Genomic DNA, 57,175 nt, shown 5'->3' with positions numbered 1-57,175 from the left:
GGCTGCTGGCAGCCGGCCCCGCCGGCGCCACGGCGCTGTACTGGGCCTTGTACCGGTACTACCGCAACACCGACAAATCGCACGCGTTCGAGCGCGAAACCACGGTTGAAGCCAAGCCGGTGACCGGTTCGGACCGGCTGGTCGATACCGTGACGGGCACGCAGGAGCGGCAGATCCTCGGCAACAACGTCGGGGCCTACCGCTCGCGGGTGAAGCGGGAGACCTGAGCCGGTCTCCCGCGTTGTTCACGGCGCCGTCTTCAACGGCGAGAACTGCGGCGCGGCCTTGGCGATGCGGTTGCGCAGTGCAATGCCCTCCTCGTCCCCGGCCGCGCACGGCGGCAGGATGTCGCCGTGCAGCTGCGCCCGCAGGTTGTCCCAGCGCTGGGTGAGCACGGCCCAGTGGGTTTCGTCGTAGGTCCCCTCGAACACCACGGGCCGGATCTCGATCCGGGGCAGCTGGTCCGGCGCAACATTTCTACTGATCGCGTCGGCGAGCATGCGCTCCCACAGGCTGCCGAGCCGGTCCACGCGGCCGATCTGCTGCTCCACCACGGCCGGGTTCCACTCCGAATGCAGCAGCACCACGGTGCGGCACGCCAGGTGCAGGTTCAGTCCTTCGCGGCCCACCATCGACTGCGCGATGAGCACGCGCGGGAACGCATGTTCGCGGTTGAAGGCGAGCTGCAGCAGCCGCCGGGTGCCCGCCACGGTGCCGCCGTGCATCAGCCGGGCGAACCCGCCCCGGTTGTGCGCATAGTCTTCCGTGACGCGCTGCGCGGTGACTGCCCAGGCGCCGGCATCGGCCGCGTCGACGTCGGCCGCGCCTTCGTCTTCCTCATCGCTGCCGCTGTCCAGGTTGGTGGCGGCCTGGACCAGGTCGACGAACGCCCGCGCAACCTCTTCGGGCGAGGCGGCATCCAGCCGGTCGCCAAGGTGGTCGGCGAGCGCACGTGCGACAGCGGCGAGCACACTGCCTGACGTACCGTCGGCAGCCACGTGGTGGGCGTGCTGCGCCTGCTTGAAGGCCAGGAATGTGCCATTGAATCGCCTGCGCAGCGGGGCGTCCAGCCCCTGCATGCCCTCCTCGATGGTGGCCAGCAGTGCGGTGCGGAAGCGCTGGCGACTGTTCTCGAGCTGCTGGTAATTGGCCGCCAGCTGCGCGTCGAGTGCCGCGCGGTCGAGTGGCCGGCCCGGGTGGAGCTCGGCGTGGGCGGCCTGGACGGCCGGCCATTCCTCCTGGTGGACGCGCTGCTGCGGCCACGGGCGGCCGGCGGCGAGCGCGTGCAGCATGCGCCGCGCATTGAGCAGATGTGCCAATGCGTCCATCGGCGCGCGATAGCGGGCGAACACCAGCACCTTCTCGTCCGTCTTGCAGATGGCCTCGATGGCCTCGACCGCGGCGCGGATCGCCGGGTGCCGGTAGAGCGCACCGCCGGTGTCGCGCGGTGGCCGCACGGCGTTGCGCAGCGCGGCGGTCCACCAGGCGGTACGCGCGATGCGTTTGCTGTCGCGGACGGACGGCGTCACACCGCTGTCCTCGGCCGTTGCCGTTGCTGCTGCGGCGTTTTCGGCCGGGTCGACGGTACGGTCGATCAACTCGGCAATGCCATGCCCGTTGCCCACGGTCAGACGCTGCCGTTTCGCCTGCGGGTCTTCGTGCAGCCGGCTGGCCAGCGACAGCGCTTCGGCGGCGCATACCGCACGCTGCCATTCGACGGGCAGCTCCTCGAGCGGCACGCGGATCTTCTCGACGCGACGGTAGGCACCGATGTCGCCGCCAGCGTGTTCCCTGAAGGACTGCACGGTGTCGTCTTCGCGTTTGTCGCGGCGCAGGACGTAGGGTGCCAGCGCGGCCTGGTAGGTCTGCGACGCCGTGGCAAACGCCTCGACCATGCCGTCCTTGAACGGGAAGCGGCGCACGTTGGTGACCGCGGCAACGTAGTCGTCGATGGCCTTCTGGATGCATTCTGCGTCGCCGGCGGGAAGGCCGATGCGCTGCAGCGTCTGCGTCCATTGCTTGGCGTCCAGCTCGACCGGCGTGGCGCTCATGGCCAGGCGCCGGCTGCTGGCCCCCGTCGCAAGCAGTACGTCGTTCAACAGCTGGTTGAGCAGGCTGTCGTCGCTGCGGCTCTTGTGCGCCTCATCGATGATGACCAGATCGAAGCTGCCCAGCCCAAGGCCAATGGCCTGCTGCAGGGGGCGGCGCAGGAATGCATTCTTGCCGTAGCTGCCGGGTTCAAGGGTGTGTGCCCACGGGACGTCACTGTCCAGCAATCGGCTCAGTATCCCCTTTTCCGCATCGTGCCCTCCTGCCGCGATGCGCGCGACGATGGCGTCGGCGGCGCCATTGACCCACGGGTCGGTCAGCAGCGGATGGTTCTTGTAGCCGTAGGCTGAACGACCTGTCTCATGCTTGCGCCAGCGTGCGACCAGCTCCGGCAATAGCGCCCATCGCCAGGCGTGTGACGTGTCGCCGAGCCGCCAGCGGGCAAAGTAGTGGGACACCAGCACGACCGGCTCGTCAAACCAGGGGGCCGGCGCATGCGGGTGCTGCCATGCCTGCAGGTACTGGTAAAGGCTGCGCAGCAGCGGCTGCGCCGGAAGGCCGCCACACTGGAGTTCGCGCCGCCACTGGTCATCCAGACCCGGCGGCGCCACGATCGCCACGCGTCCGCCGGCCTTTACCACGCAATGGGCCAACGCTACCGCAATGCGCGTCTTGCCCATGCCGACCTCGTCGGCCAGGATCGCGCCGTGCTCCTTCAGGCGCGTGGTCAGCTGCAGCAGGCTCGCGGCCTGACCGGGATTGAGTTCGATGCGCGCGTCGCGGACGACGTCGCGCGCATGGCTATCCACGTCCTGCCATCCTCGGAACCCGGCGGTCATTGCGTGCCCTCCAGGGCGGTGTAGTCATGGGTGCCCCAGGCCAGCGCTATCCGGCACAGGGTCTGCTCGTAGTGGCGGCCGGCCGCGGTCGTGTCGTCTTCGGCGAAGACGGGCCGGAACGCAGCCGCACGCAGCGGGCTGAGCGGGTTGAGTTGCATCTGCACGAAGCAGGCCACGGCAGGACACTGCCGCGCCTGGAACAGGGATTGTTCGAGGCGGTTGCACCAGCGCGTCCAATCCCCGGCCTCCACATCGGTCTGCCGCGCGGCAATCTGTTCAATGAGCATCATCATCTGGCGGATCGCCGTGCCCGTGCCCAGGGTCGGCGGCGTGCGCCGGTCCGGGCCATCGCGGCGGTCGTCCGGAAGAATCCCCGGATCACCCTCGCCTTCGCCCTCTTCTTCTTCGGGCAGGCGCGGGAACGCGGCAAGCTGCGTCCAGGCGTGATCGAGATCGATGGCCGGCAGCGGCGTGGCGGCCACGCGCCCGTGCGCGTCGATGACCGGCACCCAGGCCAGGTGGGTGTCCGCGCCGACCACCCAACGCACGCGCACCAGGCGCGGCGCAGGACCGGACCAGGCGTAGCCGTCCGCCGCGATCGCGCAGGGGGTGCCTGCCGCGTCGAGTACCTCCACGTCTCCTGCCGTCGGGTCGGGACGGGTCAGCCGGCCGTCGGCCGTCCAGACCAGGTAGGCGATGGGCGCGGCCACATGCTGCGGCGGGGGCGGCGCCCACGGATCGCCGGGCTGGAGTGCCGGCAGATCGCCCACGACGTCTCCGCCGATCGGCAGCAGATTCTGGATCCACTGCGCGGGGTCGTGGCCCTTTTCCCAGAACAGACCGTCGGGGAACACCAGGATGCCGGCTTCGAGATTGCCCGCCGCCGGCGAGGCAGCACTGAGCAGGCCGGCGGTGGTCAGGTTGCCCGACCCCAGATAGAGCCAGGCGCTGTTGCACGCGCCGGTGGTCTTGCTGCGGTTGGACGAGAACAGGAACTTGGCGTGCAGCGTGCGCTGGCTGTCCGTACCGAACACCGCTGCTGGTGCTGCGGCGGCCCTGACGCGGATCGGGTGATCCGGATCCTGCCCCAACTGGTCAACCGCACCGGCGATGGCCTGGCAGGCCTGCGGATTCACATAGAGGTCGACGTGCGCGCGCGGGGCCAGCAGCTGGTAGTCCTTCAGGCGTTTGACGACCTTGTGCGGCAGCGTCGGCAGCGCGGTACCACCCTTGTGTGCGGTCGCTGCTTCATAGAAGCCCGAGCCCATGCACAAGTGGTTTCGTGCCACACCGCCTTCGCGCTCGAGCCCGTCGACAATCTGCTTGAGCAGCGAGCGGCTGCGCGTGTCCAGCAGGCGCGGTCGCACCCGCCGCGACGGTTTGAGGTGGGCGATCCACTGGTCGACACGATCGGCCGACTCCCGGCCCGACAGCGGCGTGTCCGCCTCCAGCAGGCGGGTGTCGTGCAGGTCCAGCAGCCACGCGAACAAGGCCTGTGCGGCACACATGTCGGCACGGCTGACCGCATCGTCCTCGGCGTCGGGCGCCACCTCCAGATCGACGCACCAGGCCAGGTCCAGGCTCTCCTCGACCGTCTGCCGCGTCCAGTTGCCGGTGGAGACCACCAGCCGCAGCAGATGTCGGTCGGCCGTCGCTGCATCACGGAATCCGAGCAGGGCCACCTTGGCGTGCAGCAGACGGAATGGCTTGCGCGAGAGGTCCTGCAGCGGCAGATGCGCGACACCGGGTATCGCGGTGGGCAGCAGCGCCGGCTGGCTCGGGTCCAGCATCAGCGCGAGGCTGATCTGGCCGGCGGCGGCGCGCTGCGCGGCGGACTGGGTGGTGAAGTTTTCGGCGGCCTGGTTGATGAACGCGGCATCGGCCGAGAATCCGCAGATCCAGCCGAACTCGCCCACACAGCCATCAGGCGCAGTGAAGTAATCCAGTAGCGAGGGCTGCTTGAGGTGGGGCTTACGGCTCATGCGGACACTCCCGCTGCGGCGGCGCGGGCGGCATCGATCTTCGGGCCCAGCAGGCCGTGCAGATCCATGTGCAGCAGATACAGGTTGCGCAGGCGATACGAACGGCCGGCGGGGAGCGAGGGCGCGTAGGCATCCAGGCCGGTTTCTTCCTGCGGGTCGCCGTTGTCCTGCGGCAATGCCGGCGGCTGGCCGGTGTAGGCCGGGCCCGGCTGCGCGCAGTCGTCGAGCAGGCGCAGCACGTGGTCGTCGCGGCGCAGCAGGGCGCGCAGCGTGTCCGCGTCCCCCGCTTCGCATTCGCGACTGAAGCGGTTGGCTTCGTCGTCGTGGTGGCCCAGGGCAAGGAACGCGCGGGCGTGTTCGGCAAGCTGCGTGAGCTGAGGCGCGACGTCCCTGCACAGTGCCCCGTCCACCGGCACCTTGGCTCTGCCCTGGCGCGTGGCCAGGATGCCTTCGACACTGTCGAGAACCGCATTGGCGGCGTCGCGCACACGGAACAGGTACGCACCCGCGCGCACGTCATGCCAGTGATCGGCGTCGAGCTCGGGTGGGCCGGCGGGATGGTCGATGTGGTCGGCGACGGTCGTCGACGCCTGCAGGCGCGCGACCCAGCGCCACGCGTTCTGACGGCGGGTGCGGTCGGCGGGGTCCAGGGCGCCGCCCTCCTCCACCGCAAACCGGAGCAGCTTGCAGGCGCTCGCTGGCAGGGGTCGGGTGGGATCAAGAGCCGTGCGCAGCTCGGCATTGTTGAAGCTCAGCGGGCCGTTGACGGCCCAATTCTCCAGATGGTCCACCACACTCTTGTGCTTGCCCACCTTCTCAGTGTCGGCGCACGCCTCGATGAACGGCATGGCGGCATCGGTGCTGCTGAAGGTATTGAACCGCGACCCCGCTGCATGGGCCAGGCCCAGGAACGGCAGCGCCTGTGCAGTGGACATGCGCATCGGCTGGGCGACATGGAAGCCGCGTTGCCGTGCGACGGCGAAGGTGGGTGCGCCGTCGGCCGGCAGCTTGTTGCGGCCGCGCAGTCGTGGGTCGGTCACCCGCCCGTGGGAGTCAAAGGCGATCATGCAGGCGATGGCTTCAATGGCATTGGCCATCTCGATGTTGCTGCAGCGCAGGCCGCGCGCGGTCACACGCTCGGCGACCACGACGCTCAGCGCGGTCAGGTACGCCTGCCGACCAAACCACAGGCCACCGGTGCCGGGCACCGCCCGCTCGTTGAAGCGCCGCACCGCCCGGCTCATATCCAGCGTGCGCGTACGACGCGTCGTTGCCAGCTTCTCCGGTCCCAACAATCCCCACAGACGTTCCGTCACGCGCGCTCCTTGGCAATGGCCTGCCGGCGTCCGTTCCAGTACGTAACGCAGCGTCACAGGCGCATCCCGCATTATGAGCATTACGTCACACAAACTGAACGCACTGGGACGCTGGTTCCTGCGTTGAATGAGGCGCGTGGTCGCGCGGTGCGACAGACTGCGTCGCACCGCATTGCCCGCGTCACGATACGACGCGTGTGCGTGCCTCCGTCAGGCGACAGACAAACGCCGCCACAACCGCCAGTGCAGCGCATGTCGCCGCGGCCCACAGCACCGTTGTGATGCCGTGGCGGTCCATGAGCTGCCCACCGGTCCAGGCCCCGAGTGCAATGCCGACGTTGAAGACAGACACATAGAAGGCGGCCGCGATCTCCATCGCGTGCGGGGCCGCGCGCATCATCCAGGTCATCAGCCCCACCGATACGCCGCCATACGCCAGACCCCACACAATCAAGGCTGCGCCGCCGCCGGCCGGCGTGCCACCCAGGGTCAGGAACAGCACCGGCGTGAGCAGCAGACCGAGTGCGATCGCAACGATGGTGCGTGTGGTGTGCCGCGCGGCGACCGTGCCGGCCAGGAAGTTGCCGGCAATGCCCGCCAGGCCATAGCCGAACAGCAGCGCGCCGACCCATTCGGCCGCGACGCCGGACCCGCTCACCAGCAGCGGGCGCACGAAGGTGAAGGCAGCGAAGTGTCCTCCCACCAGCAGCAGCGTCAGCAACAGGCCGATCTGCAGGCGTCGGTTGCGCAACTGCGCGGCAACGTGACGCAGCGAGGTTGAGTGGCTGACCGGCAATGCGGGCAGGACGATCACGTGCAGGGCCAGCACCAGCGCACTCACGATGGCCATGCCGCCGAACGCCCAGCGCCACCCCGCCATCCCGCCGATCAGCGCGCCCAGCGGAACCCCGAGTACGGACGCCGCCGCCACGCCGCCGAAAATGAGCGAGGTGGCCAGCCCAACGGCGTTGGCCGGCACCAGGCGCGCCGCCAGCCCGCCGGCGATGGCCCAGATGCCGCCCATGCAGAACCCGACGAGCGCGCGTGCCGCGAGCATCCAGGCCATGTCGGGCGCCAGCGCGCTCGCCACGTTGGCCAGCGCCAGCAGGCCAAGCAACCCGCACAGGATGTGGCGCCGATCCACCCGCCCCGCGCCGAGCACCACCACCGGCGCGAGCACGGCCGCCAGCAGCGCAGGCACCGAGATCATCAGCGCAGCGGTGCCGGGGGTGCTGTCGAGGGCAGTGGCGATCGGCGTGAGCAGGCCGACCGGCAGCATCTCGGTGGTGACCACGGAGAACGTGGCCAGGCCGACGGCGATGACCGCGGCCCACGGGTGGCGCACGGCCGGCGCGTTGAGGGAGGAAGCATCGTTCATGCGGTGGGTCCGTACGTGGGAGAGACGAAGGGCGGTGTCATGCAGCCGCAGCGGTGTTGACTGCCGTGGCGCGCAGGCGGTGATGCGCGATGCCGGCCAGCAGCACCACGGCCGCACCGCCGGCGAACGCCACCGCGAATCCCGCACGCGCGCCCTGCCCGTCCACCACCTGCCCGGCGATCGCCGCGCCCATCGCCACGCCGATGTTCAGCCCGGCCAACAGCCAGGTCATGCCCTCGGTCAGGCGCGCCGCGGGGACGATGCGTTCAACCAGTGACATCGCCACGATCATCGTCGGCGCGAAGAACGCACCGGCCAGCAGCACGGCGGCAGACAGCGCCGGGATGCTCCCCGCCAGCAGCAGGGGCGCGGTGGTCGCGGCGGTGGCGATGCCGCCGAGCAGCAGCAGACGGTGGAGCGGGATGCGCCACGCAACCGCCCCGAACAGCAGGCCGGCCGCACATGAACCGGCGGCGTAGGCGGACAGCACCAGGCTGGCCGTGGCCGGCCGGCCCAGTTGCGCCGCGAACGCCACGCTGGCGATGTCCACCGTGCCGACGATGACGCCCATCGCCACCATCAGGCCGGTGAGCAGCCGCACGTGGCGGGAGCGCAGGACGCTGCCGCCGCCGTGGCGACCCGCATCCGCCGACGGGGGCGGTTCGGTTGCCCGCTGCACCACCAGGGCGAGCACGCCCAGTACCAGCAGCACTGCTGCCAGCAGCAGCCCGGCCTGCGGAAACACCGCGACCGACAGCCCCACCGACAGGGGTGGACCGGCAATGAAGGTGACTTCGTCGAGCACGGTTTCCAACGAGTACGCGGTCTGCAGGTGCGGCTGCCCACGGAACATCGCCGTCCAGCGCGCCCGCACCATCGCCGACATGCTTGGCATGGTGCCTGCCAGCGCGGCCCAGACGAACAGACTCCAGGCCGGCGCGTGCCAGTAGGTGCTGGCAATCAGTGCCAGCATGCCGACTGCGCTCAACGCTGTCGCCGCAGGCAGCACCCGTGCCTGCCCATACCGGTCCACCCGCGCGGAGATCTGCGGGGACAGCAGCGCGTAGGTCAGCACGAAGGTGGCGGAGACGGCGCCGGCGAGCGCATAGCTGCCGTGGGTCCGGGCCAGCAGCGTGATGATGCCGATGCCGGTCATGGGGAGCGGCAGGCGGGCCAGCAGGCCTGCCAGAACGAACGCGCGGGTGCCACGGGCGCTGAACAGCGCCCGGTAAGAGGTGGACATGTCGGTCTCCGAGATCAGGTCGCTTGCCTCCCAGGAGGCGGCGGCAGACAATACATACATTGCGTATGTATAAAAGCATAGTTACATACGTCGCGTATGTAAATGCCCTGCCCTTGCCACCCCAGGAACCGTGATGGCCCGTCGTACCCGCATTGAGATGGAACAGACCCGCGCCGCCTTGCTGGCCTCCGCACGCGCCGCCTTCAGCGAGCGCGGCTATGCCGAGACCTCGATGGATGACCTCACCGCCCAGGCGGGCCTGACCCGCGGCGCGCTCTACCACCACTTCGGCGACAAGACAGGCCTGCTCGCCGCCGTGGTGGCGCAACTGGACGCGGAGATGGACGCACGTCTCCAGGCGATCAGCGATTCCGCGGCCGATCCGTGGGACGGCTTCCGGACGCGCTGCCGTGCCTACCTGGAGATGGCGCTGGAGCCCGAGATCCAGCGCATCGTCCTGCGCGATGCCCGCGCCGTGCTCGGTGGCGCCTCCCCGGATGCCCAGCGCCACTGCATCGCCTCGATGCAGGCGCTCCTGGACAGGCTCATGCGCGACGGCGTGGTGGCGCAGGCCGACCCGCACGCACTGGCCGCGCTGATCTACGGCAGTCTCGAAGAGGCCGCCTTCTGGATCGCGGACGGCGAAGCGCCGGCGACGCGGCTGCTGCAGGCAGGCACTGCGCTTGATCTGCTGCTGCGTGGGCTGCGCGCCGATACGCACACGGATACTGCAAAGCCCACATAGAACAGCGCACCCACCACAGCGTTACCCGCCGCCGGCGACGACGTGCCCTCGGAACGCGGCGGCGCTATAGGACCATGCGCACATCGCTGGCAGCCTTCATGGCCTGGGCCAGCTTCCACCGGGTGCCATCTGCCGCCTGAAATGCGCGGCCTGCATATCAGCCGCCGCCAACTCCTGCGGATGCGCGTCGCCGTACCGGATCGCGAACGTCACGCCCGCTTTGTGATCGCCAGCCAGGTACGCAAGGCGCAGATAGGTCATCGCCAGAGGGCGGTTCTTCATGTCATGCGCGTTCTGGTAGATGTCCGAGAGGAGGTAGAGCGCGTAGATGTTGCCGTCCTGCGAGAAGCTCTGGACGAGCGCACCAAACGCCTCCCGGTGCTGTCGCTCCCTCAGCAGCGCCTGCGCGTACAGGCTGACATCCACCGGAGCGCCGGTTCTATCGGCCTCCCGATGGAGCTGATCCGCGCTGAAGGCGCGGGCCGCATCGATCTGATCAGCCGTTGGATATCCACGGACCTGCATCCATACAGCTTCCTCCGGCGTCGCAGCGACCAGTGGGTCATCACGGCACGCGTCCGGCGTTGCGCGGCAGGCGTAACGCTGGAACAGCGCAGACCGAGGTCGGCGGGGCACTGAACCTTGCGCTTCTTTTGGGGCGCGCGGCGAAACTGCGTCCGAAGCCGTGGCGGCGACCTGCCCGCGCGGCGGCACGGCGACGTCGTGTGGCTCTGGTCGCGTGTCCTCGTATGCAAGGTAGGCGATGGACACAACCACTGCGGTCGCCACCGTCAGTAACATCGTTCGCCTAGTCGCGATCCGTTGCAAGGGCACCTCCCACGGTGATGACCCACGCGCCCCCTTCTGTATCGACCACCTTCCATGCCATGACGTCGTTCCTTACGAGGATTGCAGGCCTTCAAGAGCGCGGACCGCCCCGATTCCGCCGTTGACGGTACCCCTGTCGCGGCCTCCAAAGAAGTGATTTCATCCTATCGGCACCCGGGTTCTACACCCGGAAATTGATCGCCGCGAAGATCACGACAGAGAACATCGGTTCTATCCGTCCAACTTTATGCAGGCCAGGCTGGAGCGTATGCTCGCAGCCTGCTTAGACGAGACACGCCCATGCGCACGCTCTACCCGGAGATCACCCCGTTCCGCACGCATCAGGTTGCAGTGGATGACCTGCATACGCTGTTTGTCGAAGAGTGCGGCAATCCCGATGGCATTCCCGTGGTGTTCCTGCATGGCGGCCCGGGCGCGGGCGCGTCGCCGACGCACCGGCGTTTCTTCGATCCGGCGCGCTATCGCATCGTGCTGCTGGACCAGCGCGGCAGCGGGCGCTCCACGCCGTTCGGCGCGCTGCAGGACAACACCACGCCGCATCTGGTGGCTGACATCGAGCGCATCCGCGAGCGGCTGGCGATTGACCGGTGGCTGGTGTTCGGCGGCTCGTGGGGGTCAACGCTGGCGCTGGCCTACGCGCAGGCGCATCCCGAGCGGGCCACCGGCCTCATCGTGCGCGGTGTGTTCCTCGGGCGCGTCGAGGAGAACCGCTGGTTCAATGAAGCCGACGGCGGTGCACGCTGGCTGTTCCCGGAACGTTGGGCACGCTACGAGGCACACATTCCAGAGGCCGAGCGCGGCCATCTGATCGAGGCGTACTGGCAGCGCCTGGACGCCGATGACATGGCCACGCGCATCGCCGCCGCGCAGGCGTGGCTGGGCTGGGAAGACAACGCGGCCACGCTGGTGCACAACGTCGATGCGGTGTCGGCCGACGACCCGCTGCACACGCTGGCCAAGGCGCGCATCGAGGCGCACTACTTCCGGCACAACGCATTTCTCGCGCACGGCCAGCTGCTGCGCGACATCGATCGCATCCGACACCTGCCGGGTGTGATTGTCCAGGGACGTTACGATGTGATCTGCCCGCCACGCAGCGCCTGGGACCTGGCCTGTGCATGGCCCGAGGCGCGCCTGGAGATGGTGCTGTCCGGCCACAGCGCGACCGAGCCGGCCACCGCCGATGCCCTGGTGCGGGCGACCGATGCGTTTGCGGATGGGCTCGACGGCCGCGTCTAGCGCTGGCGTTTGATGAGGGTGTCCAGACAGTCGGGCCGGTCTTTCCTGCCGTCGATGAAGGCGGTGTAGTCGCCGACGTCCTTCTGCAGCGAGGTTGGCGGCGTCCAGCCCTTGGGCGGCCGCTTGCCGCCCGCCGGCATGAAGCTTAGCGAGGTGAGCGGGCCATGCGCGGCCTCGAGGTGCTGCACCGGATAGCACGCCTCCGGCGCCATCTGCAGCACGATCATGCGGGTGGCGCCGGCCGTGCTGGGGTGCCGCTGGTACTCCACGAACGCAACCGGGTAGCCGTCGGCCGAGGTGAACGGCGCACTGCGGAAGGTCCGCTGCCACGCCGGCTCGGTGGCGGAGAAGCTGCCGTAGGCCGCTTCCAGCGTCGGGATGTCCGGCAACGCGTTGTCGCGCAGCAGGCCGTCGGTGATGGTCTCGACAGACGCCGGGGGTGCGGCCGCGACGCTGACGCTCAGCGAGGCTGCCACGATGCCGGCCAGCCACACCCGGCGCCGATGAATCTGAAACAGAGAACGACTGTCCATGATCTGCCCTGCTCCATCCGATGGTGGGTCGATGGTAGCGCAGCCGCCGGACAGGCGGTGCGGGTCGCCTAGCGCGCGCGGGTACGGCGGGTCCGGTAGACCATCTTTCCGTCGATCAGCCGGCCGGTCGAGGTTTCCTCGTGGCGTCCATCGGCGGACAGGCTGGTGGTGATTTGTTCGACGAGCACCAGCTGGCCCTCCATGTAGCGGTAGGTCTCCGCCAAGTGCGTGCAGCAACCGCCCCGCTGGAAGGACAGGATGGATCTGCTGGGCGCGTCGATGTCGAGCTGCGACAGGTCGGACAGGACCGGATCGAGCACGAAGCGCTGCTGCGCGCGGTCGAACAGGAGGATGTTGCTGGTGGCGTTCGGGCCGGCGCCGCCGGACAGCCCCGGCAGGCGCAGGTCGGGGGCGCCATCGAAGTTTGCATCCACCGTCTGCAGCAGGTCCGGCGAGGCCTGGGTCGGGCCCGCCTCGATGTCACGCAGCACCTGGCGGCGCGCGCCCGTGGTGGCGTCCAGCACCGCCAGCGCAACCGGCAGCACCGCGCCCTCCTCGTCCTCTGCCGGCAACACGCCCACCTGGAAGCGCAGGCCCGGCAGTGTCACGGACTGGTCGATCCACTGCAGCGGTTCGAGCGCGTCACGATCCAGCCAACCGCGCGTGCGCGTGCCGTCCGCTGCGATACGTTCGATGCCGTAGCCCTCGCCATCGCGGTCGATCACCGCGACGAAGCTGCCCGCGCCAACCTCGCCGATCCTGGTGGACGATCGAGCGGCGGCAAGCATCGGCACCGGGCGCGCCACGAACAGGAGGTCACGGTAGGCATGTGGCTCGATCAGCACGAAGCGATCACGATAATGGGTCACCTCGTACTGGTTGAGGGTGCTGCCGTAGGCCTCGCGCGCACAGACATCGGCGATGGCACAGATGCCGGCCTCTTCCGCCGTGGGCGCGCGCACCGCGGGCACCCGGGTGGCGCCGATATGGCGCTTGACGTTCTCGTAGCCGATCGTGAACCCGTCGGCCGTCGCGGCCACGCGGGCGTCGTCGCCGCCGATGGCGATACGGCAGAACGGCCGCGCCGTCGCGTAGTCGTTCCAGTTCGGGAACGCATAGGCCTGGCACGTACGGCGGCCCGGCGTATCGCCGTACGCGTCAGCGGCATCGGAGAGAAAAACCAGTGTGTTCAGGCCGGCGGTCTCGTCGCGCGAGACCATCGCGTAGCGCACCCGGGCGGCGTCGGGGATGGCGTGCTCGAACCGGTCCTGATGGGACTCGCCCTCCACCGGTGGCAGTGGCGCGGCCTCGCGGTGGGCGCCGGCGACGAGCCGGTAGAGGCCGGGCGCCAGCAGGTCGGCGGCGGCGACGTGATTGACCGCCGACAGCGCCATGACGGCGGCTGCGATGACTGTTCCCTTGCCTGACTTCATCAAATGATCCGTTCCACATCGCACACTGCAGGCGCGGATTGTACCTGCCTGCGCGGCGGCCCCGTCAGGGCGTTGCCGGGCCCGCATCGGTACTGCGCACCGGTATCCGGATCATGCTGTCCGACCGCCAGTCGATCCGCAGCGGCTCGCCGGCATCGGCCACAGACTCATCACTGACGTCGCGGCCGGTACCGTGGTTGACCTGGTGCATGGCGTCCTTGAGCACGTCCACGACCACCACGAGACGGCTGCCGGGCGCGGTGCGCCGGGCGGTCATGCGGGTACGCTCGAACGGCAGCGGTGTCCACGCGCCGGGCGTCAGCAGCATGCGCGTGGACATGTCGCGCGCATGGCTGGCGCGGCCCACGAAGTAGGACAGCTGCATCAGGCGGCCATCGGCCAACTGCTCATGCAGCACCACGCTGATGTCGACATCGCGCTTGTTGATGCGCACGTTGAGCAGCCCGGAGAACGTGCCGACGATATCGACCGGCTGCGCGAAAGGCGCGCTGACGAACACCAGCCCGGGGCCCGGCTCAAGTGCATCGCGCACGATCGGGCTGGGGTAGTACGCGCCCTGGCGGGTGCTGCGGTCGGCGAAATCCACCTGCTGGCTGAGGAAGGTACCGGCGGCGGGACGCGTCGGGCTGAGCCGGTGCCGGGCGCTATCGCCGTCCGGTGACGCGGACAGGTACAGCGTCATCGGCGCATCGGCGGCAGCGGCCAGCGACGGCGCATGCCCCCACTGGTTGGCGCCCATCAGCTGGTAGTTGATGCGGTCGGCCAGCAGCGTGGGCCGCGGCGCCCCGCGCAGCACGTGGTCCAGCCACTGGAAGGTGATCGCCTGGGTGTCGAACTGCGCGGCCGGGTCCACCGCATACCCGCGCAGCGCCATTGCCTTGGTGGCGGACTGCGCACCGAAATGGTCGTACGGGCCGATCAACAGGGTGTGGTCCGCGTTCGGCCGGTGGCGGTAGTGCTCCTTGAGGTACTGCAGCGCGGAGATCTGCCCATCGTCGTAATAGCCGGTGATGCTCAATACCGGGATGGCGATGTCGGCGAACTGCGCGCCGTAGGGCACCATGTCCTGCCAGTAAGCGTCGTAGCTCGGGTGGCGCAGCCAGCGCTGCAGCCACGGATTCGGCGTGCCATCCACCTGGTCGATCTCCCGGTATGGCCGCCCAGAGGCATACCAGAGGTCGGGCAGCTGCGACCAGCGCTCGTGCTGGTCATAGGTGGCATCGTCCAGCAGGCGCGTGTTGGCGACATAGAACGGCCACGCGTAGTTCGCGCTGAGGAAGACATTGTTCTCCATCGGCAGGCCAAGGCCAGGAATGGCTGCCACGTACGGCACGATGGTCTTCAGCGCCGGGTGCCGGTAGCGTGCCGCCGCCCAGGCCGCAAAGCCGGAGTAGCTGCCGCCGTACATGCCGACACGTCCGTCACTCCAGGGTTGCCGGCTGATCCAGTCGATTGCGGCGTGCGCGTCGCGGCCTTCGGTTTCGTAGGGCGCCGGTGCGCCCGTACCCAGCCGCTTGCCCCGCGCATCCACCACGATGCCGGCGTAGCCGCGCGCCGCCGCCTGCAGTGCCTGGCTGCGGTTGCGCGCGGGCTGGGTGTAGACGGTGAACAGCATCGCGGTCGGCAGGCGCGGTTCGGCAGTGCGGCGCCGGGCCAGATGCGCGGACAACGTTACGCCCTCGCCGACCGGGATCAACACGGCATCGTCGATCACGAAACGGCGCGTCTCGTCCGCACGCACCAGCGCGGGAGCGTGGACATCCGCGGCACGGTAGGCCTGCACGAACGCAGCCTGGCGGACCAGCTCCAACGCAGCATCGCGCTCAACCGTTGGTTTGCCTGCCTGCGCCGCAAGCGCATCGCGCAGGCGGGTGGTGGCCTCCGCCAGATCGGCGCTGAGCCAGGTGTGCGTCTGCACCGCCGCCAGATCGTCCAGCGGCGCCACCCGCGCCTGGAACGCCGCCGTATAGGCCGGGCCGAGCGTGGCGACGGCACCGGACGGCGTGCGCGCACGGGCCTCGGCAAGCAACAGGAACGGGGCCCAGCGCGGCGCACGGGACGCACGCTCCGGCGCGTCGAGCGCGGCCAGCAGCGCGTCGATGTCCCTGACCGCCTGCGCGGGCCGGCCGGCGACGATCAGCAGGTTGATCCGTTGTGCGGGCGTGAGGCTCGCCGGCGTGGCGGATGGCTCGAGCAAAGCCTGCGCAAGCGGTGCCAGGCCATCCTCGGGGTTGGTCTGCCCCTCGGCGGTGGCCGGCCATGCCAGCGGCCCTGCGGATGCGGCGACGGCGGACAGGAGCGGCAGCGTGAGCAGCAGCGCGCACAGCCAGGCGGTACGACGACGGGCGATGACCACGGGAGCGTCCTTGCTGATCGGGAGGATGGCGGCGCATGGCCACCGTCCTCCGATCATACGGGCGCGCGGCTCAGCGCGCCCCGGCGGTGGACATCGAGTACGGCTGCTCGCCGCCCTGCGCCGGCCACGCGGTGTTCGGCGTGGCCTGCAGGGTGAAGCGCAGTTCGCCGCCGGCCATGATCTCGTCGTGGCGCAGGAAGGTGCGCTGCAGCGGCACGCCATTCAAGGTCACCGCGCCCACGTAGCCGTGCGCGGGGTCCAGGCCATCGGCGACCACGGTGAAGGTGCGGCCGTTGGGCAGGTGCAGCGCCGCCTTCGGCAGGAACGGACGGCCGATGATGTACTCGCCACTGCCGGGCGCCACCGGGTAGAAGCCCAGCGCGGTGAACACGTACCACGCCGACATCTGGCCGAGGTCGTCGTTGCCGGCCAATCCATCGGGGCGGTCGGCGTACTGGGTGTCCATGATCTGCTTCAGGCGGGCCTGGGTGCGCCACGGCTGGCCGGCGTACGCGTACAGATAGGCCACGTGATGGCTGGGTTCGTTGCCGTGCGCGTACCAGCCGATCAACCCGGTGATGTCTTCCATGTGCTCGAAGATGGACGGGTCCACCTTGGCCTCGAAGACCTGGTCCAGCCGTGCAAGCAGCTTCTCGCTGCCGCCATGCGCGGCGGCCAGTCCGGCAACGTCCTGCGGCACATACCAGGAGTACTGCCAGGCGTTGCCTTCGGTGTAGTCAGTGCCATAGCCACTGGCACTGGGGTCGAACGGGGTGCGGAAGCTGCCGTCGCGCTTGCGTGCGCGCATGAAGCCGGTGTCCGGATCGAACGCGTGCCGCCAGTTGCCGGCGCGTGCATCGAAGGTGGCCTGCACGTCCTTGCGGCCCATTGCCTGCGCCATGCGTGCGATGGTCCAGTCGTCGAAGGCGTACTCCAGCGTTTTGCTCGCGGCCTCGCCTTCCTCGTCGATCGGCACCCAGCCCAGTTCGCGATACTGCGCGATACCGTCGTAGGGGCCGTAGTTGGCGGTGGCCACCATCGCAGCCAGGGCCTTGTCGGCGTCGAAGCCGCGGATGCCCTTGATGTAGGCATCGGCGATCACCGGCACGGCGTGATATCCGATCATGCACCACGTTTCCTGGCCGTGGAACGCCCACACCGGCAGCATGCCGTACGGGCTGTGCTGCTGGTGCGCAAGCAGCGAGTTGACGACGTCGCTGTTGCGCTTCTCCGGCTGCACCAGGGTGAGCAGCGGGTGCAGCGCCCGGTAGGTGTCCCACAGCGAGAATGTCGAGTAGTTGGTATAGCCCTCGGTACGGTGCACGGCATTGTCGGCACCGCGGTACTGGCCATCCACGTCCATGAACAGGGTCGGGCCGAGCAGGCTGTGATACAGCGCGGTGTAGGCACTGCGCCGGTCATGTTCGGGTGCCTCGATCTCAATGGCCGACAGCGCCTGGGTCCACTGCTGCTTCGCCTCGGCGCGGACGCGATCGAAATTCTGGTCGCGCGCTTCGGCGTCGAGATTGGCGATGGCACCGTCCTCGCTCACCGACGAGATCGCCACGCTGACCACCAGCGGCGCATCGAGCGTGCCGAAATCGAAGGTGCCGACGAGCTGGCGGCCCTCAATCTGCGGGCGCTGGGTGGGATCGGTGTGACCCGGCGGCGGGAAACCCTTGTAGGCGATGTCGGTCTCGGTGTTGTGCAGCGCATGGCCGGTCAGCGGGCGCGAGAAGCGCATGGCGAAGTAGAGCTGACGGCCCGGCGCCCAGCCGCGGGTTTCGCGGAAGCCGGTCAGGGTGCCATCGGCGCGCAGACGCAGGCGCGACCACAGGATCTTGCCGGGATAGTCGTACAGGCTTGTGCGCAGGTCGAGCAGAACGCGTGCCTGCGCGCCGCGCGGATAGGTGTAGCGGTGCACGCCGGTGCGCGCACTGGCGGTGAGCTCGGCGCGCACCTTGTAGTCGTCCAGGGTGACCGCGTAGTAGCCGGGCTCGGCCGTTTCGTTGTCATGGTGGAAGCGCGAGGCGTAGCCGCTGCGGGGTTTTTCCGGGTCGCCACGCTCAATACCCGGGTCGCCGGTGAACGGCATCACCAGGACATCGCCGAGGTCGGAGTGGCCGCTGCCGGAAAAGTGGGTGTGCGAGAAACCAACGATGCTGGTGTCGTCATACCGGTAGCCGGCCGCCCACCCGTACGCCTTCTCACGCGGCTGGATGCGCGTGTCCGGGCTCAACTGGACCATGCCGAACGGCACCGTGGCGCCGGGATAGGTGTGCCCTTCCCCGCCCGTGCCGATGAAGGGATCGACCGCCGCGTAGGCGCGTTCGCCCACTGTCAACGGTGCTGCCCCTGCTGCCCCTGCTGCCCCGGCCACCAGCATCGCGCCGACCGCGAGCCCCCACCACCGCACCGTCCCCGTCTTTGTCATGGCGTTGAATTTAGATCGATTCAAGTTGAGTCGATCCTAGCACCGGTGCACGCCGCCCGCATGCTGCAGTGCATGGGGCGGCGCCTGCGCGTGGCTCACGCCGGCCGCGCGTCCTCCGGGACCGCCGTCTCCGGCAGGGTCGGCCGGGTGGCATCCACGGTCACCGGCGCATCGCTGCGCAGCAGCGCACGGGCTTCGGCTTCGCTGGCCACCGCCGGCGGCGAGCCGCGCAATGGCAGGCGTGCGGTTTCGTTGACGAACAACATGGTGATGACGCCGATCACGGCCGCGCCCATCAGGTAGTACGCCGGCACCAGCGGATCGCCGCTGCGTTCGACCAGCCAGGCGGTCACCAGCGGCGTGGTGCCGCCAAACAGCGAGACCGACACGTTGAAGGCGATCGACAGCGCGCTGTAGCGCACCGGGGTGTAGAACAGCGCCGGCAGCGTGGACGGCATCGAACTGGTGAAGCACACCAGCGCCAGGCCCAGCAGCATCAGGCCGAGGAAGATCAGCCAGTCGTTGCCGCTGCCCACCAGCTTCAGGCACGGAATGGCCAGCGCGAACAGCGCGATGCAGGCACCGATGATCATCGGCCGGCGGCCCAGTCTGTCGCTGAACAGCCCGCCCACCACGTTCAACGGCATCATCACCAGCATGACGATGATGATCAGCAGCAGCCCCTTGCTTTCGGCGTACCCCATCGTGACGCTGAGGTAGCTCGGCATGTAGGTGAGCAGCATGTAGTCGGTGACGTTGAAGACCAGCACCAGCCCCACGCACTTGAGAAGCTGCGGCCAGTGCACGCGGAACAGTGCACCCAGTCCCGGGCGCTCGTGGTCGCGCTTCTCCGCCTCCTCGGCATAGGCACGGAACGCGGGTGTTTCCTCCAGCTTCATGCGCATGTACAGGCCCAGCAGACCCAGCGGGCCGGCCACCAGGAACGGAATCCGCCAGCCCCACTCCAGCATCTGCGTGCTGCTCAACGCCATGTGCAGTGCGGTCACGGTGCCGGCACCGGCGATGTAACCGCCGAGTGTGCCGAACTCCAGCCAGCTGCCCATCAGGCCGCGGTTGCGGTCGGTGGAGTACTCGGCGATGAAGGTGGCCGCGCCACCGTATTCGCCGCCGGTGGAAAAGCCCTGCACCAGCCGCGCCAGCAGCAGCAGCGCCGGCGCCCACAGCCCGATGCGGTCGTAGGAGGGAATGAGGCCGATGCTGAAGGTGCCCAGCGCCATCAGGATCATGGTGAACGCCAGCACTTTCTGCCGGCCATATTTGTCGCCGAGCGGGCCGAATACCAGCCCGCCCAGCGGGCGCACCAGGAAGGCGACGGTGAAGGTTGCGAAGGTGGCGATCAGCTGCGCGGTGGGGTTGCTGGCGGGAAAGAACACCTGGCCCAGCGTGACCGCGATGTAGCCGTAGACGCCGAAGTCGAACCACTCCATCGCATTGCCGAGCGCCGCCGCGCCCACTGCTTTCTTGAGCATCGGGCGGTCGACGACGGTGACTTCGTCGACCTGCATCTGGCGGCGGCGTTTGAACCAGCCGAAATGGGCGTGTGCGGCATGCAGGTCCTGCATCTGCTTTCTCCTGGAAGCATGGCCATCACCACGCCCGAGGTCCCGCGCACGGCACAGGAAAGAACCGCCTTCGGAAGAACGCGGCACGATGCGCGAAGAAGGGGTGGCAACAGGCGATCCCGGACGGCCGCGTGGAACTCCACGGCGCTGCAGGAAGGATGACCGAGAGACGGGCAATGGCCCGAGACAATGATCAAGCGAGCCATGTTACTACAAACGGCTTCGAGCGTCCTTATCTGCTCTTCACGCGCCGCAGGAAACCGCTGAATTCCAGCGGTTTTTCACGTTTTTTCAGCGCATCAATCACGTGCGGCGTGCAGTTCCATCGCGCGCATCACGATCGGTTTGGCCCAGTCCGGCGTCTGCAGCAGCTCGATCACCGAGACGGGATACTGCAGGCCACTGCGGTCCATCTGCAGCAACGGAAGCGGCTCCACCCTGCCCTGCGCATCGGGGGGTGCACTGTTGTCGTACACGTGCAGCGTGGCCAGGTGGGGCAGCAGGTCCAGCAGGTTTTCGCGCGCGGAATCGAAGCGCGCACGGATCTTGTCGTGGGGGATATCGTGACCCCCTGCGCTGACCCGTGCCGCCACCCGCTCCAGGTGCAGCGCCACGCTGCCCAGGCCGCAGAACCAGATCTCGACCTCGTGGGTCAGGCAGGCCTCGCGCAGCAGGCGTGGGATGGTGTTGCCGCCCAATGTGGTTTCGAACGCGAAGTCGCTGCCGTTCGCCATCGCCTCACGCAGCCGGCGTGCGCCTTCATTCCAGGCAGCGGCGTTGGCCGCGTCCAGCGCCCAGCCCTGATCGACCAGGCAGCGGGTGAAGGTGTCCGGGTTGAACCAGGACAAGCCGTCTTCCTCGAGCCATGTGCCCAGCAGCGAGCTTTTGCCGGCGCCATTGACGCCGGCCAGCACCAGAATCCGCCCCACGGGTCAGAGCGACGGGCCGAGCGTGACCTTGCGGCCGCGGCGGATCGGCTGGCCCATCACCTTGCCCAGCCCGCCCTCGCGGCCCAGGCTGGCCAGACGGGAGTCGAACTCCACCCGCAACCGTTCCAGCTCACCCAGACGCTCATCACCGTCGGCGCCGGCGGCCTTCGCCAGCAGCTCCTGGTAGGCCTTGATGTCCACGATCACCGCTTCGGGGTGGTTGTGGTTGGTGATCACCAGCGCCTGCTTTTCGCGCACGGTGCGCATCAGGCTCGGCCAGCCACGGGTTTTCACCGACGAGGCGGTGGCCTTTTCCAGGCCGGGGACATCCAGGGGCAGGGTCATGGCAGGCTCCAGCAGGCGGGTCTTGGGGCCACTATACCCTTTTTGGCCAAATTGGGGATAAATGCCAATTTACCCCCGTGCCAGTGCAGCCGCCAGCGGGCGCAGATCGTCGCTGTCGCGGGGCCGTACCACCCGCGCCCGCTCCTGCCCGTCATGCAGCAGCACCACTGTCGGCCAGAGTTTCACCCGGAAGGCGCGCCCCAGCGGGCGCCCCTTGCCGTCTTCCACCTTCAGGTGGGCAAGCGCCTGGCCATCCACCAACGCCTGCAGCGCCGGTTGCGCCGCGATGCAGTGCCCACACCACGGCGCTCCGAACTCCAGCAGCAGCCAGCCCTCGCTGGCCGCAATGCTGGCCGCCTCGGGCTCGACGGCCACCGCGTCGCGCGCGAATGCCATCGGCGCTTACCCGAGGGCGCGCTGGATGTCTTCCAGCGGCGCGTTGGTGAGGTCTTTTGCGATGTCCTGCAGCAGCCGCGCCTGGGTCTCCTTGTGCAGCTGCGGGCGGATCCGGCCCAGCGTCTGCGGGTCGGCGATCAGGATCAGGTGCGCGTAGCGGTTCTTCAGCGCATCCTCGTTCAACTGCGCCGCCAGCTGCTTGGCGAAGGTCGCCTCGTTGAGCTGGGCAATGCTCATGTCCTGCGGCATCGAGCCGGAGGGACCCTGCCCCGATACCCCGTGTTCGCTGATGTCCTGCACCTTCAGTTCGTCCTGCTGCTTGAGCACGGGTGCGTGGCGGGTACCGACGTTGGTGAACACGCGGGCCGAGCCGCCGTCAGCGACGATGATCAGGGTGCCTTCGGGGATGTTGGGGTTCATGGTTGACTCCTTCTGCGGGGAACGGGCTGCCGTAGCGCCCGTGTCCCACCGTAGGCAATGCCATGTAAGCGTCGTGCATACGGATGTGTGCACTCCGTATGCACGGCGGCCGGTGCCGGCGGTTACGGGACCGGCAGCGTCATCTCCAGGTGGCGGGCAAAGAAGCGCGCCATGACCCGATAGGCCTGCTGGCTCTCGGGCAGCCGGGCGTCCAGGTGGAAGGCGTGACCCAGCCCGTCCCAGACATGCAGATCCGAGGTGCGCCCCAGGTCGACCAGGCGCGAATGGGTGTAGGCCACGTTGCTGAGTTCGGCCGCGCGGGTGGCGGTGATGAACAAGGTTGGCGGGAACTGCGCGAGCACCGCGTCGGAGAACACCGGCGATACCAGCGGATCACGGAAGTCCACGTCGCCGTAGTACAGGTCCTCGGCAATCGGCAGTGTGCCGTCGGCGTGCGGCAGCAGCGCGTCGTTGAGCGCAGCGGCGACATAGCGGGTATCGCCGCCATAACGTGCGTCGCCGCCTGCACAGAACAGGCCTGCCGCCCCCGGCATCGGCAGTTTCTCCCTGGCAAACCACGCCAGCGATTCGCCGGTCAGCACGCCGCCGGCCGAGCAGCCGAACAGGCCGATATGGCGTGCCGGGAACCGCTCCAGCGCGGCGCGGTATACCGCCGCCACGTCTTCGCTGGCGGCGGGGAACCGATGTTCCGGCCCCATCCGATACTCCACCGCCACCACCGTGGCGCCGGTCATTGCGGCCAGCGGGATCGCCTCCATCAGGCCCAGGCTGTTGGCGCTGCCGAACACGAACGCGCCGCCGTGCAGTTCAATCAGCAGGCGTTGGCGCGCCGGCGTGGTAGGCGCGCTGCGCGGTTGCACGCGCACCACACGCACGCCGTTCCAGGTTTCCTGGTGCAGGGTGACTGGATACCGTTCCTGCAGCGCGGCTACTTCGCCTGCCGCCCAGGCTTCGGTGCCGCGCCGCAGCTCCGGCAGCGCCTTGAGCAGGGTCGCGTTGTCCATCTTCGCGGTGGGGTCGCCGTGGGTGATGGCGTTGGCGACGCTGGCTTTGGCCTCGGCGCTCAGATACGGCGACACCGGCAGATCGAACGCCTGCACGTGGCGGATACCGGGGGTGGTGGGTGTTGGTTCGGCGGCGGCCGCGAGGCCTGCGCACAGCAGGCCGACCATCAGGACGAAGCCGCGCGTCAGCAGTGTGCGATTCATTTCAATACCCGTCTCAATATGTGTCGTGGCGGCGAGGCCTATTCCATCATGGCGTGCGGTTGTGGCCGCGGCGCACCACGGCAGTGGGCCTGGACGTCTTCTGCCTTGCGACAATGTCTTCAAGAATCTCGCTCTCAACCTCGTTGCGAGCGCGCATCCTGACCGCTTCCAGCTCCTCGTCGGTAAGCTCGCGGCCGCGCATGTCACTTTCCTCATCTCCAAGCTCCTCCGCTCGCACATCCACCCGTTGATCCCGGTCCGCCATCCGCTTTTTGTGCCGGGCTACATGATCCAAAATCGCCTCGCGCGCCTCATCAATCTTGCGTTGGCGCTCGTCGTACAGCGCCTCCTCGTCCGTTTGTTCCTTGCTCAGGACGCTTCGAAGTGCTGCACGAACCGCTGCTGCAGGCAACGCAGTCAATCCACCGGCCGCTGCCTGGATGATCAGGATCGACGACTTCAGATTGGAAGCGCTTGATCCCAGAAACCCCAGCAGCATCAAGCCAGACGCGGACGATGCGGCGGAGAGGTTGAGCAGCCAGTCCAGCAGATTCCCGTGCACTTCAATCGCGGGTCGCTTCGCGATGAAGTTGGCCAGCGAATCCATCAGCTCGCCTGGCGGGGATACACGGGTTCGATTCAGCGTCGCATACGGCCATTCGCGACGACGCGGGAAGAGGAAGTACGGCATCTCGTCGCGAGCGGCGTAGGCGTATTGGATCGGAACGCCTGACTGCTCCAGCCAGTCGTACTGAAGGAACTGTGCAACGTTGAACTGGTTCAGAACCGGGCTGCCGGTCGTCACGTCATAGTCCAGTTCCTTGACCTCCAGCAGCAGGATCCTCGCCCCGTCGAGCAGGCCAATGATGTCTCCCGGATACTTGCCACCCGTGACGCCCTGCTGATTCGCGTAAGGCGCAAACACATCGGTGTGCACGGCATTGCGGTCACCGTAGACCTCCAGCGACGCGATGATGGCCGCCTGCACCAGACTCTCCTGCTTCATGCCTGCTCCGTTCCCTGGGTAGTGGCGGCAATCCTTCCATATCCGCTCCTGCCGCACCACCGCTGCGGTACGTAACGCAGCGAATACGGCGCAATCGCGCATCGATGTGGGGAATCTCCCGACAGCTGCGCCCTGCTTTGCCGTCATCGGCGCCGCATTTTCCGTCATCGGCGCGTATCGGCGTTCCGGCCACCGGCCTACTGTGGCCCCACGGTGCAACGACCTTCCGCCACGTGACGCTCCCCGGCACAGCGACAGACCGGTGGCGAATGATCGGCAGGACCCGGACGCCGTGAAATTCCGCCGTCTTGCCTACCCACAACCGCAGGAGATTCACATGGCATTCCCGACCGCCGTCAATGACCAGATCACCGACTCCGTCACCCAGGCCAATACCAAGGTCCTCGGCGATGCGCCGGCGATCGCGATGGGCAACCTGTACCAGGCCACCGCGCAGGCGCTGGCCAACGCTGCCCACAACGCCACCAACGCCCAGCAGCAGAGCTACGTGACCGCGCAGTCGGCGACCACGATGGGTGTGGCCACGCTGTACTCCATCGATACCGCCTCCACCGCCGTGGCCACCAAGGAAATCCTCAGCACCGGCGTTCGTGGCCTGGGCTGATCGCGCATCACTGACCGCTGCATAACAAGGAGCATTACATGGCATTCCCGACCGCCGTAAACAACCAGATCACCGACTCGGTCACCCAGGTCAACACCAAGGTGCTGGGCGACGCCCCCTCCATCGCGATGGGCAATCTGTACCAGGCCACCGCGCAGGCGCTGGCCAATGCCGCGCACAACGCCACCAATGCGCAGCAGCAGAGCTACGTGACCGCGCAGGCCGCCACCACGATGGGCGTGGCCACCCTGTATGCCGTGGACACCGCCACCACCGGCGTGGCCACCAAGCAGATCCTGGGCGCGTAACCCCGCCTGACGCCAAGGAGTCGCGCACATGGCATTCCCGACCGCCGTCAACGACCAGATCACCGATTCGGTCTCGCAGGCCAACCTGCAGGTGCTGGGCACGTCCCCGGCCACTGCGATGGGCAACCTGTACCAGGCCACCGCGCAGGCACTGGCCAACGCCGCGCACAACGCCACGCTGGCCCAGCAGCAGATGTACGTCACCGCGCAGGCGGCGACCACGATGGGCGTGTCGCTGCTCTACTCGCTCGATACCGGCGCTACCGGCGCCGCCACCCGGAAGATCCTCGGCTGATGTGACCCGCCGCTGGACCCTTCCTTTCCGCAGTCGTCCCACAAGGAGCAACCACCATGGCATTTCCCACTGCCGTCAACAACCAGATCACCGATTCGGTCTCGCAGGTGAACACCAAGGTCCTCGGCGATTCGCCGGCGATCGCGATGGGCAACCTGTTCGTCGCCACCAGCCAGGCGTTGTCCAACGCCGCGCACAACGCGACCAACAACCAGCAGCAGTCCTACGTGACCATGCAGGCCTCGACCACGCAGGGTGTTTCCACCCTGTATGCGATCGATACCGCGTCCAACGGCGTGGCCACGCGGGAAATCCTGGGCCTGGGCTGATCCAGTCCGCAGGCGCGGGGGATCGCGCCTGACGTGCTGGCCCATCCCGGTCCGGAACGTACGGCATGGCCGACGTCCCCGCCATCGCCGCCCTGGTCGATATCACCGACGCAGGGTCGGCGATGGCCCTTGGCCAGGCCCCCGCCTTCGCGATGGCGGCGACCTACCTGACGATGGCCGATTCGCTCGGCCTGGCCATGCAGAACGCCATCGCCAACCAGCAACGCGGACAGGTCATGGCCGGTGCCGCACTCGCACAGACCCTTGCCTTGATCATCCAGAAAGGAGCGACGTCGACATGAGCGACCCAGGAACCATGAACAGCCAGATCGTCGACACGGTCAGTGGCATCGTGACGCTCGCCGCCGGCCAGGCGCCCGGCCAGGCGCACGCCATGCTCGACATCGTACTGCTGGAAACACTCGGCAATGCGATGCACAACGCGGTCAACCGCCAGCAGAGCGCGAGCATGATCAGCGCCGCGGCGATCACTGCCGCCTGCGCCAAGATGATCTCCGCGCCGTTCCCGGTGCCGCCGCCCCCGCCGCCGCCCGTGCCGCCCCCGCCGCCGAATGTGGCCGCGCTGCCGGGCCCACCGCCCCTCCCGCCGCCGCCGGCCGCCGTGATCGCTGCCGCCACCGCAGAGGGCAAGGCCGCCATCGGCGCGCTCCAGGCACAGGCGATCGGCTCCAGCGCCAACGCGAGCACCGCGCAGGCGGACCTGCAGACCCTGCACGACCTCTCGGCCGCGGCCACACCGCCGCCGCCGCCGGCGCCTGCCGCGCCGGCGTCCGATCCGAACGACACCCCGTCTTCCTGACGCCAGCAAGGAACTCTCATGGACCCGACCAAGGTCAATGCCCAGGTCATCGATGTCATCAACCAGGTGCAGTTCGCCACCATGAGCCCACAGGTGGTGCTCACCAGTGGTGCCGGCAAGGCGTACCAGTCGGTGGCGCAGTCGGCCGCGATCGCCGTGCAGGATGCGGCCGATGCGCTGCGCAACGTTTCCACCATCGCTACCACGGCCGCCGGCGTGGCAATGGCGCAGTACCTGGCCACCGGCGAGGACAAGTACGCCAAGGCGCTGACCCAGGCCCAGTCGCTGATGCAGGGCGCCACCGACGACTTCGCACGTGTCGGCACTGCCGCCGCGACCGTACTCAAAGACTTTCCGGCCGGCTGAGACCCAGGAGAACGCCCATGACCGTGACACTGGCCGGCCGCACCATTACCGGTGCCGCACAGCTCTCGCCACGCTGCCAGCAGGTGCTGCGCTTCATCGACGGCGGGCCCGAATGGCTGGCGTGGGCGCTTGCGCCGGCCGGCCGCCGCTATGCGTTCGCCGATGAAACGCTGCTGCTGGAAGCCGTCCAGAGCGGCCTGCACGCATCGCCGTTCACCTTGTTGTCCCGGCTGATGACACGGGTCAGCCCGGTCAAGCTGATGACCCTGGCGCCAAACGATCTGGACCTGTTGGCGCGCTACGAGGCCGGTGAGCACGACGACGTGCTCGACGCGCAGATCCACCGCATCCGCACCGATCACTATCTGGCCGACATGGCCTATCTGATGACCGGCACGCTGGGCCTGCGCGACTTCCAGCTGGACGCGTCGCCGCTGTTCCAGTGCATGGATTTCGGCGAAACCCTGGCCCTGGCCGAAACCATCATCGCCTGCCCGACGCTGGGTATTCCCCTGGACGTGATCAAGGAAGCAGGCGCGTTTGCCGCGGCGCAGGCACGCACCCCGGTGGAGTTCTGCGACTACCTGCGCCTGTATGCGCGCTGCGCATCGTCGGCATCCACCCCGGAGGAACGCGCACAGGCCGCCACGGCCACGCTGCAGGCGCTGTTGCCCGCCCTGCTGGGTGCGCTGGACTGTCCGCAGGTCGATGGCCTGCCCTCCCCGGCGGAGGTGGCAGCCAGCCTGGCCACCTGGCTGCAGGAGCGCCCTGTGGGCTTCGACCGCATCTCCCTGGCCGTACAGCAGGTGGCGGCGAACACGCCCGGCGACCTCACCGACCCGCAGGTGGCAGCGGCAGCGGCGGCATCGTACCTGGACCGTGCGCGCGCCTTCCTGACCGCGCATCGCCCCACCCAGGGCCGCCTGGCGCAGGACGGGCGTCGCTGCACGTTCCGGATCGACGCCGATGGCGTGCGCGCCGTGCTCCAGGTCGATCACGGCGTGGTGTCGCTGCAGTTCTTCGGCCCCGTGCCTGTCGTGGGCGTCGCGCCCGAGGCAACGCCGGCATGAGTGCCGTCGCGCCCCCCGCACACGCCGAACTGATGGCCAGCGCAACGGCGGCCGCGCAGGAGGCCGTGCAACAGGGTCGGCGCGCTGCGCTGGATAGCGCCAACCGTGCGCTGGCCGATGCCGAACAGGCGCTGCGCGATGCGCTGGGCACCTTGCACGCCGCTGCGCCGGCATCGCCGGCCCGTCCCTTTCGCCCCGCATCCCGTCCCCAAGGAGAACCGAACATGGTCGACGACACCCCTACCCCGGCGCCGGGTGCGCCAGACGCGTCTGCGCCGCCTAGCGGCCCCGCACTGATGCAGGACACCCTGCAGATGGCCCAGGCACTGGTGGACAAGGCAATGGCCGAGAGCGACGCCGCCGTGCAGCGGGCGATGCAGGGTCTGCCCGGCGCGACGGATGCAATGGCGCAGGCGATGGATGCCGCCACCCGCGCGATGCAGCAGGCCGACAGCGCCGCCGACGCCGCAATGGAGGCCGCCATCCGCGAGGCCGACCAGGCGATGGGCGCGGCGTCGGGCACGGAGGATCCCCAATGAAAGAGACAAGCGCCCAGCGCGAGGTGCGTCGCGAGTTCAGTCGCCGTCTCACCGCACTGATCAACAATGCTGCCAACCATCCTGGCATCCGCAAAGCATTGGTGGAATCGCTCGCCGACATCGCCGACAGGATCGATCAGCTCGACGCATCCGTGCGCGAAAAGTTCCCGCTGCGGAAAGCGCCCCGTGCCGTACGGTTCTACATCAAGGGGGGCAATGCGTTCGATGCGATCATGGCGATATCGCGCGGTGACCATGATCTTTTCGGTGTGGGAAAGTCAGACTGGGACACCCAGGCCATCATCGATCCGTGGTTGCCCGCGACAATCCAGAACAGCCTGTACGGTGACATCGAAGACATCCTGATCGATGCACTGCGGACTGCAGGGCTCAAGGTTGCAACCGCGATCAATGCGCGGCCACAGGATGTATCGCCACTGCGTCCTGTCACTGAAGCTCTGCCCGCCGACGCGACCGTCAACTACACGCTTACCTGTGATTCACCGCAAACGTTGAGACGGGTCTTCGATCGCGATCGTCTCGGGCTGTGGACCGATGATCGGCGCCAGCTCAGCGACGAAACGATCCCTTCGCCCACGCTCCTGCCCGGCATCCTCCTCAACGACGGAATCAAACCGTTTGCGCTTCACCGCCTGGGATACACCTGGCACGGCGAGCGTCAGAACGGCGCAGGCGCAGGTCCGGACCCGAACCTGAGCTCGCGTCCCATCCTGATGGAGCTGATCGACGTCACACTGCCCCGCCGAGACACAATCGAAGCGGTGGCCACCTGGTCGGACCTGGAGCGCGATCGACTCAGGATCGTCCCGGGCACCGATATGGGCGTCACGTTGCCCCTGCCGGACCTGGATTACCACCTGCGCGAGAACCTGACCATGATCTGTGAGGTGGCAGACAACTCCTCACACCATGCGGACAAGCTGCCAAAACGCCTCCAGCGCATCGAGCAGATATACCAGAGCTACATAACGCCTGAGCTTCAGGCTGGCTTCCGCGACACGGTGAACGCGATGGCAGGTGATACTGTTGCCGCCGAAGGTGACAGTGCGGCAGACATGTGCAAGGCGCTGATGGATTCCATCGCCCAGCGTACCGCCGCGAGCGCCGGCAACTTCTGGAAGGGACATGTCAGCACTGCGTCGGCAGAGCGCATCACCCAGGGCCGGCAACGCCTGCGGAGGACGCTGGAAACGATGAGGCGGACATTTGGTGACACTGTACAGCTCTCCGTTGCATACAGTGACGACCTGGCCATGTTCAGGGCATTGGCTGAGAATCCGTATCTGGCCATCGATCGAATCGGTTTTTGCGGAATCGATGCTGCCGCCGTGATTCGGGCCAGCTACGAGGACATCATTGGATTCGATCCTGCGGAGTTCGCGAGAGCGTTGGGCGCATCCAAGCGCAAGTCGAGCCAGGATGAGGTGCCGCGACCGGGTATCAAGGTTGAGTGGCAATCCCACAACACGCCGCGACCGGGTGGACCCAGCTATGAGTGCACCTTCGTGGTGTTCGACGGGCACAAAGCGACCACGTTCCTTACGCTGACCAGTGCCTCCGCGTTGCAGGCGCCGTTCCAGCGGGATCCTGATCACGCTGGCATTGAATATGCCTCGTTGCTTGACATGGACGCGCAGCGCAAAGCCGCTGCAGCGTTGATCGAAGACTATCTGGTGCGAACCGCATTGAGCCGTCAGCACGACGCGATCCGCAGTCTTCTCGTCATCGACTGATTCACCGTCACGCCTGCCCGCCGCGCCGGTACGCGCGGGGGCAGGCGCCGACCTGGCGGCGGAAGCTGCGCTCGAAGTGGCTGAGGTCGCCAAACCCCACGCGCTGTGCGATCTCGGTGATGCGCAGGCGGGGCTGCTCGCACAGCAGCCGCTTGGCCTGCTCGATGCGCAGGCATTGCAGGAGCGGTTTGAACGAGGTGCCCAGCTCGGTGCGCAACAGGTAGCCCAGGTGCGACGGGCTGACATGCACCTCGCGCGCGAGCAGTCCCAGCGACAGCGCGTCGGCATGATGCTCGCCCAAGAACAGGACGGCACGGCGCACGGCATCATGGACCGGCTCCAGCGCTGCCGCGTCCGCCTGCAGTGCGATGCAGGCCCAGTGGGCGACGGGCCGCGGCGGGTGCTGCGCGGTCCGGGGTGTCACGAAACCGGGTGCGGCGCGCGGCACCAGAGTCTGCTCAGGGAGAGCCCCCGGCAGCTCGCGCAGGCGCGGCACGTGCGCGAGCAGGTCGTCACCGCGCAACGGCTCGCCCTCGCCCATCGCGGCCAGCCGGACGACCACCCGCTCCAGTTCAAACAGGTTCTCCGGCCAGGTGTGTCCGCGCAGCGCGGCAAGCAGCTCGTCGGTGACCAGCGCCGACGGGTCGAAGCCATGCCGGGCAAGCAGCATGCCCACCAGGCCGTCCAGCTCGCCAAGCCGCTCGCGCAGCGGCGGCACGTCGGTGGCCAGAAAGTCGAGCTCGGCCAGCAGGGTCTGCGAGAAACGTCCCTCGCGTACGCGCTGCGACAGGTCGCTGCTGCACGAAACGATGACCCGGCAGCGCGTGCCTGCAGGCCCCTGCAGGCGCTGCCCCTGCAGGCAATGGATGCGGTGCGGCAGCTGCACCTGCAGCGCCAGCGGCAGTGCGTCGATGCCATTGAGGAACAGACTGCCGTCCTGGGCCTGCTCGAACCACTCGGCCGGCGCGCCGGTCGGGTCCGCACACTGGATCTCCACGAAAGGCGCATCGCAGCAAGGGCCGGCGGCATGGATTGCGGCGGCCAGCTCGGCGGTGTCCGTGCCGAACTCGCCGTTCAACACCACCGGCAGACGGCTGCGCGCGGCCTTTTCCACGAAGGCGTCGAGCCGGTTGCGCGGCGCACACACGCCGACCAGCAACAACGGCCGCGACAGCCGCGACGCGGCCCACGCCTGCAGCTCATGGCGTTTGACCAGCAGCGCGCAGCGCCGGGCGAACAGTGTGCAGAACCGAAGGATCTCCACCTCCGGCCCTGGCCGCGCCCAGCCCAACCGCAGCTCACCCAGCACGCCGCCCGCGTAGGTGAGCGCGAAGGCATGGCGCACGGTGACGCCCGCCCGCAGGCGCGGCGGCAGCAGATGGATCTGTGGCGGCAGCATGACCGCAACCTCGATGGTTGCCTCTACCGCCTTCACCTGCCGCGCCAGCGCACCGAGCAGGGCCTGCAGCTGATCGGCGAGCGGCATGCCGGCGCGATACGCGCGATGCACGGTCGCAGTGACCTCGTCCTCCATGTGGTTTCCTCCCGGCTGCACGCGGCATCGCCACCGAAGATGTACGCGAGCGGCGGCCACTGCGCACGACCGTGCGTTGCAACCTTCGGCGGACCCTGCGACGCCATGTCGCAGGCGTGCACGACGGGCACTTGACCAATGTCAACGCGGTCCGCGTGGCGCTGCCGTATTCCTATGCAGGACACGACGTCACCGCGCCGGCCACCCGCCACGCGGCCCCATCGACACCGCAACAGGAACCCGTCATGAGCTACCGTCCCGACTCCACCCAGCTGCTGCAGGCCCTCGACAACGTCATGGTGATTTCCACCACCGACCTGCAGGGCACCATCACCTACGCCAACGACCTGTTCTGCACGCTCACCGGCTTCCGGCGCGAGGAGCTGATCGGGCAGCCGCACAGCATCGTGCGCCACCCCGACGTGCCCAAGGCCGTCTACAAGGACATGTGGGACACCATCAAGGCCGGCGGCACCTGGACCGGCATTGTGCCGAACCTGGGCAAGGGCGGCGTGCTGTACGTGGTCGATACCACCGTGCAGCCCCTGTTCGATGCCGAGGGCGCCATCACCGCCTACATCAGCATCCGCCGCGTGGTGAATGACCTCATGGCCGATTTCGACGCCGTGGAGTTCAGCAAGGAGAAGTTCGACGACGCCTACGCCGCCGCATGAACGCGATGGCGCCGATCCAGCGTGTTCTGCTTGGCTATGGCTCCGAGTCGGGCACGGCACGCGCCCTCGCCCGGCGCCTGGAGACGCACCCGGCCCTGCGCGACCACGCGCCGCAGCTGCTGCCGCTCAATGACATCGACGTGGCGCAGCTCGGCCACGGCGATGTGCTGCTGGCAGTGGCCAGTTCGTTCGGCGATGGTGAGCCGCCGGCCAACGGCGAGCGCTTCTACGCCGCGCTGCGCCAGGCACCCAGCCTGCAGGGGCTGCGCTACGCGGTGTTCGGCCTGGGCGACACCGGCTACCCGCGCTTCTGCGGCTTCACCAAGGCGCTCGACGCGCTGCTGGGCGAGCACCACGCCCTCCCCCTGCTGCAGCGGGTCGACGCCGATGCGTGCTATCCCGCGTTCTTTGACCGCTGGGCGCCGGCGCTCGGAGAGGTGCTGGCCGGCGACGGCACGGCGGCGCAGGATCTCTGCCTGCAGGTCACCGCCTACGGGCAGGACCATGCGTTCAGTGCCGCGATCGTGGCGCGCGAACGCCTGAACCAGAGCGATCCCGCCGCGTGGCACATCACCCTGGACCTCACCGGCAGCGGCATCGCCTACCAGGCGGGCGACACGCTGCATGTGATCCCCGACAACGATCCGGTGCTTCTGCAGGCCCTGGCGGACTGGTACGGCGATCCCGAGGCCGCCTTGCAGCTGGCCGACCGCGAACTGCGGCTGCCCGGGCGCGCGGTGCTGCGCGAGATCGCCCGGCTGGGCGGCAGCGAGCCGCTCAAACTGCTGCTCAAAAGCAGCCAGCGTGCCGCGCTGGAGGCGTACCTGCACGGCCACGACCTGCTGGACATCCTGCAGGACCATGCCAGCCCGGACACCCTGCCGCTGGATCGCCTGATCGCGCTGCTGTCGCCCTGCCTGCCCCGCGCGTACTCGATCGCCTCGGCGGCCGGGCAGACGCAGGTCGCGCTGTGCGTGCGCGAGGTCCGTTACGTGCGTCGCGGACGCGAACGGCGCGGGGCCGGCACCGGATCGCTGCTGCAGGGCAGCGGGACGGTCCGGGTCTACTGCCGCGCCAACCCCGGGTTTCGCCTGCCCGACGATCCGGACTGCCCGGTGCTGCTGATCGGCACCGGCACCGGCATCGCGCCGTTGATGGGCCTGATCCAGGAGATGGCGGCCGGCAACCCGCGGCGCGACGTCTGCCTGGTGTTCGGCGAAAAACACCGCGCGGAAGACTTCCTGTACCGCACGCAGTTGGAGGCCTGGCAGCAGGACGGGCGGCTGACCACGCTGTTGACCGCGTTCTCGCGGGATGGCCAGGCCAAGTACTACGTGCAGGACGCGATCGGCGAGCACGCCGCACAGATCGGCGCATGGCTCGAGCGTGGTGCCCACCTGTATCTCTGCGGCAACCGCCGGCACCTCGAGTCGGCGGTACGCGGCGCCATTGACGACATAGCGACGGATGCGGGATCGCACAACGGCTGGGAGGCGCTGACGGCGCAGGGCCGGCTGCACTGCGAGCTGTACTGATCGCAGCGCAGCCTGTCGTCAGTCTGCGTCGGCGGCCGCCACCAGCGCGGCCAGGCGATCCGGCCGCAGCAGCACCACCTCGCGCTGCTGGATCGCGATCAGGCCATCGTCCTGCAGGCGTCGCAGCACGCGCGTGGTGGTCTCCGGCGCCATGCGCAGGTAGTTGGCGATGTCGGTACGCGCCATCATCAGCGTGAAGCGGGTGGCCGAGAAGCCGCGCCGCGCATAGCGCTCGGACAGGTCCAGCAGGAACGCGGCCACCCGGGCATCGGTGCGGTGGTTGGCCGCGAGCAGCGCCACCTTGCCGATCTCGGCACTCAGCAGGCTGAACAGCCGCGCCTGCAGGCCCGGCATGCGGGTCGCCAGCAGGCTCATGCGCGGGAACGAAAACCGGCACAGGTACACGGTATCCAGCGCCACCGCGTCGCAGGGATAGCGCCCGTCGTGGATGGCGTTGAGCCCGATCACCTCGCCTGGCAGGCTGAAGCCCAGCACCTGTTCGTGGCCCTGGCTGTCGCTGACCGAGGTCTTGACCATGCCGGCACGGACCGCGGCGATCGCGTCGAAGGGCTCCCCGGCCCGGAACACCGGCTCGCCGGCATGGAACGGGCCGACATGGTCCACCAGCACATGCAGCTCGGAGAGCGCGCTCTTGTCGTAGCCCTGCGACGCGCAGGCATCTGAGAAGGCGCAGGTGCTGCAGAACCGCAGCGCATCGCCATCGTCGGCGGCGGCCGGGTTCGGGGTGGACGGTGAAGACGGCATGATCAGGAGCGCAGCGACCGGACGCACTGGAAAAATCGACGGCCGATGATACGCGATGCGCGGCGGCCCCCTGCGGCGCAAGGCCGCACCCCGCCCCGGGGCTGAACGCCGGGAACCGGCGCCCCCCACCGATCGCGTGTAAAATTCGCCGTTTTTACGCGGAACCATGCCCATTACGCCGCACCGGACGCCTGTAGCGGGCCCGGCCTTCATCCGCCTGCTGTCCGGGCTCATGGACGGCGGGATCGCGTTGTCCAGCCCCGACCTATCCGACCGCCTGAGCCAATGGGTGGATTGGACGCGGGCGGTGGCGTTGTCGCGCGCGCTCGATGGCCGCCTGCCTGCCGCCCCTGAGGACGCTGCGGTGTTCGACGCTGCGGAAGACGCGGACTGCGCACGCAGCCGCGCCACGCTGCTTGCGTCGCTGCAGCAGGACGACGCGCTGGAGCGTGCCGTGGCCGAGGGTGCGGCGTTCCCGGTATTCGGCCAGCGCTATCAGGCCCAGCAGCGGGCGATGATGGCCGCCACCGGACGCCTGCGCGGCCGGCTGCGCGACATGCTGGCGGCACGGTCGCCGGCGATGGCGCGGCTGGCGGAGATCGACGCGGTCATGGAGCAGACCCTTAGCCCGCGCGAAAACGCCCTGCTGGCCGGCATCCCGACGCTGCTCGCCGCGCATTTCCAGCGGCTGCAGGACGCGGCCGAGCCTGCACCGGTGGCCGAACCGGCCCCTGCCCCACCCCTCGTTTCCGCCTGGCGCACCGCGTTCCGCATCGATATGCAGAACGTCGCGATGGCCGAGCTGGACGTTCGTTTCCAACCGATCGAAGGCCTGCTTGCAGCGCTTCGGCCCCGATAACTGGGACCCCATGTTCAAGAACAGCCTCTACGTTGTTGTCTTCCTCCTCGGCCTGACCGCGGTCTGCTGGATCGGCGCCGGCTATGTCGGTTCCAACCCGGTGGGTGCGGCGGTCGCCCTGTTGATCGGTGCCTGTTATCTCGCCGGTGGTGTGGAGCTGTACCGCTACCGGCAGGGCACCCGGGCGCTGGAGGCGGCCGTTCGCGACGTGGCCGCCGCCGGCGACGGTCTGGCCGGTTGGCTGCAGCGTGTACCGCCGGCCCTGCGCCATGCCGTCCGGCTGCGGGTGGAAGGCGAGCGCATCGCGCTGCCGGCACCCACGCTCACCCCGTACCTGGTCGGCCTGCTGGTGCTGCTGGGCATGCTCGGCACGCTGCTGGGCATGATGGCCACCCTGCGCGGCACCGGGCTGGCCTTGGCGCATGCCACCGACCTGCAGGCCATCCGCGGGTCGCTTGGCGCGCCGGTCGAAGGACTGGCGGTCGCCTTCGGCACCTCCATCGCCGGTGTGGCCACCTCGGCCATGCTCGGCCTGCTGTCGGCGCTGTGCCGGCGCGAACGGCTGCTGGCCGTGCAGGGCCTGGATGGCCAGATCGCCACCACGCTGCACGTGCACTCGCAGGCGCACCAGCGCAGCGAAACCCTGCGCCTGCTGGAGCAGCAGGCCGGCGTGCTGCCCACCCTGGTCGAGCGCCTGCAGGCCATGACGCAGGCCATCGAGCAGAGCAGTACGGCGGCCAGCGAGCGCCTGCTTGCCAGCCAGGAGGCGTTCCATGCCCGCATGGACGCCGACCACGCCCGCTTCGCCGACGCGGTACAAGCCACGCTGCAGGCCGGCGTGGCCGACAGCGCCCGGGCCATCGGCGGTGTGCTGCAGCCGCTGCTGGAAGGCACGCTCACCGGCATCGTCCGCGAGAACACGACGCTGCAGACGGCCGTGGGCGACGCGGTGCAACGGCAGCTGGATGGCCTCAGCGCCGGTTTCGAGACCAGCCGCGCCGCGGCGGCAGACCACTGGACGCGCGCACTGGGCGCGCAGCGCGAGGCCCAGACGGCGCTGGCCGCCGACCTGCGCGGCGCGCTCGGCGGGTTCGCCGCGGACCACGATGCCCGGATCGGGACGCTGGTCGAGACGGTGTCCGCCCGCCTGCAGGACACCGTGCAGCAGTGGGAACGCGGCGTGACCGAACAGCAGGCGGCGCAGCACGCGCTCGCCAGCGCACAGCAGGACGCCGGCGCGACGCTGGCCAGCGCCCTGCGCGCGGATCTCGCTGCGGCAGCCGCGCGCGATGATGCCCGCACCGTGGCCCTGCTTGATGCCGTGTCGGCGCGCCTGCAGGCCTCGGCCGACACCTGGCAGGCCGGCCTGGAGGCGCAGTCGCAGACCCAGACTGCCCTGACCACCCAGCTTGGCACGGCACTGGCCCGGTTCGGCGAGCGCCACGATCAACGTGCGGCCGACTTGTTGGATGCGCTTGCACAGCGGCTGGATGCGGGCGCTGCCAGCGCCGCCACCGCCTGGCAGGACGCACTGGCGCGCCAGGACAGCGTCAACGCGGCCCTGGTGGAGCGCAACCAGCTGGCGGTGGCCGCCGCGGCGGACGCGCTGGAGGCGCGCAGCCTGTCGCTGATCGAGGCGATGCAGCAGTCCCACACCGGCCTGCAGGCGGCACTGGAGTCGCGCGATACGTTGCGCCTGACCACCTGGACGGCCGCCTTCGACACGTTGTCGGCCACGCTGGGCGAGCGCTGGGAGCGCACCGGCGATCAGGTCGCGCAGCGCCAGCAGGCGATCTGCGACACCCTGGCCGCCACCGCCGAGACCATCACCGCGCAGGCCCAGGCACACGCCAGCGACACCATCAGCGAAATCTCGCGCCTGGTCCAGGCCGCGTCGGAAGCGCCCAAGGCAGCGGCCGAGGTGGTGGCCGAACTGCGGCAGAAGCTCTCCGACAGCATGGTCCACGACACGGCGATGCTGGAAGAACGCAGCCACCTGCTGGCCACGCTGGGAACGCTGCTCGACGCCGTCAACCACGCGTCCACCGAGCAGCGTGGCGCGGTCGATGCCCTCGTCAGCACCTCGGCCGAGCTTATGGAGCGCGTGGGCAGTCGCTTCACCGACCACATTGCCGCCGAAACCGGCAAGCTCGACGCGGTAGCGGCACAGGTCACCGGCGGTGCCGTGGACGTGGCCAGCCTGGCCGACGCCTTCGGCACCGCCATGCACACCTTCGGCAGCGCCAGCCAGGGGCTGGGCGAACGCCTGGAGCAGATTGCCGGCGCGCTCGAAACCACGCTGGCGCGCAGCGACGACCAGCTGGCGTACTACGTCGCGCAGGCGCGTGAAGTGATCGATCTCAGCGTGCTCTCGCAGAAGCAGATCATCGAGGAGCTGCAGGCCCTCGCCGGCCGCGGCGCCGCCGCGGAAACGGAAACCGCATGAGCGGTGAGATCGAGTCCGACGGCGAGTCCGGCGCGCCGATCTGGGCCGCCTTTGGCGACCTGATGTCGGTGCTGCTGGGCGCGTTCGTGCTGATTCTGGTCGGCGTGGTGGTGCTGCAGGTGGAGCTGTCCGACCGCCTGGACCAGGAAGTCAGACAACGCCAGGCCGAGGCCCAGCGTCGCCAGACCCTGGAACAGGCGCTGGCGGTGCCGCTGGCGGCCGGCCGCGTCACGCTGGTGGATGGCCGCATCGGCATCCGCGGCAGCGTGCTGTTCGCCTTGAATTCCGACCAGTTGCAGCCGGAAGGCCGCGACCTGTTGAAGAGCCTGGCGGCGCCGCTGGCCGGGTACCTCGCGTCGCGCGAGGAGATCCTGATGGTCAGCGGCTTCACCGACGACCGTCAGGTGCGCGAAGGCAACCGCCAGTTCGCCGACAACTGGGCCCTGTCGGCCGAACGTGCGTTGACCGTGACCCGCGCGTTGATCGCCGAGGGCGTGCCGGCCAATGCCGTGTTCGCGGCCGCATTCGGTGCCGAGCAGCCGGTGGGCTCCAACGCCGACGAGGAAGGCCGCGCGCGCAATCGCCGGGTGGAGATCGCCCCGATGCCCCGCCCGTCGGCACCGCGCGATGCGCACTGATCGGATCGATCCGCGCGCGCAGCTGGCCGAGTGGCTGGCGCAGCCCGCACCTGGCCACACGCCGTGGCGGCTGCAGGCGATGCAGTCGCTGGCAGAGCGTGCGCAGGACCATGACGGCGCAGCACGCGCACTGCTGGAACAGACACTGGCCACCCACGTGGCCGCGTATGCGCAGGCGCTGATCACGCCGGCACCGACCGCCGGCGCCCCCGGCACGCGGCCCGGCCAGGCCGCCCTGCACGCCCTGCGCGGTGCGCTGCGGGCGCGTGCCGACAGCGCCCCGGGCGCCCACCCGCTGACCACCGATCCATCAACGCCAACCACGGCGTTCCCGGCAATGCCGGCCGTTGCCGAGTTCCAGGCGCTGTGGAGTGCCGTGCGCACGCGCAGCCAGGTCCGGCAATCGCTGGCGCAGGGGCCGGGCGATGGCGGGCCGCTGAATTCGGCCGTGCTCGTCCACCGCGCCATGACCCGCATGGGCGAGCTGGCCCCCGGTTATCTGCGCCACTTCATGGCCTACGTCGACGCGCTGGCCTGGATGGAACACCTGCAGCAGGGCGGCCTGCTGGGCGGCAAGGATGCGCCCAAGCCCTCACCCGGCAAGCCGCGCAAACCGCGGGCGCGCAAGCCGGGATGATCGTGCACTGGTCCCAACCGTAGCAGACCCGGGCAGTGAGTCCTGGGCGATAATAAGTAACCACTCGCCACCTCTCACGCTGGAGGATCCACAGGATGATCTTCTTCTCCCGTCACGCTTGCGACGTCACTCAATGCTGCGGTGGTGTTTCTTGAACCGCGCGAACTTCAGCCGCGCTACGCGTCTTGAGCTACGGGACCGCACGGGTGGGCACTGTGCACGGCCCGAATGCCGGCGTCAGACCCTGCTCCCAAGAGCGCTCGGTGGCGTGATCGATATTGGTCACGCGGCGCATGCCGTAGCTGCGTCCAGCGGTGGACCGCGATCTGATCCTGAACTGACACGCGATCAGGTCAGCGCCTATGACAACGGCGTGTGGCTCTGCCCGACCTGTGCGACGCTCGTCGACAAACTGCCTGATGGCTACCCCGTGCGCCTGCTGATCCAGTGGCAACGAGACGCGGAGGCCCGTTGTCAGCTCGAAGCACAGTACGGTGAACAATTCGACGTGCGCGTCGATCCCGGCACAGTGACGCGCAAAACGCGTGCATTCCTGCAGCGCGTCAGGGAGCTGCGCTTGCCCGGAGGGCCAGTGCCCTATCCTGCCTTCCTGGATGCATCACTCATCCACCGCATTGAGAGCCTGATCCGTGAGTGTCATGCAATGACATTCGACCACTCTCTGCATGCGCAGCTGGAGGTCGCCCATGCCATACAGGTTGAACTCCTGAGGTGGCTCTTGGATCTGCTGAAACTACTGCGCGATCCAAATCTGTTCTGGCAGACAGAGGATGGTTACCTCCACCGTGTTGGCTGGTACCAAAGACAGTCGATTCCGCGTGACGGGGATGCAACGACAGACCGTCTTAATGACTGCATGCTCCGCATTCACCAGCTTGCCCAGGACCTTGAGTCCTTTGCCTCCGGGGGACGCATGCGCGGCACGTGGTGACCGGCAGGGGTTCGCGCTTATCACGACAACGTTGACCAACATGCGCAATGGGCATGACGCGGAGGCGCGCCAGCACGTTCGGTGTTCCTAGAATGCAGAACGCCCTGCGGGGCACCCTTCCCTCTGCCGTGGACATTCTCGATGCGTCCTGCCTTGTTGCTCGGCCTGCTCGGCGTGGCCGGTCTGTTGACCGCCTGCACACCTTCCGCCCCTCCCGCCGCGTCGGCCTCGGCCGCGCCCGCCCCTGCGGCGACCGCCATCGACTGGCGCCACGGCGACGTGGACGATGCGTTCGCCGAAGCACGCGAGAGTGGCAAGCCGGTGCTGCTGTACTGGGGCGCGGTGTGGTGCCCGCCGTGCAACCGGCTGAAGGCCACGCTGTTCAAGGATCGCGATTTCATCGCGCTCACCACCCAGTTCATTCCGGTGTATCTGGACGGCGATGAGGCCGGTGCGCAGGCCTGGGGTGAGCAGTTCGGCGTGCGCGGCTACCCGACGCTGATCGTGCTGGATCCGCAGCGCCGCGAGATCACCCGGCTTGCCGGTGGCAACGACAGCGCCGAACTGACCCGCGCCCTGCGCCTGGCCTCCACCCGTCGCGCCGCCGTGGCCGACGTGCTGCAGACCGCACTGACCACGCCGGACCGACTGCAGCCCGACGACTGGCGGGTGCTGGGCGACTACGGCTGGGAGGTGGATGCCAACCGGCTCGCCGGCGAGCGTGCGCCGGCGGTGCTGCTCGGCCAGCTGGCAGCGGCAGCGCCCGACGCCGCGTTGCAGCGTCGCTTCGCCCTGCTCGCCCTTGCCACGGCAGCGCCCGCCAAGGACGCTCCACCGCCCGGTTCGGCCGAGCGTGCCCAGATCGCGACGCTGCTGGACGCGGTGCTGGCCGCACCTGCCGAGGTACGCGCCAACCGCGACCTGCTCGGTTACCAGGGGCCGGCGCTGATCCAGCGCGCCAGCGCCACGCCTGACGCGGCCGCGCAGGCCGGCACGCGCCTGCTGGCGGCGCTGGATGCTGCCGATGCGGCGCAGGGCGATCCTGCCGACGCTCGCCTGTCGGCCGCGATCACCGAACTGGCGTTGTACCGCCAGCAGCATCCGGACACGCCGGTCCCCGACGCCCTGCAGCAGAAGGCGCGGCAGCGCGTGGCCGCGGCGGACAAAGCGGCCACCACCGATCACGAACGCCAGGCCACCATCAGCACGGCGGCGTATCTGCTGCGCCAGTCCGGAGACGATGCCGCGGCGGAAAAGCTGCTGCTCGCCGAACTCGACCGCAGCACCAGCGCCTACTACTACATGCCCGAGCTGGCCGAGCTGGCCGAAGCGCGCGGCGATCGGCAGGGGGCACTGGGCTGGCTGCGCAAGGCGTACGACGGCGCGCAGGGCCCGGCGACGCGAGTGCAGTGGGGCGTGCTGTATGTGGAGGGACTGGTGCGGCTCACGCCTGCCGACAGTGCCGCCATCGAACAGGCGACGACGGCGGTGATCGCCGACCTGGACGCGCAACCGGCCGGCTATCACCAGCGTACCCGGCAGCGCTTCGAACGCCTCGGCGCATCGTTGCAGTCGTGGAGCAAGGCGCATCAGGGCGCCGACACGCTGCAGCGGCTGCAGGCGCGCATGCAGGGCGCCTGTGCAAAGGCGGCCTCCGCGGGCGAGTCCGGTGCGGCGTGCGAACGCTGGCTGCAGGGCTAGCGGGCTCAGCCGCGCAGCGTCGCCCCACCGTCCACGTAGAGATCGCTCATGGCGATGTGGCCGGCCTGGTCGGACAGCAGGAACATCACCGCGTGGGCGATGTCGTCCGGGGTAGCCAGCTTGCGCAGCGGGATGCCGGCCTTGTACGCGCCGGGATTGCCGTTGATCACCGCCTGCGCGCCGTCCTCGTCGGCCCACATGCCGGTCTGCATCGGCGTCAGCGTAGAGCCCGGCGCGACGATGTTGCAGCGGATGCCGAGCGGCGCCAGCTCCAGGCCCAGACAGCGGGTGAACATGGTGGCTGCCGCCTTCGATGCCGCGTAGGCCGCCATGCCGTGACGCGGTACGCCGGCGGCATTGGAACTGACCGTGACAATGGCGCCGCGACGACGCGGTGCCATCACCCGCGCCAGCGCCCGGCCAAGGTGGAACACGCCGTCGGTGTTGACCGCGAAGACGCGCCGCCACTGGGCATCGTCGGTGTCGGCCACGGTGCCCACCTGGAGCACACCGGCCACGTTGACGCCGAACCCGATCGGCCCGAGCGTGGTCTCGATCCACGCGACCAGTGCGTCGACAGCGGTGGCATCGGCCACGTCCAGCGCCCGCGCGTGCAGCGTGCCCGTCGACGCCGGCAGCATCGACGCATCGCGGTCGGTGGCTACCACGATGCAGCCGCTGTCCTGCAGCAGCCCCACCAGTGCCGCGCCGATGCCGCCAGCGGCGCCGGTGACCACGGCCACGGTGCCTTCAAATCCCGTCAGTTTCATCTGGATGCGTCCTGTGTGATGTCCCACTGCTGGAGACGTGCCGACAGCGCGGGCGCCAACTGCGCCACGGCATCGCGACCGGTCAGCTCGGCGTGCAGGAACGGCAGTTCGACCGCCTCGACGACGGCCGCGTGCGGCGCCCACAGCGCGGACTGCAGATGCGGGCGATGGGCGTGGTCCAACCCGGCGCGCACATGCAGCAGTGGGCCGTCGTAGCGCGTGTGGTGATGGGCGCGGATCAACTGGTTGGTGCCGGTGACCGCGCGCACCACGCCATCGAGCACCACGTCAGGCAGGTTGCCAAGCGCGCTGTCGCCGCGCCGCAGGAAGGCGAGAATGCGCTCACGGCTGTCCAGCTCTGGATGCGCGTCCGGATCATGACCGGCGATGGCCAGCAACGCACGCAGCGCCGCCACCGGGTCGGGCTCCGGCTCCGCGCGCCAGCAGTCGCTGGGGTAGGCGTCGAGCAGCGCCAGCACGCCCACCGCCCTGCCCTGCGCCTGCAGCGCGACCGCCATCGCCTGCGCGAGGATGCCGCCGACCGACCAGCCCAGCAGGTGCACCGGGCCCTCCGGCGCCTGCGCCTGCACCCGCGCGGCATACGCGGCCGCCAGCGCCTCGATGCTGGCCGGCAGGGCCTGCGCCGGGTCCAGTGCAGGCGACTGCAGGCCGTAGACATCGCGCGGAGGGTCCAGGCTGCGTGCCAGATCGCGGTAGTTCCACGCGATGCCGCCGGCAGGATGGACCACGAACAGCGGCGCGCGCGCGGCCGTTCCCGAGGCCAGCCGGATCATCGGCGCGAGGCCGTGGTCGACACCCTGCGGCGGCGCGTCGATCCGCGCCGCCAGTCCGGCCACGGTGGGCGCGGCGAAAACCGCGCCCAGGCCAAGGTCGCAGTGCCAGCGCGCCTGGATGGCGAGCAGCAGGTGCACCGCACGGAGCGAATCGCCCCCGAGCGCGAAGAAATCGGTGTCGATGCCGATCGCCTCCCCGCGCTGCAGGACCTGCGCGAACAGGTCCGCCAAGGCCTGCTCGGTCGGCGTGCGCGGCGGCCGGCCGGCACTGTCCGGGTCAACCGGCGCCGGCAGCGCTGCACGGTCGAGCTTGCCGTTGGCCGTCACCGGCCACTGGGCCACCTGCACCACCGCTGCGGGCAGCATGTAGTCCGGCAGCAGGCCGGCCACATGGGCGCGCAGCGTGGTGGCGTCCACCGTCGTACCACTCACGTAGGCGACCAGGCGTCGCTCGCCCACCCGGTCTTCGCGCAGCAGCACCTCGGCGCGCTCCACGCCCGGCGCGCTGCACAGCGCGGACTGGATGTCGCCCAGCTCGATGCGCAGCCCGCGCAGCTTGATCTGGTTGTCGGTGCGGCCGAGATACTCCACCGCGCCATCCTCGCGCCAGCGCGCCAGGTCACCGGTGCGGTAGATGCGCTCGCCGGGCAGGAACGGGTCGTCAAGGAAGCGCTCGGCGGTGAGGTCGTCGCGGCCGAGGTAGCCGCGCGCGAGCTGCACGCCGCCCAGGTACAGTTCCCCGGCCACGCCCGGCGGCAACGGCCGCAGCCGTGCATCAAGCACGTACAGCCGCGTGTTCCAGACCGGAAAGCCGATCGGCACGGGGCGCGCGGTGTCGGTTGGCCCGGCCGGCCACCAGCTCACGTCCACTGCGGCCTCGGTCGGCCCGTACAGGTTGTGCAGGTCGGCCGCGAGCGTGGCGTGGAAGCGGTCGCGCAGCTCGGCATCGAGCGCTTCGCCGCTGGTGAACACGCGGCGCAGCGCCAGCCCCCGGACGGCGGGCGTGGCCAGCCATGCCGCCAGCATCGACGGCACGAAATGCAGGGTGGTGATGGCGTGGGTACGGACCAGGTCGGCCAGCTGCACCGGATCGCGGTGCGCGTCCGGCGGTGCCACCACCAGCGTCGCGCCGCACAGCAGCGGCAGGAAGAACTCCCAGACCGAGACGTCGAACGTGGCCGGGGTTTTCTGCAGGATGCGGTCGGTGGCGTTGAACGCGTAGTGCTCGCGCATCCACAGCAGGCGATTGACGATGGCCCGGTGTTCGATCACCACGCCCTTGGGCTCGCCGGTGGAGCCGGAGGTGTAGATGACATACGCCGCGTCGGCCGGCCCGGCGATGTCATCCAGTGGCGATGCCGATGCGGGCGCCCAGTGCGCAGGCGCAACCACCGTCGCGCCGTCGAGGCGCGCGGCGGCATCGGGCGCGGCCAGCACGCAGACCGGCGCGGCCGAGCGCAGGATGCGCGCGAGGCGCTCCGGCGGATGGTCCAGATCCAGCGGCAGGTATGCGGCACCGGCGCGCACCACGGCTACGAGCGCCACTATCAGGTCCAGCGAGCGTGGCAAGGCAACCGCCACCCGCGTACCGGGACCCGCCCCAAGGGCGCGCAGCTGCAACGCCAGTGCGCGGCTGCGCTGCTCCAGCGCCGCATGGCTGAGGGAGGTCGCGCCGAACACCACGGCCGGCGCCCCGGGCTGGATCGCCATGCCCGCGTCCAGCAGCGCGGCCAGGGTGGTGTCGGGCAGCGGATGGGCGGTGGCGTTGGTCTCGACCACGCCCCGGTGCGCTTCCGCCGGCGTGGCCAGGGCGATGTCGTCCATCGCGCCGTCGGCGGCCAGCACCTCCAGAGCGCAGGTCACGAAATGCAGCAGACGCGTGGCATGTGCCTCCGCCTGCGCCAGGCTGTACAGCGCCGGATTGGCCTCGATCTCCACGGTCAGCAGGCTGCCGCCATCGCCGCGGAACCCCAGGGTGAGATCATCCACCGGCCCGGTGCCCAGCACCTGCAGCCGGGTATGCACGCCGGCCAGCGGCAGCGGCCGATAGAACGGCTGCAGGTTCACCAGCGGCCCGTGCAGGCGGTGCTGTGCCCCCACACGGCCGAGATCGCGACGCAGCTGTTCGCCGCGATAGCGGCCATGCCGTCGCGCGCGGGTCAGGTCCCGGGCGACGCGGGCGACGAACGCCGCCACGCTTTCAACGCCGCCGCAGACACGCAGCGGCAGCACATTCATCACCATCGCGGGCACGCGCGCGGAGGCGCTGCCGAGCCGCCCCATGAAGGGCACACCCACCACCGTTTCGTCCGCGCTGGCCAGGCGTTGGCAGTAGGCCGCCACCAGCGCGGTCAACAGATCCGGCCACGGCACGCCGGTCTGCGTGGACGCGGCCTGCACCCGTTCGAACCACGCCGGTTCAACGGTGCGCTCGATGCGCAGCGCGTCCGCGCATGCCGGTGCACTGCGTCCGCCCGGGCTTTCCGCCGGCGGTGCTGCCTGCAGGTAGGTGTGCCAGTACGCCGCGTCGTCGCGACGTCGCGGGCTGTCGCGGTAGCCGAGATCCTCCTCCAGCACCGGCCGCAGCGGCGCCAGTGCGGGGAGTGCGGGTGCTGCCGTCTGCCCGGCGGCATACAGCGCGCCCACCCGTTCGCAGAACAATGCCATGCCATAGCCGTCGGTCGCCAGGTGGTGAACCCGCAGGTACCAGGCAAAGCGCGCCGGCCCCAGCCGATACAGCCGCTGCACGGCCAGGCGGTCGCGTCGCGGATCGACCGGGCGCAGGCGGTCGTCGTCCATGCCGGCGCGCGCGGCGCGCTCGGGATCGGCGTGCGCCGACACATCCACCTGCTCCAGGCGCGGCCGCTGTGCGGGATCCACCCACTGCTCGGGCACGCCGTCGCCCGTCTCGGCAAACCGCAGCGCCAGCGCATCGGTCTCGGCCACCGCGGCCGCCACCGCAGTGGCAAAGGCCTGCTCGTCCAGTTCACCGTCGATCCACACCACATGCGCGGTGTTGAAGGCCGCCGGCGCGTCGGCCAGCGCCTGTGCGTACCACAGCCCGGTCTGCGCCTCGGTCAGCGCGTGGCGCAGCGGTGCGTGGGGCGCGTTCATGCCGGTGCGGTGCCCTGCAGGCGCTGCACCACGGCCCACCACGCGCGCAGCGTGGTGTGTTCGGCGAGGTGGCTGAACTCCAGCGCGATGCCGGTGTTGCTCCATGCCAGGACCAGGCCAAGCACGCGCATCGAATCCAGCCCGAGGTCGATCAGGTGATCGTCGTCGCCCACGGCGTCGGGCGCCTCATGCAGCATGCCCGCGATGTCCGCGCGCATGCGTTCCAGCGTCAGCGGCGAAGGCGCGCTCATGCCAGTGCCTCCAGCAGCTGACCAGTGGTCATCGGCACGCCACAGGTGCGCGCGATCCAGCGCATCGCCATGTCGTGGTCCTCGCGCGAGAAGTCGGCGACCGCGTCGGCGGCGATGAAGGCCTCGATGTCATGCTGGAAGGCGTCCAGCACCGTGGCGGTGCAGCCGATATGCGCGTACACCCCGGTAACCAGCAGCTGATCGCGGCCCCGTGCACGCATCATCGTCTGCAGATTGCTGCGCTGGAAGGCGCTGTAGCGGTGTTTGACCAGCACGTGGTCCGCGGCAGTCGGCGCGACCGCGTCGAGGATGGTCTCGTGTGCGGCGGTGGCGGACATGCCCGGCCCCCAGAGATCGGCCTGCAGGCCCCGGTCGCGTCGATCCTGCTGCCCGCGCTGGGCGGTGTAGAACACCGGAATGCCGCGTGCACGGCAGTGCGCCAGCAGGCGCGCGATATTGGCCACCGCCGGTGCCAGCGGCGCTGCATCCGGCGCGAACGCGGCCAGAAAATACTGCTGCATGTCGTGCACCAGCAGCGCCAGGCGCGCCGCATCCGGCCGCCAGGGGCCGCGAGCAGTCGGCAGTTCGCCGGCCTGCGGCAAGGGATACGCGTGAATCGTCGGCGGCGCCATAAGGGCGAGACTCCATTGGTTTGCAGGAGGCGCGCACGCAGCTGCGCGCGCAGTTCGCGGCGGCTGATCTTGCCCACCGCCGTGGTATCGAATGCGTCGACGAACACGATCTGGTCCGGCACCTTGAACGCCGCCAGCCCGCGGCCCCGCACCCAGGCTTTCAGTGCCGGGCCGGTCAACGGCGCGCCGCGCGTGATCACGAATGCGCAGCTGCGCTCGCCCAGGTGCGGGTCCGGCAGGGACACCACCGCCGCATCGAAAACGCCGGCATGCGCGAGCAGGTGGTCCTCGATTTCTTCGGCCGAGACCTTCTCGCCGGCGCGGTTGATGTGGTCGCTGGCCCTGCCCTGCACCACCAGGTAGCCGCCGTCCACGCGCTGCACGCGGTCGCCAGTGCGGTAGAAACCGTCCTCGGTGAAGCTGCGCGCATTGGCGACCGGATCGTTGTGATAGGCGCGGATCGTGTACGGGCCGCGGGTCAGCAGGTCCCCGGTCTCGCCGTCGGCCACCGGGCGGCCCTGCTCGTCCACCACCAGCACCTCATCGTCGGGACTGATCGGCCGGCCCTGGGTAGTGAGCACCCGGTCCTCGGGATCGTGCAGACGTGTGTAGTTGACCAGCCCTTCGGCCATGCCGAAGACCTGCTGCAGCTGGCAGCCCAGGCCAGCCACCACGCGCCGCGCCGCCTCCGGCACCAGCTTGGCACCGCCCACCTGCACCACCTGCAGGCTGGACAGGTCATGCGCGGTGGTCTGCGCGGCCTGCGCCCACAGCAGCGCCAGCGGCGGCACCAGCCCAACGCAGGTGACCCCCTCGCGGGCAATCAGCGGAAACGCCGCGTCCGGCCCGGCACCGGTGCTGAGCACCACGCGCGCACCGGCGTACAGCGCGCCGAAGAAGCCGGGCGAACTCATCGGGAAGTTGTGCGCGGCCGGCAACGCCACCAGGTACACACTGTCCTGGGTGATGCCGCAAATGCCATTGCTGGCGCGGAACGAATAGATGTAGTCGTCGTGGGTACGCGGGATCAGCTTGGGCAGGCCGGTGCTGCCGCCGGAGATCTGCAGGAAGGCCACGGACTGCGGGTCGGGGTCGCCGGGCAACTGCGCCGGGTCACCGGCCAGGTCATCGAGCGCAAGGAAGCCCTCGGGTTCACCGGCGATCACCACATGGCGTACCGAAGGCACCTGGGCCTGCACGTCGCGCGCGAGACTGCGGTGGTCGAAGCCATCTCGCACACCCGTGGTGATGAATGCACGTGCCTCGGCCTTCGCGGCCAGATGCGCCACCTCACTGATGCGGTGTGCCGGCAGGGCGTACACCGGCACCAGGCCGGCGCGGAACAGCGCGCACACCACGCTGATGAACGCCGGCTCGTTGCCGAGCTGGACCAGGACGCGGTCGCCCGGCTGCAGCGCCAGCGCCAGCAGGCCGGCGCCGATGCGCTCTGCCTCCTGCCACACCTGCGCATAGGTCAGGCGGATGTCGCCGCCGACCACGGCAATCCGGTCGGGATGCTGCCGGGCACGCTCGCGCAGGAAGCCTGGAAAGGTTTCGCCGCGCCAGTAGCCGGCGGCACGGTAACGGGCCACCTCGGCCGGCGGCCAGGTCTGCCGCAGCGGAACGCGGGTGGAAGGGGGTACGGCAGTCATCGCAGGCTCCGGGTCCATCATGTCGTGGGTACATCACTGGCGCCGAGCGCGGTCAGCAGCGCGGTGAACTTGGCAGCGGTTTCGGCCAGCTCCGCCGCAGGGTCCGAACCGGCCACCACGCCGGCACCGGCATACAGCCGCACCTGCTTGCCCTGCACCCGCGCGCAGCGGATGGCGACATACCAGTCGCCATCGCCCTGCGCATCGGTCCAGCCAACCGCACCGGCATAGAAACCGCGCGGCACCGGCTCCAGCGACCTGATCGTGTCCAGCGCCAGACGCTGCGGCGTGCCACAGACCGCCGGCGTGGGGTGCAGGCGCGCCACGAGCGCGGCCACGGTCGTGGACGGGTCCTTCAGCCGTGCCTGGATACGCGTGCCGAGGTGCCACATGCTGGCCGTGGCATGCAGCGACGGCCGTGCCGCAGCCTCCACGTGCTCGCATACCGGCGCCAATGCGGCCACGATCGCCTCCACCACATGGCGGTGTTCGTCGTGGTCCTTGGTCGATGCCAGCAGTGCGTCGGCCGCACGTGCGTCCTCGGCCGGATCGGCGCAGCGTCGCGCGGAACCGGCCAGCGGGTGCGAGTACACCAGCGGCCCACGGCGCGACACCAGCAGTTCGGGGGTGGCGCCCACCAGCCAGGCCGGCTCGGCCCCAGCATCGGGCAGCGGCACGACATAGGTGGCCACGTTCGGGTCCTGGCCGAGACGCGCCGCCAGCGCGGTCGGCGCCACCGGCTGCAGGCTCGTCACGCGCAGGCTGCGCGCCAGCACCACCTTGTGCAGCGTGGCACCGGGGCTGCGCAGTACCGTGACGGCATCTGCAACCGCCTGCACATAGGCCGCCGGGCTGGGCTCGGCGCGCAGGTCGGCGACCGTGGCGGGCGCCACACCCGGCGCGGCCGGCAGCGTGTCGGTGAGGGTGTCGGGCTGGAACAGTGCATCGTCCGCATCCGGATCGAACGGCAGCGCGCCCACCAGCAGCGCGGGGCCGGGCCGTGCGCCGGCGAAGAAGCGCGCGACGCGCTCTGCAAACGTTGCGGTGGTGCCGGCCGGCAACCGGGCGCGGCAGCCCTGCGCGGCGAGGCTGCGCCGGGGCGCGCGCAACAGGAACTGCGGCGCGTCGAGCGGCGCAGCGACCGTGTCCATCGCGTCGTCCTGGAGCACGCCGGTGGTCGGTGCGTCGCTCATGCGGCACCTCCCCGCCCGTGCAGCGCCGCGGCCATCGCCAGCACCAGGAGCAGAACGCCCACCAGCAGATAGGGCGCGCTGGGCGACCACTGGTACATCAGCGTGCCCACCATCGGCCCGATCACCATGCCCAGGCCCTGCACCGCCGCCACCGTGCCGGCCGCCGCCCCCTGTTCGTTGGCCTCGACCGAGTCGGCGGCGAGCGCCTGGAAATTGGGGAACACAAAGCCCATGCCAAATGCCGCGACAGCGTAGGCCAGCAGCAGCTGCCACGACGTCGCCACGGCGGCGACCGACCCGAAGCCGATCGCGGCGATCAGCGCACCCAGTGCGATCCAGCGCCGGGGCGGTACATGCGACAGCTTCATCACCAGCACCTGCGCGAGGATCAGGCCCACGCCCACCGCCGTCAGCGCCAACCCCGCCACCCGAGCGCCATCGGCCGGGGACAGGCGCAGCCGGTCGATGGCGAAGAAGCCCACCGTGACCTGCGCGATGGTGACCGAGATCATCGCGGCAAACACCGCCAGCACCGGCAGGCGCAGGCGTGCATCGCCCCAGGCCAGGCGCGGCCGCGGCCCCCCCTGGCTCGGCGCGGCCGGTGCATGGGCCGGCAGCCGCCAGGCGATCACTGCAAACGCGAGCACCGGCAGCAGCGCGGCGATGTACAGCGTCAGCGACAGGTGCTGGAACGCGATCCAGCCGGCGGCGGCCGGGCCCAGCACCATGCCCAGTGCATTGGCCGAGCCCAGCTTGGCCATCGCGCCGGCACGCTGACCGGGCGCGGCTTCGTCGGCCACCAGCGCGGCGGCGGTCGGCGGCACGGCGGCATAGAACAGGCCAACCAGCGCCCGCGTGCCAACCAGCGCCAGCACCGACACCCACAACGCCGGCGGCGACTGCAGCGCCCGGTCGACAAACACCGCCATCACCACGTAGATCACCGCGTAGGCGGCCAGCGCGATCAACAGCACGCGCTTGCGGCCGATCCGGTCGCTGAGCATGCCCCAGCGCCGAGCCGACAGCATCCACAACACGCCGGCGGCGGTCACCGACAGACCGGCATGCCATTCGGCGAGGCCGAGCAGGCGCACCACCGGACCGATGACCGCGACGAAGGACATCATCGCCATCGTGCCGGCCAGAGCGGCGAAGACCAGGGCGGGAAGACCAGAAACCTTGGAACGTGCGTGCATGGGACCACTGCCAATCAGAATGGATGGCGCGCACGGAGCTGCCCACGCGCGTTGATTGATCGGCTTCATCGAGATGTAAACGATGTGGCTATCGAATCAAATGATAACAGTTCGCATTCGCGAAATGGCGGTGCCGCTGCCGCCCGTTCAGTCATCAACCCCCGCACACAGGCACGCGGCTACGCTCGACACATCCCGACCCGGTGCACCGTCATGGCTTTCCCCCGCCCGGCCACTCCGCCGCCGGATTTCATCGCAACAACGCCGCACACCTTCGAGCTGCAGGTGATCAGCCTCATCGGCGAGCTGTGGTCCGGTGCGGTGCGTGAAGTGCGCCTGCCCGGCAGCGAGGGCGAGTTCGGCGTGATGGCGCAGCACACGCCGCTGTTGAGCACGCTGCGCGAGGGCATGCTCTCGATCCATGCGGCTGCCGATCCGCATCCGATGCACATCTACGTCTCGGGCGGCTACGTGGAAGTGCAGCCCGGCCGGGTGATCGTACTGGCCGACCTCGCGCTGCGCAGCGACGATCTCGATGCCGCACGTGCGCAGACCGCACGCGATGCAGCCGCCTCGCCGATGGCCAGCGCCTTCACCGATATGGCCTACGCGCGCCTGCATGCGCAACTGGTGCATGACCGCACCGTGCTGCTCGAACCGCCCCGCTGGACCTAGCCAACGGCGCCCGTCGGCACTGCGACACTGGGTCACCTCTCGTCGGGCAATAGCCCAACATATGATGTTGACGATGAGGCAGACCCACACTATGTTGTGTTCATCGGCTCCCCGCTTCCGCCAGGCCCGGTGTTCCGTCACGTCCCTGCTCCGCGCACGACGTGACCCCGCGAACGACGTCTGGAAGCGCGCCCGAGGTCACCGGTCCGCACCGGTTTCGACCGCCTGCCCACGCAGGACACCGCCTCCATGACGCCCGACCGGCCGCCGCGATGCGTGCATCGCGCCACGACAACTGCGTCCTGCATGGAATTTCGATGAGCAACGAAGACACCGCCACCGCCGCCGACACCCGCGTGTCGCCGGACCCGACCCTGGCTGCCGCCGAAACGGCGCTATGGATTACCAAGGAAGGCGGCAACCGCCGCATGCCGTTCGACCGGCAGCGCCTGGAGCGGACGCTGCAGACGGTACACGCCGAGTTCCCGCAGCTGGATCTGGCCGGCTACCTGCAAGGCGTATTGGCCCTGATCGCGCGGCGCCAGCAGCTGAGTGCCGATGAGATGGTGGACCTGCTGATCCGCGAAGCGGAATCGCGCGTGGACCTCACCGCGCCGGAGTGGGAACACGTCGCCGCGCGCCTCTACCTGCGCCGGCTCTACAAGCGCGCCAGCAAGAACCGCTTCTACGATGCCACCCTCAAGTACGGGTCCTACGTGGGTCTGCAGGAGAGCCTGGCCGACCGCAATGTGTACTCCATCGACATTCTCAAGGCGTATTCCAAGGAGGAACTGGAAGAAGCCGGCCGGATGATCGAGCCCGACCGCGACCTGCTGTTTGCCTACAACGGGCTGTATCTGCTGGCGACCCGCTACCTGGCCACCGACCACTCGCGCGCCGTGTACGAGCTGCCGCAGGAGCGCTGGCTGACCATCGCGCTGTACCTGATGCAGCACGAACACCTCAGCGGCGACCGCAGCCGGCGCCGGCGCATGCTGCTGGTGCGCGAGGCGTACTGGGCGCTGTCCAATCTGTACATGACGGTGGCCACGCCGACCCTGGCCAATGCCGGCAAGGTGGCCGGCCAGTTGTCCTCGTGCTTCATCGACACCGTCGACGACAGCCTCCAGGGCATCTACGACTCCAATACCGATGTGGCGCGGGTCTCCAAGCACGGTGGTGGCGTGGGTGCCTATCTGGGCTACGTGCGCTCGGCCGGCGCGTCGATCCGCGGCGTGGCCAACTCCTCCGGCGGCGTGGTGCCGTGGATCAAGCAGCTCAACAACACCGCCGTCAGCGTGGACCAGCTGGGCCAGCGCAAGGGCGCCATCGCGGTGTACCTGGATGTGTGGCACCGCGACATCGAGAGCTTCCTCGACCTGCGCCTCAACAACGGCGACCAGCGCCTGCGCGCGCACGATGTGTTCACCTCGGTATGCCTGCCGGACCTGTTCATGGAAGCGGTCGAGCGGCGCGGCGACTGGTATCTGTTCGATCCGTACGAGGTCAAGCGGATCAAGGGCTGGTACCTGCAGGACTTCCATGACGAACAGCGCGGCCAGGGCAGCTTCCGCGACCGCTACGCCGAGGTGGTGGCCGACGAGCGCATCGGCCGACGCACGATCAAGGCGATCGACCTGTTCAAGCGGATCATGGTCAGCCAGCTGGAGACCGGCAACCCGTTCATGTTCTACCGGGACGAAGTGAACCGGATGAACCCGAACAAGCACGCCGGCAAGGTGTACTCCAGCAACCTGTGCACCGAGATCCTGCAGAACATGAGCCCGACGCGGCTGATCCAGGAAATGATCAGCGGCGACCAGATCGTCACCACGCGCCAGGCCGGCGACTTCGTGGTGTGCAACCTGTCCTCGATCAACCTCGGCCGCGCGGTCACCGCCGCGCCTGACCTGCTGTCCAGCGACGTGCTGGAGCGGCTGGTGCCGATCCAGGTGCGCATGCTCGACAACGTCATCGACCTCAACCAGCTACCGGTGCCGCAGGCCACCATCACCAACCGCAAGTACCGCGCGATTGGACTGGGCACGTTCGGCTGGCACCATCTGCTGGCCCAGCAGCACATCGCGTGGGACGCGCGCCAGGCAGAGGACTACGCCGACACGCTGTACGAGCGCATCAACTACCTGGCCATCCAGGCCAGCATGCGCCTGGCCGAGGAAAAGGGGCGTTACAGCGCGTTCCTGGGCAGTGACTGGCACAACGGCGAGTACTTCCGCGCCCGTGGCTACGACAGCCCCGCCTGGCAGGAGCTGGCGGCACAGGTTGGCGTGCACGGGCTGCGCAACGGCTGGCTGATGGCGGTGGCGCCGAACATGAGCACCGCGCAGATCGCCGGCTCCAGTGCATCGATCGACCCGGTGTACGGCGCGTTCTACTACGAGGAAAAGAAGGACTTCCGGCGCCCGGTGGCCGCGCCGGGCCTGTCGTTGGACACCTACCCGTACTACGAAAAAGGCGCCTACCGGCTCGACCAGTTCGCCAGCATCCGGCAGAACGCGCGCCGCCAGCGCCATGTGGACCAGTCGATCAGCTTCAACCTGTATGTGCCCAGCACCATCCGCGCCAGCACCCTGCTTGCGCTGCACATGAGTGCGTGGCGCGAAGGCCTGAAGACCACGTACTACGTGCGCTCAAACGATATCGACATCGACGAATGCGAGTGGTGCGGCAGCTAGCACGCCGCATTCGCGCTGCCGTCTCAACCCCAATGCTCACTTCCGGACCCATCATGGCAACACCGCTCGAACGCATCAAAATCCTGGAACCGCGCCACCCCAACCGCTCCACCGGGATCATCAACGGCCGCACCAGCGGCATCCTCAACTGGAACGACATCCCCTACCCGTCCTTCTACCGTGCCTACAAGGAGCTGTCGACCAACTTCTGGATTCCCGACGAGGTGGACATGAAGGGCGACGCCCGCCAGTACGGCGAGCTGTCGGCGCGCGAGAAGAATGCGTACGACTCGATCATCGGCCTGCTGGCCACGCTGGACTCGCCACAGACCCGCTTCATCTACAACGTGGCCGAGTACATCACCGACCCGGCCGCGCACGCCAATGCGGCGATCATCGGCCAGCAGGAAGTGATCCACAACGAAAGCTACAGCTACGTACTGGCGTCCATCGCCGGGCTGGCCGACCAGAACCGCGTATTCGAACTGGCGCGGACGCATCCGACCATCCTGGCCCGCAACGCGCCGATCATGCAGTCCTACGACGACTTCATGCGTGAGAAGACCGCCGAAACGCTGATCCGCTCGCTGATCCAGTCGTCGATCCTGGAGGGCATCAACTTCTATTCCGGGTTCGCGTTCTTCTACAACCTGGTGCGGCAGAACCGCATGACCGGCACCGGCAAGATCATCAGCTTCATCAACCGCGACGAGCTGGCGCACACCAAGTTCATCAGCGAGCTGATCCGCGCCATCGTCGGTGAGAACCAGCAGCTGCAGGGCGAACAGCTCACCGCCTACGTGCACGATGCGTTCGAGCATGCCATCGCGCTGGAAACGCGCTGGACCGGCGAAGTGCTGGATGGCATCGACGGCATCGATGTGGACGAGATGATCCGCTACGTGAAGTACCGCGCCAACAAGATGGCCGGCATGCTCGGCATCGAGAAGCTGTACAGCGACACCAACGTCAACGTGATGCCGTGGATCAAGGCCTACGCCGACAACTTCACCGAGACCAAGACCGACTTCTTCGAGATGCGCAACGCCAGCTACAAGAAGACCAATTCGGACAACGGTTTCGACGACCTGTAAGGCGCACCGATGCACGTTCTTCTCGCCTATGCGTCGCTGAGCGGCAACACCCGCGAGGTTGCGCGCATCGTCGCGGCACGGCTGGGTGCGCACGGGCATGCGGTGCGCTGCGTGGACGTGGACGGCGCGCAGGCGGTGGAGGTCGGGCAGCAGCTCGATGTGCTGCTGCTGGGCTGCTGGACCGACAACGCCGGCCGCACCCCGACCGAGATGAAACAGTTCGTCGCCGCGCTGCGCGACGGCCCCGGTCTGCCGCCGCCGCCGCGCGTGGCGGTGTTCGGCACCGGCGAAACCCAGTGGGGCCAGGAGTACTACTGCGGTGCCGCGCATCGGCTGGCGCGGTTCTTCGGTTCCCCGCATCCGGTCCTGGAGATCGAGCAGATGCCGCACGGCGATGCCGATACCCGGTCCATCCATCAGTGGGTCGATCAGGTATCGGCCGCCATCGAGATCCTTCCCCCATGCTGACCCTGCATGCTGAAACCCCGGACGAGTATCACGCCGCGCTGCGCGCGCATCCGACCGTACTGGTCGACTTCCACAAGGACAACTGCCCCGGTTGCCGGATGCTGGCGATGTCGCTGGCGGCAGTCGCCGCCACGCCCCAGGCCGAGGGCGTGGTACTGCTCAACGTGAAGCTGGAGACACTTGGCGAGGCGTTCTTCCGCAGCCTGGGGCTGCGCCAGACACCGACGCTGCTGCTGGTCCGTGAGGGTCACGAAGTAGCGCGGCTGCCGGGCTTCCAGTCGCCGCAGCAGATCCACGCCGCGCTGGCAGGCATGTAGAGCCGGCTTCCAGCCGGCTGCGCGCGCAGCGCGCGGGGGTTTATCGGTGTCGGAACGAAGAGCAGCCGGGCAGAGCCCGGCTCTACGGGGCGTGAAGCGAATCGGACACGCCGTTGTAGAGCCGGCTTCTAGCCGGCTGCGCGCGCAGCGC

At 69.0% G+C, this 57,175-nt stretch carries 51 protein-coding genes and 1 pseudogene (1 of these 52 cut by a window edge); 26 read left to right on the top strand and 26 right to left on the bottom strand.

What is annotated here, in order from left to right; genetic code table 11:
• Window positions 1-227, top strand: the 3' portion of a protein-coding gene (locus ACO6VK_RS06580) for a hypothetical protein (protein ID WP_422506103.1). Its footprint begins 22 nt before the window's first position; the window shows 227 of its 249 coding nt (coding positions 23-249); the start codon falls outside the window, past its left edge; its stop codon occupies window positions 225-227.
• Window positions 228-245: 18 nt separating this feature from the next.
• Here ACO6VK_RS06580 and ACO6VK_RS06575 read toward each other — a convergent pair whose 3' ends face one another.
• The 5 genes from ACO6VK_RS06575 to ACO6VK_RS06555 all read right to left on the bottom strand — a co-directional run bounded on the left by ACO6VK_RS06575 (window position 246) and on the right by ACO6VK_RS06555 (window position 8,807).
• Window positions 246-2,888, bottom strand: a complete 2,643-nt coding sequence (locus tag ACO6VK_RS06575; RefSeq protein WP_422506102.1) for a DEAD/DEAH box helicase — start codon at window positions 2,886-2,888, stop codon at window positions 246-248.
• The gene (locus ACO6VK_RS06570) at window positions 2,885-4,870 is read right to left on the bottom strand and encodes a hypothetical protein (protein WP_422506101.1); all 1,986 of its coding nucleotides are present in this window, start codon (window positions 4,868-4,870) and stop codon (window positions 2,885-2,887) included. Before ACO6VK_RS06570 ends, ACO6VK_RS06575 begins: the two co-directional genes overlap by 4 nt.
• Window positions 4,867-6,186, bottom strand: coding sequence for a hypothetical protein (locus ACO6VK_RS06565; protein WP_422506100.1), 1,320 nt, complete (start codon window positions 6,184-6,186; stop codon window positions 4,867-4,869). Before ACO6VK_RS06565 ends, ACO6VK_RS06570 begins: the two co-directional genes overlap by 4 nt.
• Window positions 6,187-6,367: 181 nt before the next feature.
• A complete protein-coding gene (locus ACO6VK_RS06560; protein ID WP_422506099.1) occupies window positions 6,368-7,564 on the bottom strand; it encodes an MFS transporter in 1,197 nt (398 codons plus the stop codon).
• A 37-nt stretch (window positions 7,565-7,601) separates the two neighbouring features.
• The gene (locus ACO6VK_RS06555) at window positions 7,602-8,807 is read right to left on the bottom strand and encodes an MFS transporter (RefSeq protein ID WP_422506098.1); all 1,206 of its coding nucleotides are present in this window, start codon (window positions 8,805-8,807) and stop codon (window positions 7,602-7,604) included.
• A 133-nt stretch (window positions 8,808-8,940) separates the two neighbouring features.
• Between ACO6VK_RS06555 and ACO6VK_RS06550 the strand changes: the two genes are divergently transcribed.
• A complete protein-coding gene (locus ACO6VK_RS06550) occupies window positions 8,941-9,552 on the top strand; it encodes a TetR/AcrR family transcriptional regulator (RefSeq protein ID WP_422506097.1) in 612 nt (203 codons plus the stop codon).
• 96 nt (window positions 9,553-9,648) lie between these two features.
• Here ACO6VK_RS06550 and ACO6VK_RS06545 read toward each other — a convergent pair whose 3' ends face one another.
• Complete coding sequence (locus tag ACO6VK_RS06545; protein ID WP_422506096.1) at window positions 9,649-10,077, bottom strand: hypothetical protein; 429 nt, start codon at window positions 10,075-10,077, stop codon at window positions 9,649-9,651.
• A 603-nt stretch (window positions 10,078-10,680) separates the two neighbouring features.
• Here ACO6VK_RS06545 and pip point away from each other — a divergent pair.
• Window positions 10,681-11,640 (top strand): prolyl aminopeptidase, encoded by a 960-nt coding sequence (gene pip, locus ACO6VK_RS06540; protein ID WP_422506095.1) that lies wholly within the window; start codon window positions 10,681-10,683, stop codon window positions 11,638-11,640.
• Here pip and ACO6VK_RS06535 read toward each other — a convergent pair.
• The 11 genes from ACO6VK_RS06535 to ACO6VK_RS06485 form a co-directional block, all read right to left on the bottom strand.
• Entirely contained in the window at window positions 11,637-12,173 is a 537-nt protein-coding gene (locus ACO6VK_RS06535) for a hypothetical protein (RefSeq protein WP_422506094.1), read from the bottom strand. The genes pip and ACO6VK_RS06535 overlap by 4 nt on opposite strands.
• A 68-nt stretch (window positions 12,174-12,241) precedes the next feature.
• Window positions 12,242-13,606, bottom strand: a complete 1,365-nt coding sequence (locus ACO6VK_RS06530; RefSeq protein ID WP_422506093.1) for an XAC2610-related protein — start codon at window positions 13,604-13,606, stop codon at window positions 12,242-12,244.
• Window positions 13,607-13,670: 64 nt separating this feature from the next.
• Window positions 13,671-15,983, bottom strand: coding sequence for a CocE/NonD family hydrolase (locus ACO6VK_RS06525; RefSeq protein ID WP_422506092.1), 2,313 nt, complete (start codon window positions 15,981-15,983; stop codon window positions 13,671-13,673).
• Window positions 15,984-16,053: 70 nt separating this feature from the next.
• Window positions 16,054-18,417, bottom strand: coding sequence for a GH92 family glycosyl hydrolase (locus ACO6VK_RS06520; RefSeq protein WP_422506091.1), 2,364 nt, complete (start codon window positions 18,415-18,417; stop codon window positions 16,054-16,056).
• 95 nt (window positions 18,418-18,512) lie between these two features.
• Complete coding sequence (gene proP, locus ACO6VK_RS06515) at window positions 18,513-20,000, bottom strand: glycine betaine/L-proline transporter ProP (protein WP_422506090.1); 1,488 nt, start codon at window positions 19,998-20,000, stop codon at window positions 18,513-18,515.
• 299 nt (window positions 20,001-20,299) lie between these two features.
• On the bottom strand, window positions 20,300-20,929 hold the full coding sequence (locus ACO6VK_RS06510; protein ID WP_422506089.1) for a hypothetical protein: 630 nt from the start codon (window positions 20,927-20,929) through the stop codon (window positions 20,300-20,302).
• A gap of 3 nt (window positions 20,930-20,932) precedes the next feature.
• Window positions 20,933-21,274 (bottom strand): type II toxin-antitoxin system prevent-host-death family antitoxin, encoded by a 342-nt coding sequence (locus tag ACO6VK_RS06505; RefSeq protein ID WP_422506088.1) that lies wholly within the window; start codon window positions 21,272-21,274, stop codon window positions 20,933-20,935.
• 69 nt (window positions 21,275-21,343) lie between these two features.
• Complete coding sequence (locus ACO6VK_RS06500) at window positions 21,344-21,670, bottom strand: thioredoxin family protein (RefSeq protein WP_422506087.1); 327 nt, start codon at window positions 21,668-21,670, stop codon at window positions 21,344-21,346.
• Window positions 21,671-21,676: 6 nt separating this feature from the next.
• Window positions 21,677-22,090, bottom strand: coding sequence for a host attachment family protein (locus ACO6VK_RS06495; RefSeq protein WP_017357372.1), 414 nt, complete (start codon window positions 22,088-22,090; stop codon window positions 21,677-21,679).
• 122 nt (window positions 22,091-22,212) lie between these two features.
• Entirely contained in the window at window positions 22,213-23,319 is a 1,107-nt protein-coding gene (locus ACO6VK_RS06490) for an alpha/beta hydrolase (RefSeq protein ID WP_422506086.1), read from the bottom strand.
• 46 nt (window positions 23,320-23,365) lie between these two features.
• Entirely contained in the window at window positions 23,366-24,325 is a 960-nt protein-coding gene (locus ACO6VK_RS06485; protein WP_422506085.1) for a hypothetical protein, read from the bottom strand.
• A 337-nt stretch (window positions 24,326-24,662) separates the two neighbouring features.
• Between ACO6VK_RS06485 and ACO6VK_RS06480 the strand changes: the two genes are divergently transcribed.
• From ACO6VK_RS06480 to ACO6VK_RS06435, 10 genes are all read left to right on the top strand, one after another.
• Window positions 24,663-24,950: a RebB family R body protein gene (locus tag ACO6VK_RS06480; protein ID WP_026070992.1), complete on the top strand. Its 288-nt coding sequence runs from the start codon at window positions 24,663-24,665 to the stop codon at window positions 24,948-24,950.
• Between the two features lie 38 nt (window positions 24,951-24,988).
• Window positions 24,989-25,258, top strand: coding sequence for a RebB family R body protein (locus ACO6VK_RS06475; protein ID WP_422506084.1), 270 nt, complete (start codon window positions 24,989-24,991; stop codon window positions 25,256-25,258).
• A gap of 28 nt (window positions 25,259-25,286) precedes the next feature.
• A complete protein-coding gene (locus ACO6VK_RS06470; protein WP_422506083.1) occupies window positions 25,287-25,553 on the top strand; it encodes a RebB family R body protein in 267 nt (88 codons plus the stop codon).
• 56 nt (window positions 25,554-25,609) lie between these two features.
• Window positions 25,610-25,882, top strand: coding sequence for a RebB family R body protein (locus ACO6VK_RS06465; RefSeq protein WP_017357378.1), 273 nt, complete (start codon window positions 25,610-25,612; stop codon window positions 25,880-25,882).
• Between the two features lie 65 nt (window positions 25,883-25,947).
• Window positions 25,948-26,184 (top strand): RebB family R body protein, encoded by a 237-nt coding sequence (locus ACO6VK_RS06460; RefSeq protein ID WP_422506082.1) that lies wholly within the window; start codon window positions 25,948-25,950, stop codon window positions 26,182-26,184.
• Window positions 26,181-26,702, top strand: a complete 522-nt coding sequence (locus ACO6VK_RS06455) for a RebB family R body protein (RefSeq protein WP_422506081.1) — start codon at window positions 26,181-26,183, stop codon at window positions 26,700-26,702. Before ACO6VK_RS06460 ends, ACO6VK_RS06455 begins: the two co-directional genes overlap by 4 nt.
• Before the next feature lie 18 nt (window positions 26,703-26,720).
• Window positions 26,721-27,068, top strand: a complete 348-nt coding sequence (locus ACO6VK_RS06450; RefSeq protein ID WP_422506080.1) for a hypothetical protein — start codon at window positions 26,721-26,723, stop codon at window positions 27,066-27,068.
• Window positions 27,069-27,085: 17 nt separating this feature from the next.
• Window positions 27,086-28,138 carry a hypothetical protein gene (locus tag ACO6VK_RS06445; RefSeq protein WP_422506079.1) on the top strand — a complete coding sequence of 351 codons (1,053 nt, stop codon included), beginning with the start codon at window positions 27,086-27,088 and terminating at the stop codon, window positions 28,136-28,138.
• Window positions 28,135-28,677, top strand: a complete 543-nt coding sequence (locus tag ACO6VK_RS06440) for a hypothetical protein (RefSeq protein WP_422506078.1) — start codon at window positions 28,135-28,137, stop codon at window positions 28,675-28,677. Before ACO6VK_RS06445 ends, ACO6VK_RS06440 begins: the two co-directional genes overlap by 4 nt.
• Entirely contained in the window at window positions 28,674-30,431 is a 1,758-nt protein-coding gene (locus ACO6VK_RS06435; RefSeq protein WP_422506077.1) for a hypothetical protein, read from the top strand. The genes ACO6VK_RS06440 and ACO6VK_RS06435 overlap by 4 nt, the downstream gene beginning before the upstream one ends.
• Window positions 30,432-30,438: 7 nt before the next feature.
• Here the strand turns inward: ACO6VK_RS06435 and ACO6VK_RS06430 are convergent, their stop codons facing one another.
• Entirely contained in the window at window positions 30,439-31,965 is a 1,527-nt protein-coding gene (locus ACO6VK_RS06430) for a helix-turn-helix domain-containing protein (RefSeq protein ID WP_422506076.1), read from the bottom strand.
• A 245-nt stretch (window positions 31,966-32,210) separates the two neighbouring features.
• On the opposite strand from ACO6VK_RS06430, the gene ACO6VK_RS06425 reads away from it, so the two are divergent.
• Both ACO6VK_RS06425 and ACO6VK_RS06420 read left to right on the top strand, forming a co-directional pair.
• The gene (locus ACO6VK_RS06425) at window positions 32,211-32,639 is read left to right on the top strand and encodes a PAS domain-containing protein (RefSeq protein WP_422506075.1); all 429 of its coding nucleotides are present in this window, start codon (window positions 32,211-32,213) and stop codon (window positions 32,637-32,639) included.
• Window positions 32,636-34,174: a flavodoxin domain-containing protein gene (locus tag ACO6VK_RS06420; protein WP_422506074.1), complete on the top strand. Its 1,539-nt coding sequence runs from the start codon at window positions 32,636-32,638 to the stop codon at window positions 34,172-34,174. Before ACO6VK_RS06425 ends, ACO6VK_RS06420 begins: the two co-directional genes overlap by 4 nt.
• Window positions 34,175-34,192: 18 nt before the next feature.
• Here the strand turns inward: ACO6VK_RS06420 and ACO6VK_RS06415 are convergent, their stop codons facing one another.
• Window positions 34,193-34,939, bottom strand: a complete 747-nt coding sequence (locus ACO6VK_RS06415; RefSeq protein ID WP_422506073.1) for a helix-turn-helix domain-containing protein — start codon at window positions 34,937-34,939, stop codon at window positions 34,193-34,195.
• Between the two features lie 166 nt (window positions 34,940-35,105).
• On the opposite strand from ACO6VK_RS06415, the gene ACO6VK_RS06410 reads away from it, so the two are divergent.
• The 6 genes from ACO6VK_RS06410 to ACO6VK_RS06385 all read left to right on the top strand — a co-directional run bounded on the left by ACO6VK_RS06410 (window position 35,106) and on the right by ACO6VK_RS06385 (window position 42,172).
• Window positions 35,106-35,798, top strand: a complete 693-nt coding sequence (locus ACO6VK_RS06410) for a DUF3348 domain-containing protein (protein ID WP_422506072.1) — start codon at window positions 35,106-35,108, stop codon at window positions 35,796-35,798.
• A 10-nt stretch (window positions 35,799-35,808) separates the two neighbouring features.
• A complete protein-coding gene (locus ACO6VK_RS06405; RefSeq protein WP_422506071.1) occupies window positions 35,809-38,244 on the top strand; it encodes a DUF802 domain-containing protein in 2,436 nt (811 codons plus the stop codon).
• On the top strand, window positions 38,241-38,882 hold the full coding sequence (locus tag ACO6VK_RS06400; protein ID WP_422506070.1) for an OmpA family protein: 642 nt from the start codon (window positions 38,241-38,243) through the stop codon (window positions 38,880-38,882). Before ACO6VK_RS06405 ends, ACO6VK_RS06400 begins: the two co-directional genes overlap by 4 nt.
• On the top strand, window positions 38,872-39,519 hold the full coding sequence (locus ACO6VK_RS06395; protein ID WP_422506069.1) for a DUF2894 domain-containing protein: 648 nt from the start codon (window positions 38,872-38,874) through the stop codon (window positions 39,517-39,519). Before ACO6VK_RS06400 ends, ACO6VK_RS06395 begins: the two co-directional genes overlap by 11 nt.
• Before the next feature lie 268 nt (window positions 39,520-39,787).
• Window positions 39,788-40,471 carry a hypothetical protein gene (locus tag ACO6VK_RS06390; protein WP_422506068.1) on the top strand — a complete coding sequence of 228 codons (684 nt, stop codon included), beginning with the start codon at window positions 39,788-39,790 and terminating at the stop codon, window positions 40,469-40,471.
• A 141-nt stretch (window positions 40,472-40,612) separates the two neighbouring features.
• Window positions 40,613-42,172, top strand: coding sequence for a thioredoxin family protein (locus tag ACO6VK_RS06385; protein ID WP_422506067.1), 1,560 nt, complete (start codon window positions 40,613-40,615; stop codon window positions 42,170-42,172).
• Between the two features lie 5 nt (window positions 42,173-42,177).
• On the opposite strand, the gene ACO6VK_RS06380 is transcribed toward ACO6VK_RS06385, so the two are convergent.
• The 7 genes and pseudogenes from ACO6VK_RS06380 to ACO6VK_RS06350 form a co-directional block, all read right to left on the bottom strand.
• Window positions 42,178-42,942, bottom strand: a complete 765-nt coding sequence (locus ACO6VK_RS06380; RefSeq protein WP_422506066.1) for a 2,3-dihydro-2,3-dihydroxybenzoate dehydrogenase — start codon at window positions 42,940-42,942, stop codon at window positions 42,178-42,180.
• On the bottom strand, window positions 42,939-46,850 hold the full coding sequence (locus tag ACO6VK_RS06375) for an amino acid adenylation domain-containing protein (protein WP_422506065.1): 3,912 nt from the start codon (window positions 46,848-46,850) through the stop codon (window positions 42,939-42,941). The genes ACO6VK_RS06380 and ACO6VK_RS06375 overlap by 4 nt, the downstream gene beginning before the upstream one ends.
• Window positions 46,847-47,101 (bottom strand): phosphopantetheine-binding protein, encoded by a 255-nt coding sequence (locus ACO6VK_RS06370; RefSeq protein WP_422506064.1) that lies wholly within the window; start codon window positions 47,099-47,101, stop codon window positions 46,847-46,849. Before ACO6VK_RS06370 ends, ACO6VK_RS06375 begins: the two co-directional genes overlap by 4 nt.
• Window positions 47,098-47,733, bottom strand: a complete 636-nt coding sequence (locus tag ACO6VK_RS06365; RefSeq protein WP_422506063.1) for an isochorismatase family protein — start codon at window positions 47,731-47,733, stop codon at window positions 47,098-47,100. The genes ACO6VK_RS06370 and ACO6VK_RS06365 overlap by 4 nt, the downstream gene beginning before the upstream one ends.
• Before the next feature lie 11 nt (window positions 47,734-47,744).
• Window positions 47,745-49,385 (bottom strand): annotated as a pseudogene (locus tag ACO6VK_RS06360) ((2,3-dihydroxybenzoyl)adenylate synthase); the annotation flags it as partial.
• Between the two features lie 17 nt (window positions 49,386-49,402).
• Window positions 49,403-50,578 carry an isochorismate synthase gene (locus ACO6VK_RS06355; RefSeq protein ID WP_422506062.1) on the bottom strand — a complete coding sequence of 392 codons (1,176 nt, stop codon included), beginning with the start codon at window positions 50,576-50,578 and terminating at the stop codon, window positions 49,403-49,405.
• Window positions 50,575-51,774 (bottom strand): MFS transporter, encoded by a 1,200-nt coding sequence (locus ACO6VK_RS06350; protein WP_422506061.1) that lies wholly within the window; start codon window positions 51,772-51,774, stop codon window positions 50,575-50,577. Before ACO6VK_RS06350 ends, ACO6VK_RS06355 begins: the two co-directional genes overlap by 4 nt.
• Before the next feature lie 213 nt (window positions 51,775-51,987).
• On the opposite strand from ACO6VK_RS06350, the gene atpC reads away from it, so the two are divergent.
• From atpC to ACO6VK_RS06325, 5 genes are all read left to right on the top strand, one after another.
• Window positions 51,988-52,449, top strand: coding sequence for an ATP synthase F1 subunit epsilon (gene atpC / locus ACO6VK_RS06345; RefSeq protein ID WP_422506060.1), 462 nt, complete (start codon window positions 51,988-51,990; stop codon window positions 52,447-52,449).
• 272 nt (window positions 52,450-52,721) lie between these two features.
• Window positions 52,722-55,145 carry a ribonucleoside-diphosphate reductase subunit alpha gene (locus ACO6VK_RS06340; RefSeq protein WP_422506059.1) on the top strand — a complete coding sequence of 808 codons (2,424 nt, stop codon included), beginning with the start codon at window positions 52,722-52,724 and terminating at the stop codon, window positions 55,143-55,145.
• A 50-nt stretch (window positions 55,146-55,195) separates the two neighbouring features.
• Window positions 55,196-56,239 (top strand): ribonucleotide-diphosphate reductase subunit beta, encoded by a 1,044-nt coding sequence (locus ACO6VK_RS06335; RefSeq protein ID WP_422506105.1) that lies wholly within the window; start codon window positions 55,196-55,198, stop codon window positions 56,237-56,239.
• Between the two features lie 9 nt (window positions 56,240-56,248).
• Window positions 56,249-56,707 (top strand): flavodoxin, encoded by a 459-nt coding sequence (locus tag ACO6VK_RS06330; RefSeq protein WP_422506058.1) that lies wholly within the window; start codon window positions 56,249-56,251, stop codon window positions 56,705-56,707.
• Window positions 56,701-57,024 (top strand): thioredoxin family protein, encoded by a 324-nt coding sequence (locus ACO6VK_RS06325; RefSeq protein WP_422506057.1) that lies wholly within the window; start codon window positions 56,701-56,703, stop codon window positions 57,022-57,024. The genes ACO6VK_RS06330 and ACO6VK_RS06325 overlap by 7 nt, the downstream gene beginning before the upstream one ends.
• Window positions 57,025-57,175 lie beyond the last annotated feature (151 nt).

This window comes from Stenotrophomonas sp. GZD-301, assembly GCF_049310345.1.
Taxonomy (GTDB): Bacteria; Pseudomonadota; Gammaproteobacteria; order Xanthomonadales; family Xanthomonadaceae; genus Stenotrophomonas.
This window is presented reverse-complemented; position numbering and strand designations above follow the sequence as displayed.

Coding starts and splice junctions, on each gene's coding strand:
- ACO6VK_RS06460 (WP_422506082.1), top strand. CDS start 25,948: ATGGCCGACGTCCCCGCCATCGCCGCCCTGGTCGATATCACCGACGCA.
- ACO6VK_RS06385 (WP_422506067.1), top strand. CDS start 40,613: ATGCGTCCTGCCTTGTTGCTCGGCCTGCTCGGCGTGGCCGGTCTGTTG.
- ACO6VK_RS06485 (WP_422506085.1), bottom strand. CDS start 24,325: ATGAAGCAGGAGAGTCTGGTGCAGGCGGCCATCATCGCGTCGCTGGAG.
- ACO6VK_RS06455 (WP_422506081.1), top strand. CDS start 26,181: ATGAGCGACCCAGGAACCATGAACAGCCAGATCGTCGACACGGTCAGT.
- ACO6VK_RS06560 (WP_422506099.1), bottom strand. CDS start 7,564: ATGAACGATGCTTCCTCCCTCAACGCGCCGGCCGTGCGCCACCCGTGG.
- ACO6VK_RS06350 (WP_422506061.1), bottom strand. CDS start 51,774: ATGCACGCACGTTCCAAGGTTTCTGGTCTTCCCGCCCTGGTCTTCGCC.
- ACO6VK_RS06420 (WP_422506074.1), top strand. CDS start 32,636: ATGAACGCGATGGCGCCGATCCAGCGTGTTCTGCTTGGCTATGGCTCC.
- ACO6VK_RS06325 (WP_422506057.1), top strand. CDS start 56,701: ATGCTGACCCTGCATGCTGAAACCCCGGACGAGTATCACGCCGCGCTG.
- ACO6VK_RS06435 (WP_422506077.1), top strand. CDS start 28,674: ATGAAAGAGACAAGCGCCCAGCGCGAGGTGCGTCGCGAGTTCAGTCGC.
- ACO6VK_RS06445 (WP_422506079.1), top strand. CDS start 27,086: ATGACCGTGACACTGGCCGGCCGCACCATTACCGGTGCCGCACAGCTC.
- ACO6VK_RS06355 (WP_422506062.1), bottom strand. CDS start 50,578: ATGAGCGACGCACCGACCACCGGCGTGCTCCAGGACGACGCGATGGAC.
- ACO6VK_RS06550 (WP_422506097.1), top strand. CDS start 8,941: ATGGCCCGTCGTACCCGCATTGAGATGGAACAGACCCGCGCCGCCTTG.
- ACO6VK_RS06535 (WP_422506094.1), bottom strand. CDS start 12,173: ATGGACAGTCGTTCTCTGTTTCAGATTCATCGGCGCCGGGTGTGGCTG.
- ACO6VK_RS06330 (WP_422506058.1), top strand. CDS start 56,249: ATGCACGTTCTTCTCGCCTATGCGTCGCTGAGCGGCAACACCCGCGAG.
- ACO6VK_RS06365 (WP_422506063.1), bottom strand. CDS start 47,733: ATGGCGCCGCCGACGATTCACGCGTATCCCTTGCCGCAGGCCGGCGAA.
- ACO6VK_RS06520 (WP_422506091.1), bottom strand. CDS start 18,417: ATGACAAAGACGGGGACGGTGCGGTGGTGGGGGCTCGCGGTCGGCGCG.
- ACO6VK_RS06575 (WP_422506102.1), bottom strand. CDS start 2,888: ATGACCGCCGGGTTCCGAGGATGGCAGGACGTGGATAGCCATGCGCGC.
- ACO6VK_RS06380 (WP_422506066.1), bottom strand. CDS start 42,942: ATGAAACTGACGGGATTTGAAGGCACCGTGGCCGTGGTCACCGGCGCC.
- ACO6VK_RS06500 (WP_422506087.1), bottom strand. CDS start 21,670: ATGGCATTCGCGCGCGACGCGGTGGCCGTCGAGCCCGAGGCGGCCAGC.
- ACO6VK_RS06430 (WP_422506076.1), bottom strand. CDS start 31,965: ATGGAGGACGAGGTCACTGCGACCGTGCATCGCGCGTATCGCGCCGGC.
- ACO6VK_RS06440 (WP_422506078.1), top strand. CDS start 28,135: ATGAGTGCCGTCGCGCCCCCCGCACACGCCGAACTGATGGCCAGCGCA.
- ACO6VK_RS06410 (WP_422506072.1), top strand. CDS start 35,106: ATGCCCATTACGCCGCACCGGACGCCTGTAGCGGGCCCGGCCTTCATC.
- ACO6VK_RS06495 (WP_017357372.1), bottom strand. CDS start 22,090: ATGAACCCCAACATCCCCGAAGGCACCCTGATCATCGTCGCTGACGGC.
- ACO6VK_RS06505 (WP_422506088.1), bottom strand. CDS start 21,274: ATGACCCTGCCCCTGGATGTCCCCGGCCTGGAAAAGGCCACCGCCTCG.
- ACO6VK_RS06480 (WP_026070992.1), top strand. CDS start 24,663: ATGGCATTCCCGACCGCCGTCAATGACCAGATCACCGACTCCGTCACC.
- ACO6VK_RS06555 (WP_422506098.1), bottom strand. CDS start 8,807: ATGTCCACCTCTTACCGGGCGCTGTTCAGCGCCCGTGGCACCCGCGCG.
- ACO6VK_RS06530 (WP_422506093.1), bottom strand. CDS start 13,606: ATGAAGTCAGGCAAGGGAACAGTCATCGCAGCCGCCGTCATGGCGCTG.
- ACO6VK_RS06400 (WP_422506070.1), top strand. CDS start 38,241: ATGAGCGGTGAGATCGAGTCCGACGGCGAGTCCGGCGCGCCGATCTGG.
- ACO6VK_RS06465 (WP_017357378.1), top strand. CDS start 25,610: ATGGCATTTCCCACTGCCGTCAACAACCAGATCACCGATTCGGTCTCG.
- ACO6VK_RS06425 (WP_422506075.1), top strand. CDS start 32,211: ATGAGCTACCGTCCCGACTCCACCCAGCTGCTGCAGGCCCTCGACAAC.
- ACO6VK_RS06415 (WP_422506073.1), bottom strand. CDS start 34,939: ATGCCGTCTTCACCGTCCACCCCGAACCCGGCCGCCGCCGACGATGGC.
- ACO6VK_RS06470 (WP_422506083.1), top strand. CDS start 25,287: ATGGCATTCCCGACCGCCGTCAACGACCAGATCACCGATTCGGTCTCG.
- pip (WP_422506095.1), top strand. CDS start 10,681: ATGCGCACGCTCTACCCGGAGATCACCCCGTTCCGCACGCATCAGGTT.
- ACO6VK_RS06490 (WP_422506086.1), bottom strand. CDS start 23,319: ATGAATCGCACACTGCTGACGCGCGGCTTCGTCCTGATGGTCGGCCTG.
- ACO6VK_RS06370 (WP_422506064.1), bottom strand. CDS start 47,101: ATGAGCGCGCCTTCGCCGCTGACGCTGGAACGCATGCGCGCGGACATC.
- ACO6VK_RS06570 (WP_422506101.1), bottom strand. CDS start 4,870: ATGAGCCGTAAGCCCCACCTCAAGCAGCCCTCGCTACTGGATTACTTC.
- proP (WP_422506090.1), bottom strand. CDS start 20,000: ATGCAGGACCTGCATGCCGCACACGCCCATTTCGGCTGGTTCAAACGC.
- atpC (WP_422506060.1), top strand. CDS start 51,988: ATGGCTTTCCCCCGCCCGGCCACTCCGCCGCCGGATTTCATCGCAACA.
- ACO6VK_RS06340 (WP_422506059.1), top strand. CDS start 52,722: ATGCGTGCATCGCGCCACGACAACTGCGTCCTGCATGGAATTTCGATG.
- ACO6VK_RS06475 (WP_422506084.1), top strand. CDS start 24,989: ATGGCATTCCCGACCGCCGTAAACAACCAGATCACCGACTCGGTCACC.
- ACO6VK_RS06405 (WP_422506071.1), top strand. CDS start 35,809: ATGTTCAAGAACAGCCTCTACGTTGTTGTCTTCCTCCTCGGCCTGACC.
- ACO6VK_RS06395 (WP_422506069.1), top strand. CDS start 38,872: ATGCGCACTGATCGGATCGATCCGCGCGCGCAGCTGGCCGAGTGGCTG.
- ACO6VK_RS06450 (WP_422506080.1), top strand. CDS start 26,721: ATGGACCCGACCAAGGTCAATGCCCAGGTCATCGATGTCATCAACCAG.
- ACO6VK_RS06545 (WP_422506096.1), bottom strand. CDS start 10,077: ATGCAGGTCCGTGGATATCCAACGGCTGATCAGATCGATGCGGCCCGC.
- ACO6VK_RS06375 (WP_422506065.1), bottom strand. CDS start 46,850: ATGAACGCGCCCCACGCACCGCTGCGCCACGCGCTGACCGAGGCGCAG.